General features: G+C 51.8%; 68 protein-coding genes (1 of these 68 cut by a window edge). 47 read left to right on the top strand and 21 right to left on the bottom strand.

Annotation, left to right across the window (positions count from 1 at the left end; all coding sequences use genetic code 11):
* Positions 1-734 precede the first annotated feature (734 nt).
* From ACSZO4_RS04845 to ACSZO4_RS04860, 4 genes are read right to left on the bottom strand one after another with little or no spacing between them, the layout of a single operon-like run.
* Entirely contained in the window at positions 735-1,631 is an 897-nt protein-coding gene (locus ACSZO4_RS04845) for an FRG domain-containing protein (RefSeq protein ID WP_437887718.1), read from the bottom strand.
* Between the two features lies 1 nt (position 1,632).
* The gene (locus ACSZO4_RS04850; protein ID WP_437887799.1) at positions 1,633-2,667 is read right to left on the bottom strand and encodes a site-specific integrase; all 1,035 of its coding nucleotides are present in this window, start codon (positions 2,665-2,667) and stop codon (positions 1,633-1,635) included.
* A gap of 11 nt (positions 2,668-2,678) precedes the next feature.
* Positions 2,679-3,353, bottom strand: a complete 675-nt coding sequence (locus ACSZO4_RS04855; RefSeq protein WP_437887719.1) for a DUF7424 family protein — start codon at positions 3,351-3,353, stop codon at positions 2,679-2,681.
* A gap of 9 nt (positions 3,354-3,362) precedes the next feature.
* Positions 3,363-4,220, bottom strand: coding sequence for a phage repressor protein CI (locus ACSZO4_RS04860; protein ID WP_437887720.1), 858 nt, complete (start codon positions 4,218-4,220; stop codon positions 3,363-3,365).
* Between the two features lie 118 nt (positions 4,221-4,338).
* Between ACSZO4_RS04860 and ACSZO4_RS04865 the strand changes: the two genes are divergently transcribed.
* The 11 genes from ACSZO4_RS04865 to ACSZO4_RS04915 all read left to right on the top strand — a co-directional run bounded on the left by ACSZO4_RS04865 (position 4,339) and on the right by ACSZO4_RS04915 (position 11,875).
* Positions 4,339-4,563 (top strand): hypothetical protein, encoded by a 225-nt coding sequence (locus tag ACSZO4_RS04865; protein ID WP_437887721.1) that lies wholly within the window; start codon positions 4,339-4,341, stop codon positions 4,561-4,563.
* 35 nt (positions 4,564-4,598) lie between these two features.
* Positions 4,599-5,111, top strand: a complete 513-nt coding sequence (locus ACSZO4_RS04870; protein WP_437887722.1) for a phage regulatory CII family protein — start codon at positions 4,599-4,601, stop codon at positions 5,109-5,111.
* A gap of 518 nt (positions 5,112-5,629) precedes the next feature.
* A complete protein-coding gene (locus tag ACSZO4_RS04875) occupies positions 5,630-5,899 on the top strand; it encodes a phage filamentation protein Fil family protein (protein WP_437887800.1) in 270 nt (89 codons plus the stop codon).
* Positions 5,868-6,233 (top strand): hypothetical protein, encoded by a 366-nt coding sequence (locus ACSZO4_RS04880; protein ID WP_437887723.1) that lies wholly within the window; start codon positions 5,868-5,870, stop codon positions 6,231-6,233. The genes ACSZO4_RS04875 and ACSZO4_RS04880 overlap by 32 nt, the downstream gene beginning before the upstream one ends.
* Before the next feature lie 69 nt (positions 6,234-6,302).
* A complete protein-coding gene (locus ACSZO4_RS04885; RefSeq protein ID WP_437887724.1) occupies positions 6,303-6,536 on the top strand; it encodes a DUF2732 family protein in 234 nt (77 codons plus the stop codon).
* Positions 6,536-6,760, top strand: a complete 225-nt coding sequence (locus tag ACSZO4_RS04890; RefSeq protein ID WP_437887725.1) for a TraR/DksA C4-type zinc finger protein — start codon at positions 6,536-6,538, stop codon at positions 6,758-6,760. Before ACSZO4_RS04885 ends, ACSZO4_RS04890 begins: the two co-directional genes overlap by 1 nt.
* Positions 6,757-7,392: a DUF7415 domain-containing protein gene (locus ACSZO4_RS04895; protein WP_437887726.1), complete on the top strand. Its 636-nt coding sequence runs from the start codon at positions 6,757-6,759 to the stop codon at positions 7,390-7,392. The genes ACSZO4_RS04890 and ACSZO4_RS04895 overlap by 4 nt, the downstream gene beginning before the upstream one ends.
* Positions 7,389-8,240: a DNA adenine methylase gene (locus ACSZO4_RS04900; RefSeq protein ID WP_437887727.1), complete on the top strand. Its 852-nt coding sequence runs from the start codon at positions 7,389-7,391 to the stop codon at positions 8,238-8,240. Before ACSZO4_RS04895 ends, ACSZO4_RS04900 begins: the two co-directional genes overlap by 4 nt.
* The gene (locus ACSZO4_RS04905) at positions 8,237-9,139 is read left to right on the top strand and encodes a DNA cytosine methyltransferase (protein WP_437887728.1); all 903 of its coding nucleotides are present in this window, start codon (positions 8,237-8,239) and stop codon (positions 9,137-9,139) included. The genes ACSZO4_RS04900 and ACSZO4_RS04905 overlap by 4 nt, the downstream gene beginning before the upstream one ends.
* Positions 9,132-11,420: a replication endonuclease gene (locus tag ACSZO4_RS04910; protein ID WP_437887729.1), complete on the top strand. Its 2,289-nt coding sequence runs from the start codon at positions 9,132-9,134 to the stop codon at positions 11,418-11,420. The genes ACSZO4_RS04905 and ACSZO4_RS04910 overlap by 8 nt, the downstream gene beginning before the upstream one ends.
* 8 nt (positions 11,421-11,428) lie before the next feature.
* Positions 11,429-11,875: a hypothetical protein gene (locus tag ACSZO4_RS04915; protein ID WP_437887730.1), complete on the top strand. Its 447-nt coding sequence runs from the start codon at positions 11,429-11,431 to the stop codon at positions 11,873-11,875.
* 107 nt (positions 11,876-11,982) lie between these two features.
* On the opposite strand, the gene ACSZO4_RS04920 is transcribed toward ACSZO4_RS04915, so the two are convergent.
* Both ACSZO4_RS04920 and ACSZO4_RS04925 read right to left on the bottom strand, forming a co-directional pair.
* Positions 11,983-12,201: a helix-turn-helix domain-containing protein gene (locus ACSZO4_RS04920; protein ID WP_437887731.1), complete on the bottom strand. Its 219-nt coding sequence runs from the start codon at positions 12,199-12,201 to the stop codon at positions 11,983-11,985.
* Positions 12,192-12,437, bottom strand: a complete 246-nt coding sequence (locus tag ACSZO4_RS04925) for a hypothetical protein (RefSeq protein WP_437887732.1) — start codon at positions 12,435-12,437, stop codon at positions 12,192-12,194. Before ACSZO4_RS04925 ends, ACSZO4_RS04920 begins: the two co-directional genes overlap by 10 nt.
* 320 nt (positions 12,438-12,757) lie before the next feature.
* Between ACSZO4_RS04925 and ACSZO4_RS04930 the strand changes: the two genes are divergently transcribed.
* From ACSZO4_RS04930 to ACSZO4_RS04940, 3 genes are all read left to right on the top strand, one after another.
* Positions 12,758-12,940: a hypothetical protein gene (locus tag ACSZO4_RS04930; RefSeq protein WP_437887733.1), complete on the top strand. Its 183-nt coding sequence runs from the start codon at positions 12,758-12,760 to the stop codon at positions 12,938-12,940.
* A gap of 2 nt (positions 12,941-12,942) precedes the next feature.
* Complete coding sequence (locus ACSZO4_RS04935; protein ID WP_437887734.1) at positions 12,943-13,176, top strand: DinI-like family protein; 234 nt, start codon at positions 12,943-12,945, stop codon at positions 13,174-13,176.
* Positions 13,177-13,255: 79 nt separating this feature from the next.
* Positions 13,256-13,537, top strand: a complete 282-nt coding sequence (locus ACSZO4_RS04940; protein WP_437887735.1) for a hypothetical protein — start codon at positions 13,256-13,258, stop codon at positions 13,535-13,537.
* A 392-nt stretch (positions 13,538-13,929) separates the two neighbouring features.
* Here the strand turns inward: ACSZO4_RS04940 and ACSZO4_RS04945 are convergent, their stop codons facing one another.
* Genes ACSZO4_RS04945 through ACSZO4_RS04955 form a run of 3 tightly spaced genes read right to left on the bottom strand, consistent with a single transcriptional unit; the run spans position 13,930 to position 17,445 of the window.
* A complete protein-coding gene (locus ACSZO4_RS04945; RefSeq protein ID WP_437887737.1) occupies positions 13,930-14,982 on the bottom strand; it encodes a phage portal protein in 1,053 nt (350 codons plus the stop codon).
* Positions 14,975-15,679 (bottom strand): terminase large subunit domain-containing protein, encoded by a 705-nt coding sequence (locus ACSZO4_RS04950; RefSeq protein WP_437887739.1) that lies wholly within the window; start codon positions 15,677-15,679, stop codon positions 14,975-14,977. Before ACSZO4_RS04950 ends, ACSZO4_RS04945 begins: the two co-directional genes overlap by 8 nt.
* Positions 15,679-17,445: a terminase ATPase subunit family protein gene (locus tag ACSZO4_RS04955; protein WP_437887741.1), complete on the bottom strand. Its 1,767-nt coding sequence runs from the start codon at positions 17,443-17,445 to the stop codon at positions 15,679-15,681. The genes ACSZO4_RS04950 and ACSZO4_RS04955 overlap by 1 nt, the downstream gene beginning before the upstream one ends.
* 145 nt (positions 17,446-17,590) lie before the next feature.
* Between ACSZO4_RS04955 and ACSZO4_RS04960 the strand changes: the two genes are divergently transcribed.
* From ACSZO4_RS04960 to ACSZO4_RS05080, 25 genes are all read left to right on the top strand, one after another.
* Positions 17,591-18,409, top strand: a complete 819-nt coding sequence (locus ACSZO4_RS04960) for a GPO family capsid scaffolding protein (protein ID WP_437887742.1) — start codon at positions 17,591-17,593, stop codon at positions 18,407-18,409.
* 15 nt (positions 18,410-18,424) lie between these two features.
* Entirely contained in the window at positions 18,425-19,579 is a 1,155-nt protein-coding gene (locus tag ACSZO4_RS04965) for a phage major capsid protein, P2 family (RefSeq protein WP_437887743.1), read from the top strand.
* Between the two features lie 2 nt (positions 19,580-19,581).
* A complete protein-coding gene (gene gpM / locus ACSZO4_RS04970) occupies positions 19,582-20,238 on the top strand; it encodes a phage terminase small subunit (RefSeq protein ID WP_437887745.1) in 657 nt (218 codons plus the stop codon).
* A gap of 99 nt (positions 20,239-20,337) precedes the next feature.
* The gene (locus tag ACSZO4_RS04975; RefSeq protein WP_437887801.1) at positions 20,338-20,805 is read left to right on the top strand and encodes a head completion/stabilization protein; all 468 of its coding nucleotides are present in this window, start codon (positions 20,338-20,340) and stop codon (positions 20,803-20,805) included.
* Complete coding sequence (locus ACSZO4_RS04980; protein ID WP_437887747.1) at positions 20,805-21,008, top strand: tail protein X; 204 nt, start codon at positions 20,805-20,807, stop codon at positions 21,006-21,008. The genes ACSZO4_RS04975 and ACSZO4_RS04980 overlap by 1 nt, the downstream gene beginning before the upstream one ends.
* A gap of 5 nt (positions 21,009-21,013) precedes the next feature.
* On the top strand, positions 21,014-21,229 hold the full coding sequence (locus ACSZO4_RS04985; protein ID WP_437887749.1) for an HP1 family phage holin: 216 nt from the start codon (positions 21,014-21,016) through the stop codon (positions 21,227-21,229).
* On the top strand, positions 21,216-21,725 hold the full coding sequence (locus ACSZO4_RS04990; protein ID WP_437887750.1) for a lysozyme: 510 nt from the start codon (positions 21,216-21,218) through the stop codon (positions 21,723-21,725). The genes ACSZO4_RS04985 and ACSZO4_RS04990 overlap by 14 nt, the downstream gene beginning before the upstream one ends.
* Positions 21,722-22,153 (top strand): Rz-like lysis system protein LysB, encoded by a 432-nt coding sequence (lysB, locus tag ACSZO4_RS04995; protein WP_437887752.1) that lies wholly within the window; start codon positions 21,722-21,724, stop codon positions 22,151-22,153. The genes ACSZO4_RS04990 and lysB overlap by 4 nt, the downstream gene beginning before the upstream one ends.
* Positions 22,035-22,289, top strand: coding sequence for an Rz1-like lysis system protein LysC (lysC, locus tag ACSZO4_RS05000; RefSeq protein WP_437887802.1), 255 nt, complete (start codon positions 22,035-22,037; stop codon positions 22,287-22,289). Before lysB ends, lysC begins: the two co-directional genes overlap by 119 nt.
* The gene (locus ACSZO4_RS05005; protein ID WP_437887754.1) at positions 22,243-22,674 is read left to right on the top strand and encodes a phage tail protein; all 432 of its coding nucleotides are present in this window, start codon (positions 22,243-22,245) and stop codon (positions 22,672-22,674) included. Before lysC ends, ACSZO4_RS05005 begins: the two co-directional genes overlap by 47 nt.
* On the top strand, positions 22,667-23,113 hold the full coding sequence (locus tag ACSZO4_RS05010) for a phage virion morphogenesis protein (RefSeq protein ID WP_437887755.1): 447 nt from the start codon (positions 22,667-22,669) through the stop codon (positions 23,111-23,113). The genes ACSZO4_RS05005 and ACSZO4_RS05010 overlap by 8 nt, the downstream gene beginning before the upstream one ends.
* 65 nt (positions 23,114-23,178) lie before the next feature.
* Entirely contained in the window at positions 23,179-23,745 is a 567-nt protein-coding gene (locus ACSZO4_RS05015; RefSeq protein ID WP_437887757.1) for a phage baseplate assembly protein V, read from the top strand.
* Entirely contained in the window at positions 23,742-24,089 is a 348-nt protein-coding gene (locus tag ACSZO4_RS05020; RefSeq protein ID WP_437887759.1) for a GPW/gp25 family protein, read from the top strand. The genes ACSZO4_RS05015 and ACSZO4_RS05020 overlap by 4 nt, the downstream gene beginning before the upstream one ends.
* Entirely contained in the window at positions 24,086-24,994 is a 909-nt protein-coding gene (locus ACSZO4_RS05025; RefSeq protein ID WP_437887760.1) for a baseplate assembly protein, read from the top strand. The genes ACSZO4_RS05020 and ACSZO4_RS05025 overlap by 4 nt, the downstream gene beginning before the upstream one ends.
* On the top strand, positions 24,987-25,589 hold the full coding sequence (locus ACSZO4_RS05030) for a phage tail protein I (protein ID WP_437887762.1): 603 nt from the start codon (positions 24,987-24,989) through the stop codon (positions 25,587-25,589). The genes ACSZO4_RS05025 and ACSZO4_RS05030 overlap by 8 nt, the downstream gene beginning before the upstream one ends.
* 2 nt (positions 25,590-25,591) lie before the next feature.
* Positions 25,592-28,183 carry a phage tail-collar fiber domain-containing protein gene (locus ACSZO4_RS05035; RefSeq protein ID WP_437887764.1) on the top strand — a complete coding sequence of 864 codons (2,592 nt, stop codon included), beginning with the start codon at positions 25,592-25,594 and terminating at the stop codon, positions 28,181-28,183.
* Positions 28,183-28,800, top strand: a complete 618-nt coding sequence (locus ACSZO4_RS05040; protein WP_437887765.1) for a tail fiber assembly protein — start codon at positions 28,183-28,185, stop codon at positions 28,798-28,800. The genes ACSZO4_RS05035 and ACSZO4_RS05040 overlap by 1 nt, the downstream gene beginning before the upstream one ends.
* A gap of 173 nt (positions 28,801-28,973) precedes the next feature.
* Complete coding sequence (locus tag ACSZO4_RS05045; protein ID WP_437887766.1) at positions 28,974-30,146, top strand: phage tail sheath protein; 1,173 nt, start codon at positions 28,974-28,976, stop codon at positions 30,144-30,146.
* 11 nt (positions 30,147-30,157) lie between these two features.
* Positions 30,158-30,673, top strand: a complete 516-nt coding sequence (locus ACSZO4_RS05050) for a phage major tail tube protein (RefSeq protein ID WP_437887768.1) — start codon at positions 30,158-30,160, stop codon at positions 30,671-30,673.
* Positions 30,674-30,731: 58 nt separating this feature from the next.
* Entirely contained in the window at positions 30,732-31,049 is a 318-nt protein-coding gene (locus ACSZO4_RS05055; protein ID WP_437887769.1) for a phage tail assembly protein, read from the top strand.
* Between the two features lie 14 nt (positions 31,050-31,063).
* A complete protein-coding gene (locus ACSZO4_RS05060) occupies positions 31,064-31,183 on the top strand; it encodes a GpE family phage tail protein (RefSeq protein WP_193794174.1) in 120 nt (39 codons plus the stop codon).
* Positions 31,176-34,460 carry a phage tail tape measure protein gene (locus tag ACSZO4_RS05065; RefSeq protein WP_437887771.1) on the top strand — a complete coding sequence of 1,095 codons (3,285 nt, stop codon included), beginning with the start codon at positions 31,176-31,178 and terminating at the stop codon, positions 34,458-34,460. The genes ACSZO4_RS05060 and ACSZO4_RS05065 overlap by 8 nt, the downstream gene beginning before the upstream one ends.
* On the top strand, positions 34,460-34,945 hold the full coding sequence (locus tag ACSZO4_RS05070) for a phage tail protein (RefSeq protein ID WP_437887773.1): 486 nt from the start codon (positions 34,460-34,462) through the stop codon (positions 34,943-34,945). Before ACSZO4_RS05065 ends, ACSZO4_RS05070 begins: the two co-directional genes overlap by 1 nt.
* Entirely contained in the window at positions 34,942-36,054 is a 1,113-nt protein-coding gene (locus tag ACSZO4_RS05075) for a phage late control D family protein (protein WP_437887775.1), read from the top strand. Before ACSZO4_RS05070 ends, ACSZO4_RS05075 begins: the two co-directional genes overlap by 4 nt.
* A gap of 69 nt (positions 36,055-36,123) precedes the next feature.
* On the top strand, positions 36,124-36,342 hold the full coding sequence (locus ACSZO4_RS05080) for an ogr/Delta-like zinc finger family protein (protein ID WP_437887776.1): 219 nt from the start codon (positions 36,124-36,126) through the stop codon (positions 36,340-36,342).
* Positions 36,343-36,498: 156 nt separating this feature from the next.
* Here the strand turns inward: ACSZO4_RS05080 and rplS are convergent, their stop codons facing one another.
* The 5 genes from rplS to ffh all read right to left on the bottom strand — a co-directional run bounded on the left by rplS (position 36,499) and on the right by ffh (position 40,130).
* Entirely contained in the window at positions 36,499-36,846 is a 348-nt protein-coding gene (gene rplS / locus ACSZO4_RS05085) for a 50S ribosomal protein L19 (protein WP_006178051.1), read from the bottom strand.
* A 40-nt stretch (positions 36,847-36,886) separates the two neighbouring features.
* Positions 36,887-37,654, bottom strand: a complete 768-nt coding sequence (gene trmD, locus ACSZO4_RS05090; protein WP_437887777.1) for a tRNA (guanosine(37)-N1)-methyltransferase TrmD — start codon at positions 37,652-37,654, stop codon at positions 36,887-36,889.
* Between the two features lie 45 nt (positions 37,655-37,699).
* On the bottom strand, positions 37,700-38,248 hold the full coding sequence (gene rimM, locus ACSZO4_RS05095; protein ID WP_437887803.1) for a ribosome maturation factor RimM: 549 nt from the start codon (positions 38,246-38,248) through the stop codon (positions 37,700-37,702).
* An 18-nt stretch (positions 38,249-38,266) separates the two neighbouring features.
* Positions 38,267-38,515 (bottom strand): 30S ribosomal protein S16, encoded by a 249-nt coding sequence (rpsP, locus tag ACSZO4_RS05100; RefSeq protein ID WP_437433199.1) that lies wholly within the window; start codon positions 38,513-38,515, stop codon positions 38,267-38,269.
* A 253-nt stretch (positions 38,516-38,768) separates the two neighbouring features.
* A complete protein-coding gene (gene ffh, locus ACSZO4_RS05105) occupies positions 38,769-40,130 on the bottom strand; it encodes a signal recognition particle protein (protein ID WP_437887779.1) in 1,362 nt (453 codons plus the stop codon).
* 168 nt (positions 40,131-40,298) lie between these two features.
* Between ffh and ACSZO4_RS05110 the strand changes: the two genes are divergently transcribed.
* The 3 genes from ACSZO4_RS05110 to ACSZO4_RS05120 all read left to right on the top strand — a co-directional run bounded on the left by ACSZO4_RS05110 (position 40,299) and on the right by ACSZO4_RS05120 (position 43,543).
* Positions 40,299-41,087 carry a cytochrome C assembly family protein gene (locus tag ACSZO4_RS05110; RefSeq protein WP_437887781.1) on the top strand — a complete coding sequence of 263 codons (789 nt, stop codon included), beginning with the start codon at positions 40,299-40,301 and terminating at the stop codon, positions 41,085-41,087.
* Between the two features lie 17 nt (positions 41,088-41,104).
* On the top strand, positions 41,105-42,391 hold the full coding sequence (locus ACSZO4_RS05115; RefSeq protein ID WP_437887804.1) for an HlyC/CorC family transporter: 1,287 nt from the start codon (positions 41,105-41,107) through the stop codon (positions 42,389-42,391).
* Between the two features lie 150 nt (positions 42,392-42,541).
* Positions 42,542-43,543 carry a LacI family DNA-binding transcriptional regulator gene (locus tag ACSZO4_RS05120; protein WP_437887783.1) on the top strand — a complete coding sequence of 334 codons (1,002 nt, stop codon included), beginning with the start codon at positions 42,542-42,544 and terminating at the stop codon, positions 43,541-43,543.
* A gap of 116 nt (positions 43,544-43,659) precedes the next feature.
* Here ACSZO4_RS05120 and ACSZO4_RS05125 read toward each other — a convergent pair whose 3' ends face one another.
* The 4 genes from ACSZO4_RS05125 to grpE all read right to left on the bottom strand — a co-directional run bounded on the left by ACSZO4_RS05125 (position 43,660) and on the right by grpE (position 48,068).
* On the bottom strand, positions 43,660-44,802 hold the full coding sequence (locus ACSZO4_RS05125; protein WP_437887785.1) for an N-acetylglucosamine-6-phosphate deacetylase: 1,143 nt from the start codon (positions 44,800-44,802) through the stop codon (positions 43,660-43,662).
* A complete protein-coding gene (locus ACSZO4_RS05130) occupies positions 44,793-45,605 on the bottom strand; it encodes a 6-phosphogluconolactonase (protein WP_437887805.1) in 813 nt (270 codons plus the stop codon). Before ACSZO4_RS05130 ends, ACSZO4_RS05125 begins: the two co-directional genes overlap by 10 nt.
* 5 nt (positions 45,606-45,610) lie before the next feature.
* On the bottom strand, positions 45,611-46,954 hold the full coding sequence (locus tag ACSZO4_RS05135; RefSeq protein ID WP_437887787.1) for an MFS transporter: 1,344 nt from the start codon (positions 46,952-46,954) through the stop codon (positions 45,611-45,613).
* Between the two features lie 520 nt (positions 46,955-47,474).
* Positions 47,475-48,068 carry a nucleotide exchange factor GrpE gene (gene grpE, locus ACSZO4_RS05140; protein ID WP_437887788.1) on the bottom strand — a complete coding sequence of 198 codons (594 nt, stop codon included), beginning with the start codon at positions 48,066-48,068 and terminating at the stop codon, positions 47,475-47,477.
* A gap of 122 nt (positions 48,069-48,190) precedes the next feature.
* On the opposite strand from grpE, the gene nadK reads away from it, so the two are divergent.
* The 4 genes from nadK (at position 48,191) to ACSZO4_RS05160 (ending at position 51,880) form a co-directional block, all read left to right on the top strand.
* On the top strand, positions 48,191-49,069 hold the full coding sequence (gene nadK / locus ACSZO4_RS05145) for an NAD(+) kinase (protein ID WP_437887790.1): 879 nt from the start codon (positions 48,191-48,193) through the stop codon (positions 49,067-49,069).
* 86 nt (positions 49,070-49,155) lie between these two features.
* Positions 49,156-50,817: a DNA repair protein RecN gene (gene recN, locus ACSZO4_RS05150; protein WP_437887792.1), complete on the top strand. Its 1,662-nt coding sequence runs from the start codon at positions 49,156-49,158 to the stop codon at positions 50,815-50,817.
* A 148-nt stretch (positions 50,818-50,965) separates the two neighbouring features.
* The gene (gene bamE / locus ACSZO4_RS05155) at positions 50,966-51,307 is read left to right on the top strand and encodes an outer membrane protein assembly factor BamE (RefSeq protein WP_437887793.1); all 342 of its coding nucleotides are present in this window, start codon (positions 50,966-50,968) and stop codon (positions 51,305-51,307) included.
* Positions 51,308-51,361: 54 nt separating this feature from the next.
* On the top strand, positions 51,362-51,880 hold the full coding sequence (locus ACSZO4_RS05160; protein ID WP_437887794.1) for a ClbS/DfsB family four-helix bundle protein: 519 nt from the start codon (positions 51,362-51,364) through the stop codon (positions 51,878-51,880).
* Between the two features lie 2 nt (positions 51,881-51,882).
* On the opposite strand, the gene ACSZO4_RS05165 is transcribed toward ACSZO4_RS05160, so the two are convergent.
* Both ACSZO4_RS05165 and ACSZO4_RS05170 read right to left on the bottom strand, forming a co-directional pair.
* On the bottom strand, positions 51,883-52,173 hold the full coding sequence (locus tag ACSZO4_RS05165) for an RnfH family protein (protein ID WP_437887795.1): 291 nt from the start codon (positions 52,171-52,173) through the stop codon (positions 51,883-51,885).
* A complete protein-coding gene (locus tag ACSZO4_RS05170) occupies positions 52,163-52,600 on the bottom strand; it encodes a type II toxin-antitoxin system RatA family toxin (protein ID WP_437887796.1) in 438 nt (145 codons plus the stop codon). The genes ACSZO4_RS05165 and ACSZO4_RS05170 overlap by 11 nt, the downstream gene beginning before the upstream one ends.
* A 159-nt stretch (positions 52,601-52,759) precedes the next feature.
* Between ACSZO4_RS05170 and smpB the strand changes: the two genes are divergently transcribed.
* Positions 52,760-53,242: an SsrA-binding protein SmpB gene (smpB, locus tag ACSZO4_RS05175; RefSeq protein ID WP_437887797.1), complete on the top strand. Its 483-nt coding sequence runs from the start codon at positions 52,760-52,762 to the stop codon at positions 53,240-53,242.
* Positions 53,243-53,296: 54 nt separating this feature from the next.
* Here the strand turns inward: smpB and ACSZO4_RS05180 are convergent, their stop codons facing one another.
* On the bottom strand, positions 53,297-54,259 hold the 3' portion of the coding sequence (locus ACSZO4_RS05180; protein ID WP_437887798.1) for an HlyD family efflux transporter periplasmic adaptor subunit. Its footprint extends 207 nt past the window's final position; 963 of the gene's 1,170 nt are visible here — the last part of the coding sequence; its start codon lies beyond the right edge, outside the window; it ends in the stop codon at positions 53,297-53,299.

The raw sequence follows: 54,259 nt of genomic DNA on the forward strand, positions 1-54,259 counted from the left end.
GTGCGGGCATCGTGAAAAATCTATGGCAAAGAAAGCCTTATGTTCTCATAACTGACGATTAAATCGCACCTTCCTTAAAAGCGGCGCATCCACCCACCCGCCCTCTATAAAAGGGTCAGGCGATTGTGCAGCTGAAGTACAGCCCACCGAGAACATAAAAAGCACACCTGCATATTTGGTTATTTTCCTCATAGCATCCCCTGCATTGATTTTTTAGTTTCCATGAAACAAAAAAAACCTGAACCCCATCTAACTGGGGTTCAGGTTTTGCCTGCGTAAATCGCAGTCACAATCCGTTTTGAGGAAAATAAAGCATCATTAGGTCGAGGTAAAAACCTTTATTATAAAAAGAGTTGTTTATGTGATAGCTAACACACTTCATCACTACAAACTAAATAGAATTGCATTTATTCTCTCATGCAAGAGAAAATATTACTGAGGGTTATATAAAACGTTATTTAATAGCATCCAGTTAAATGAATTATTAATACGTCTTGTATATTTAGATTAAATAGCAGGCGGTTTTCGATAGACAATAAAAAAGGGGCTGGCACATAGCCAACCCCTTGTTTTTACACAATAACTCTGGATGTCGCGAAAGCGAATCTTAGTTAAGACGCTTTCTGTCGACCCTATTGATAAACCTAGTATTTTTATATAAAACAACTAGTTATGTGTATCCTTAGTGCATCTGAGTGCTGTCAAATACATGCTGCGTGGTCAGAGTGTGGACACTAAATCAAGCTATCAACGTTTCGATCCCTTCGTTCATTTCCATACCGGATAGAGATAAATTTTGCAGTTTTATCTATTTCAGGAAAAAGAGCGCTCTCATGTATACCTAGTAATTGTAAGTGGTCTCTGATTTCAGCTTTATCATCTTCATGAATCCAGACACGCTCACTCTTAACATTAGGCTCACGTCCTTTTCCTAATCGTCCACGAGAACCAAAAAGCATGAACGCACCTGATTGTGCGATTATTCGCTTATTGGACATTTTAGGTTTGACATAAACAGGTAAAACTAGATCACTAGCCTTGATAATATTTAGAAAATTTGGCTTTTCGAAACCTACATAAAATGCGAGAAGCTTAACTGCCTGTTGCTCATTAAATTCCTCTATTGTCTTGGTTAAGGCAACAGCTTTAAATAGTTCATTTTTTTGCGTAACCTTAAGATTTGCTAGATTTGCCATACAACTGACCCGGTCACTATCATAATAGCGTTGTCTATCACGAGGAATGAATAACGATTGTAAACCTCCATGTTGATTTTCAGACTCTGGACTTGGCTCTGTGGCAAACCATAAGGCAACGAGAGGGTTCGTTGTTACGTCTACTAAGCGAGTGGGTAAGCCAAAATGTTGCATCCTTACGAGCTTATCAAACATCGACTTATCGAATTCGAATTCTTGTGGATGAATAGAGATAATGTCTCTTACAGCAAGATCCTCACTATTGAATATACCTTCATCCTCTCTAAATAGCTTCGGCTGCATTGGCCACCCATAATAACGCTGACCTCTAAATGCAGTGGGCTTAGAGCCATCTTTTCTAAGTTCAACAATATATTTTATAAAATCTGAAACTGATTCAATTCTTATGGAAGGTAGCTTGAGTTTAGTGTACATACTATTTTCCTTGTACTTGAAAATTCGCAATAGGGTTTAGCACTGCGGCTTCCTCTAAGTGATCAGGAGCGAAATGCGCATAACGCATAGTTTCTCTAATATTTGAATGTCCCAAAATTTTTTGCAGAACAAGAATGTTACCGCCATTCATCATAAAGTGAGCGGCAAACGTGTGCCGTAATACGTGGGTTTTCTGCCCTTCGCTCAGCACGATATCTGTCAGCCGGAACATCTTTTTGAACTCCTGATAGCAGGGTCGGAACATTCTCCCCTGCAAAGGTGAAAGTTCGTCGTAAAGCCATTGGGGTATAGGCACTGTCCTGTTTTTTTTGCCTTTCGTTTTGGTAAACGTCAGCTTATGGGGTGAAAGCTGCGAACGGGTTAACCGCTCTGCCTCACTCCATCGTGCACCGGTCGCCAGGCAAACTTTCACTATGGTGGTGAGGTGTTCTTTCCCGTACTGCTCGCAGGCTTTGAACAGCTGCACTATTTGCTGCGGCGTCAGCCAGGACATTTCTTTTTCTGCTTCTTTGAAGACGCGAACACCGTCTAAGGGGTTCGGGAGATTCCACTCTCCCAGGCGCTTCAGCTCATTGAAAACTGCCGCCAGATACTGCTGTTCACGGTTAACCGTTATCGGCTTCGCTATCCAGTCAGCCGGGTCTTTGTGATACCCGTTATCGATCTCACCACGCAGGCGTTTATCACGATAATGTGCCCAGTCTTTTGCGGTCAGATGCGAAGCGATAGGATCGCCCAGGCCATTACAGATAATGTGAAGTTTCGCGAGACGAGATTTATATGCAACAAGCGCCTGCCCGTGGAGGTTATGCCAAAGCTCTATTATCTCACTCAGTTTACGGCGATCTTCCTTCTCCGCTTTCCAAGGCTTGTCCTGAGCTTCTTCTTTGCAATAAGCTTCGTAGGCGACGGCCTCGCCTTTAGTGTCAAAACTTTTACGAACCCGACGGCTATCCCTTCCATTAAGACGGAAATCGCATTGCCATTCCCCTGTATACAGCTTCTTGATGCTCATCATTCCCTCAATTAATGGATGTTGCGCATAAATATGGCTTGTTGATTTAGACTCTCTGGTAACAAAACGGCTTGAGTCGCGACATCAGATAACCTTATTTCAATGTATTGGTTAGCTGCCAGTGTTGTATTTGAAATTAACATCGCGGGTTTTTCTTGAACAAATGACGATACGATATCCATTTTCTTATCTATTTTTGTATCATTATCGATGGTTACATAAATTAATAGATTTGAAGGGTCAAAATCTGAATAGCCCTTACTATTGTGTTCATTCACTCTTTTTTTCAATGATTCTGCGGCTTCAATAGCTATATACTGTCCCTCTTTATCTGGATAAGACAGGATATGTAATCGACCATCATCCTTCAGGCGTTCCCCTGGGTAACGACCATAAACTATTGGTAGAGTGAAACTAGCCCAGCTAACCATCTTCTGGGTAAAGCATTCTTTGAACTTAGCCTCAGGTAATGTTGATGCAACAGTCTTTTGAGCATCGGTAAGAGTTTGTGAAGGTTTTCTTGAATCTTCAAAGTCAGTGCAACTCGCAACTTCCACAAATAAATCAGAATTAATTTCCTTTATCCCCTCAGATAAAAGGCCAGACAAGGGAATCGTGGTTCTAACTCCAAATTTACACCCAACTAAAATAGTTATCATAGCTATGAGTAAGATTTTCCTTTTCACTTATTCCACCTATTGATTTTTAGTTAAAGTTATAAATACCTTCCCGACACACACAACATCGCTAACAGAGCATTGAAAGTTAGTTATAGAATTAGAGATATTAACTTTATTACCCGGCAGGCGAGATACTTCATACACATCTGCGACGCCATCTATATTGATAATCCATGTTCCGTTACCTAGTGCTTCAATACCTAAATCAGCAATCCATTTAGATTCACCTTTGCAAATAAGAGCTGGCTGCAACATTTCATCTGGAATTAATGATGTATCACAAACCCACTTCCCTTGCTTAACCATAAGACCATTCTGAAGCTCATATTTATCAAAAGAAATTGATTTTATAAGACCATGTTCATTTTGAGTTGTATGCTCCGTTGTCGCCCCTAAACCGGTTGCCAGCCAGCGGAGGGAAACCCCCGTATCAAGCGCACAAGCCACGACCACATCACCAGGAAAATAATCTCTTCTGACCCAAGTGCTGATGGTCCCTGATGACAACCCAAGCAAATCCCCAAGCTGTTTTTGCATGGTGAACCCATAAGCCAACAGGAGACGGTGAAGGATAGCTTTACCGCCTTGTTTTAAAATAACCCCGTAATGAAGGCTTTCTTTGTGCTCCCATGCAACACTGCCCCCAAAACTTGCATTTGCAAGTTTCCCAGTTAAAAGCCAATCAATATCTTTGCCAGTAATTCTGGCACAGGCCAACACATATCTAAATGGAATGCTATCTCTGGAAACCCAGTTGCTTACAGTAGATTTGGGGATGCTCATTCTTTCAGCCAGCTCTACGCCTGAATCCACCCCAAAGGCTTCCTTCATCCGAGAAAGAATATTTTGAGCGCTATCTTTCGAATCTCTCACTAACTCAATTCCTTTAGTTATGAAGTTGACATCCCGCAAAATGCGGGATAACCTCCCTCATACGTTAATCAATGCACGCCAATGCACCAGAACAACAGTTAACCGGAGATATTCCCTTATGACTCCACAAATTGCAATCCCGTCCGGCCCTGATCTGATGACTTATGAAGAGTTTGCCGTGGCTTATGGATACAGCATCCGCACCGTGAAACAGATGGTTGCCGATGGTGATCTCCTTCTCATGCCTCGCAGAAAAGACGGCGGTGCCGCCCGTATCAACATGGTCGCTTTTCGTGGTCGCTTGTTGCAGCAAGGTATTAATTGCCGTTACGTCGCAGCCTGACCATCTCGATTATGCAAGTTGAAAGGGATACCAACATGTTTGATTTTCAAGTTTCCAAACAGCCGCACTATGCAGAAGCCTGTCGCGCATTCGCACTGCGTCATAACATCGCGCAACTGGCCCGTAGTGCAGGCATGAACGAACAGACTTTGCGTAACAAGCTGAACCCGGAACAACGTCAGCACCGTCTCTACCCTGAAGAAATCATGCTGCTGACTGACCTGACTGAAGACCCGACGCTGGTTGACGGCTTCCTGGCTCAGATCCATTGCCTGCCATGTGTGCCGGTCAATGAGGTAGCGAAAGAGAAGCTCCCGCTCTATGTCATGCAAGCAACATCACAAATTGGACAAATTGCAGCTAATGCTGCCACGACTACCCGCCTGACCGGGCTTTCACGCCAGGCGATTATTGAGAATGCAAACGCTGGAATGAGGTTCCTCGCGTTAACAGCTCTGGCGGTGGATGCACGGTTGAAATCAAACCCAGCAATGGCAAGCGCAATAGACACCGTGACTGGCCTCGGCGCGTCATTCGGTCTGATTTGATTACGGGGAATCGGAGATGAATGGCGAAACAAATAGTGAAAAAGCTGGAATGTACTACTTGTTCACAATGAAAGGTGAGCGGTACTCAATGCACGAAGATTATGTTGCTTTTTGTTTTCCGTCGATAACACGGGATGGGAGTTACTTTTTCACCTTACACGATGGTGATTCATTTCGCGGTGAGCAAGTGAAAGAAGTGATGGTGAATTCAGCATCACTTCTTAGACAGGCTTTTATTTATAGCTAGCGATGAGCGTCAATCCACTCCTGAACACGAGATTCCGATTCTTGCTGTGCGATTGAGCCAACAGGCAGTTTATCTAACTCAGTACGGAGGGAGGAAAAGAATGTTGAATGGCGCTCTGGATCATGTTGAAACAAGTTGTTCAACAGGCCCGAAATTATCATCCGATGCAGTGTTAAATCATCGCGAAGCGATGCTATATCCTGTTCAAGTTTTTCAATCTGCTCTTTCTCTACCTGGTTCAACACTTTTGCTGTCTCCCGCTCAAAAAGGTATGAAGCGAGGATTTTACCAGAACAACACTGGAGCAAGCGTTAAAGATGATGGCCCGTCTTTCGCCTCATTGCTCATTCGCCAGTCTCCAGCGCCTCATTACGGCAACGGCTGGATAATGGGAGAGGATGGTAAACCCTGGCACCCGTGCCGCGATCAGTCAGCATTGTTAAATGAATTGCAGTCAAAACCCAAAGCATCGTTATCAACCCGGCTTTTAAAGTTTTTCTGGAGGCGTTATGAACAACAGCTCAACTTCCGCGCCAAATAATACAGATGCGAGTTCATTTAATAATGCCGCCACGCAGATACAGAAAATGTCTGGTTCTGAGTGCATCAGCCGCTTTCATCAACAGCTGTCTGCAACCAATAACCGGGCGTTGCGCACGTTTAACAAGATGAGCAGTGATTTTAAATTCACTGTTTTGACCCTGGCAAACCGCAGTAACCCTGGCACGTTTCAGGAAAGGGATATCGGCGAACCGTTTGAATCGTTCGACGAAGAAAAGAGCTTATTGATTATTAGGTCGATGAATGAAATATCACGCTGGGGAAGTCTTATCCCTCGTTATATCTCTGAATTTGACAAAAAAGTAACTGGTTAATTAACCCGCAAAGAAATTATGGCGTAAACCCGCCGGGTATTTTTTTGCCCAAAATCTGGAGATATCACAATGCGAAATATTGAAACCCGTACCACCAAAACAGGCCCGGATGATGCCGGGCTTATTGCAATTCTGGCTGAGGCCCGCATGGACGAACGTCGCGGGCGTGCAGACGTAATGGCTGCACGTCTGGAGGTCATCGCTGCTCATATCGTTTCCCGAGAAATGCCGCCCCGCCTTGCCGCTGAGTTGCTCCGTCAGGAAGCCGAAAAAATCCTCAACGAAGCGATGGAGACGCACTGATGGCTGACGCAATGGATCAGGTTCAGGAGCGCGAGCAGGAAGAACGTGAGCGCCATATCAAAAACGCCCGCAGAAATAAAGCTGCGGTTTCTCTTTTCTTCTGCGACGGCTGCAGTGCGCCGATTCCTGAAGCGCGCCGCATTGCCGTGCATGGTGTTGACACCTGCGTGACCTGTCAGACCGTGGCCGAACTCAAAAGCAAACATTACCGAGGTGGATTATGACTACTCCAATATCAAAACAGCGTCTCCAGGATTTATACGAGTGGCTGCGCAATTTTCGCGACCGGCATAAATCAACGGTTGGGGTATATCAATTATCAAAACAGAACTGGCACTTATTCGACGATGCCATGGCTGTCGTGTTGGAAAAAATTGAACATATGAAGGGGCAACCGGAATATTTCATTAGCGGTGTAATTGATGATGGCGAAGAGTGCATCCGTGTAGGTGATGAAGAGGCTAAATTCTGGACCGTTTACCGTCAAAATATTGACGGAACAAGCGCCGCGTTAATGGATTTTCATTCCCGTGAGCGAGCTGAAACCATGTTGACTATTCTCAACCTCGACTCATCTGTAGAGGCTACCTCTACTGCCACACATTGGAGTGATTTTAAAACAGAGGGATTTCCTTCTGTTCCTGCGGGAAGGACACCTATTGGCGGATGTGACTGGCTGGACTGGAACCAGTTAAGCGCCCTTGGGCTAATAGTGCGAATTAATAAAGAGATTCTTCATCCGATGGGGTTAGCATTATGCCGAAACCCAGAAAGCGGAATTTCTGAAGGTGCATTAATTGCCCCTGATGGCAAATGGGAATATGCATCCGGTCACGATAAAGGCGGTGCACAATGAGCACCATTCTGAAGTGGGCGGGCAATAAAACCGCCATCACGCCAGAGCTGTTAAAACACCTTCCAGCAGGCTCGCGACTGGTTGAGCCTTTCGCGGGTTCATGTGCTGTGATGATGGCAACGGATTATCCCTCTTATCTCGTCGCAGATATTAATCCAGACCTGATTAATCTTTATCAGGTGATTAAGAATGAGGTTGAATACTTCATCAAAGAGGGCCGATATCTTTTTGAAGCCCGTAATGATTCAGATGCATATTATAAGACGAGACAGGAGTTTAACTTGCGCCATGGTGGCGCAATTGAACGCGCATTGTATTTCTTATATTTAAATCGCCATGGTTATCGCGGTCTTTGTCGTTATAACCATAGCGGCGGTTTTAATGTTCCGTTCGGAAATTATAAAAAAACTTATTTCCCTGAAAAGGAAATACGTGCCTTTGCCGAAAAAGCGCAGCGCACCACGTTTATCTGCACCAGTTTTGAAGAAACCTTAAACATGTTGCTGCCTGGCGATGTGATTTACTGCGACCCGCCGTATGACGGAACCTTTAACGGATATCACTCCAGCGGGTTCGGTGATGATGAGCAATATCATCTGGCCTCTATTCTTGAGCGCCGGTCATCACAAGGTTACCCGGTCGTGGCCTCCAATGCCGACACCTGTCTGGTCGCGTCGCTTTACCGATCATTCACCCTTCACCGTATCAAAGCCCCGCGCAGCATTACTGTCGATGCAGGGGGCGGCAAGGTTGCTGATGAGACTATCGCCGTTTCCCGTCCTCTCCCGGTCTGGTCTGGAATTGATCTGGCTAAAGACCGCGACTGGTCTGCCGGAGTTGAGGCATGAAACCAGCTGCGTATTACAACGAAATAGACCCGTTCGCTGCCGCCAGGTTACGGGCACACATTGCAGCCGGTCGCATCATGGCTGGAGAAGTTGACGAAAGGAGCATTGAAGATGTCAGACCCGATGATTTACGAGGATTCACTCAAGTTAATTTCTTCGCCGGTATCGGTGTTTGGTCTTACGCCTTTCGCCTTGCCGGATGGCCTGAAGACCAACCAATCTGGTCTGGTTCAGCCCCATGCCAACCTTTCAGCCAGGCAGGCAAAGGGCTTGGGTTTACTGACGAGCGGCACCTATGGCCCTCCATGCATTGGCTGGTCGGGCAGCGCAGACCTTTCGTCGTCTTTGGCGAGCAATCTGGCAGCTCTGACGCAAATGATTGGGTCGACCTTGTACAAGCTGACATGGAAGCCTTGGGTTATGCCTTCGGGGCGGTCGCGTTTCCGTCAGCGAGCGTCGGCGCTCCGCATAGGCGAGACCGGGCTTACTGGGTGGCCCACGCCGACAGCGAACGCATGGAAGCATCCGGGCAATCAGGGGCGCGAGGGAGGATTGAATTTGCAAACAGCGGCGACACTGGCTGGCTGGCCCACGCCAACCGCGTCGGATCACAAGGGGGGGTATCAGGGCGGCAGGTTGCGTCACGGGAAGATATCGACGGATCGGCTGGATTTAGTGGCGCAAATTGCAGGCCCGGCCCGGTTAACGGTTTCTGGAGTGATGCTGACTGGCTCTATTGCAGGGATGGAAAATGGAGGCCAGTTAAACCCGGGCTTGAGCCTCTGGTTAATGGGGCTGCCGACAGAGTGGGAAGAATCAGAACCACTGGCAACGCTATAAATGTCCATGCCGCCGCTGCCTTTGTGAAAGCGTACATGAAAGGGCATCGATATGACTGATGCCGTTTTTGCTTACCCATGGAACACTCCGCGTCCCGCTATTGGCGGGCCGGAGTTCACCAAAAGCGCAGGCGGTTTTAACTATCTGACACCGGAAGGTAACCGCAAATGGCTTTCTACTCAGGATCTGATTGATTCTGACGAACCACCTGACCGCGCTAAAACAGTACGCCGCCGCCTGGCGGCGCTGCCACATTATATTCGCCGCTACTACACCCAGAAGCTGGAGCAACTCGATAGCAAGGGCAAGGCCGCCGCAGACAACTGGCTGGTAAAAACTTTCGAGCGTCATGTGCTCAGCCGCTATGACAGCGTGAATGACCGATATTTACCGCAGGGTGCTTTCCCTGCGGTACTGATGCCGCTGCGCGATCAATTCTGGCGGTTGCTGTGGGCTGGCAAAAAAGAGCTGAAACGACTGGCGCATAACCTGGCTGACGTAATGGGAAGCGAGTTTATGCGCGAGTTTGATTTCCAGATGGCCCGAACTGAAGACCCGCATTTTTCTACCCTTTCCGGTTATGGCCGTATGGGTTTTCTGGCCTCTCACCTGAATACCAGCGTCCCGGCCTGGCGCGCGTACTGTGACGAAACGTTGGAAGCCGAAACCGCACTTAGTGCAGTGGCCCGCCTCCAGACCCCGGCATGGTGGCTTAATCGCCTGCGCCGTATGCACGCCCGCTGGCGTGAACATTTGATGATCGCGACCGGCTATGTGCAAAAGAAATCTGCACCTTACGCCAGCGATCCATGCGTTAGCGAATGGCAGGCCCAGAAAAAAGCCAACCGTGAATTTATCAACGCAATGGAGCTGGAAGACCAGGACACCGGCGAGCGTATTTCCCTGGCCGATAAAGTGCACGGCAGCATTGCAAACCCGGCAATTCGACGCAGTGAGCTGATGGTGAGAATGCGCGGATTTGAAGACCTCGCCAAAGAGGCCGGGCTGGTTGGGGATTTCTACACACTGACAGCCCCCTCCCGTTATCACTCCACGCAAAGCAACGGGCGCCGGAATGATAAATACACTGGCGCATCCCCCCGTGACACCCAGCATTATCTTTGCAAGGTTTGGTCAAAAACCCGCGCCGCCTGGAAGAGAAGCGGCATCCGTGTTTTCGGCTTCCGCGTCGTAGAACCTCACCATGATGCTACGCCACACTGGCATCTGCTGCTGTTTATGCGTCCGGAACATACTGATCTCGTCCGGGCTATCTTCCGCAAATACGCTCTCAAAGAGGACGGGCATGAACCCGGCGCACAGGAAAATCGTTTCCTGTGTAAACCGATTGAAGAAGAGCAAGGCAGCGCCACCGGGTATATCGCGAAATACATCAGTAAAAATATTGATGGCTACGCGCTGGATGACGAAACAGACGACGAAACCGGCGAGCCGTTGAAAGACATGGCCCGCCGTGTCAGTGCCTGGTCATCACGCTGGGCTATACGCCAATTTCAGCAAATTGGCGGTGCGCCCGTCACGGTGTATCGCGAGTTGCGCCGTCTTCGTGATCGTGAGTTAGTCCTGCACCCCGAAATAACCGACGCCCATACCGCCGCCGACGAGGGGAACTGGGCCGCCTACATTACCGCGCAGGGTGGGCCGCTTGTTGCCCGCGATTGTCTCCGTGTTCGCCTGAGCTATGACGTCACCGAAAACGGCAACGTGTATGGCGACGATGTAACAACAATATCCGGCATCTATTGCCCGTTTATGGGTGAATCGTCCCTCATCTATACCCGTACCACTCAATACAAAATCGTGCCAAAGCGCGCCGCAGATGACGCACCCGGTTTTGATTTTGACGTTTCAGGCGGCAGCGCCGCCCCTCGGAGTTCTGTCAATAACTGTACGCGGGAGCCGCGAACGGTTGAAAAACAACCCGTTCCCCTGTCCATGGTCGGAAATGACGCTGCCAGCTCGAACGTGGACTACTCCGCACTATCCAGAAAAGAAAAAAAGGCAGTCGCAGCGCGGCTTTCCGCTGAATTCCACGAAGAGGAACGGCAGAAGCGCGAGCGCCGGAAGCTGGTGCCGGCACGGCATCAACCAGGTGAGCAGGCCGAACGTATCCGGGATTTTGCCAGGTCAATTGGATGGGATATCGGAGAAACAGAAATCGGCCTGCTGATGGCGGGCCAGCGCATTGCTTTGGACGGCGTTTTCTACTGCGCCCGAAGCGACGGCGCGCTTTATCGGACGCGGGAAAAAATGCCGCAATCAACAGCAGAAACGGTCAACGCCTGGGTATCACGGCTGAGATCTGCGCATAACCAATGAGAGGATTTATGACAGGCCAACTAACACAAAAAAAGCGCCTTTGTTTGATGCTGCTGATGTGCTCCCCGGCGTGGGGTAATACGGTTTTTATCGGTGACTCGATAGCTCATGGCTACAGAATGGCATCCGCAGGCCGTGGAACAACAAAAATAGGAGCATCGCCAGGTGAAGTCAGGCAGATGGTAGAGCAATTCAAACAAGGGGGTGATGTAGTGCTATCCAGCGGAGCCAGCAATTTGTGTTCCGATATGGGGAATATCAGTGCAGCTATCGACACGGCAAAGAGCAAATTCTCCAACGTTCTGCTGTTGTCTGCTCCTCACTGTAGCAGTGGTGTCAATCTCAGGATGGCGCGCCTGTGCACTGGTAATTGTGAGTTTGTCATCATCAAAGCGGGACCTGATGGCGTGCACCCGGCACGATACAACAGCAGAAAATTGATTGTGAATAAATAACAAAAGTCTGTTGGGTATCTGAACGGTTGGCAATAATTATTGCCCTTAATGAGATTGATTCAATATCTTAGGACGTAACAACACGCCCGTGTGGCTTGGGCGTGTTTTCAATTCTTCTTAATCAGAGTCAAATCGGGGTGCTGATGAGCCAGCAGTAAAAGAAGCTCATACTCTCCAACTGAAAGTGACCTGCCGGTTTCTCCTGCTTCTTCTTTTCTTTGCCAGGCTCGAAGCGAGTAGCCAAAACGTTCTGCGGCTTCCTTTTGAGTTAGCCCAGCGTTCTGCCGAGCTAGCTTAACTAATTCAGGGGTGGGAATTAACACCATTTTTCCCAAACCTCGTTGATGATTTCCCCAACACGCGTCTGATCTTCAGTTGAATCAACATCGCCACCAGTCACAAAAATTGAACTTGATTCACTCTCTGAAATTTTCACGGATACATCAGCCGTACTAAATTCCTTATCAATTGCGGCTGCAACATGTTTTGCGTAGTTATTTGCATCTTCAATTGATGTTTCACCGAGATTGCAGATGTCGATAGTCACTTCAATTCGTTTCATTTCTCTACCCTAGTTTCAGGTGACCCAATGCCGTCCTGTTGATAAACACACTACGTCCATTTGGACGTAGTGTAAAGTGATTTAGCTCACAATACACACAAAAGGCATATTTATTAAATGGAGACTACTTGCGTCTCTTAAATCATCGACAGAAAAGGAAAGTATGAGAAACAGAAACATAAAGAAAATTTGTAGGTGGCTAATAAGACAAGGAAAAGGCGATTCCTAAAAAGTTTTATTTCGAGTGTAAAAGCCCCTTTCCTCTTTTTCTGATTACGTGTTACTGTATGTTTATACAGTATACCTTCTGGGGGGGATTCATGGTTGTTGAGGATTTCAGTCAGTTGCAGCACAAGTGGGCCTGCGTTCAGTTCATTGCGGAGGTGTCACTCATCGCGAACTGTAAACCGTCAGATCTTAAATTGGCACTGAGCCTTATTGCAGACCTCACGCAAGACGCGAACAACGATGCCGAGAGTAATATTTATTACGAGGCCGAATAGATATGCGAATTAACATTACGTTGGATAAAGAACAAAAAATTGCACCTGCGTTGATTGACTCATTCAGAAATGAGTTATCACAGCGAGTACTACCTCTTTACCCAAAAACTCAAATAACGATTAAGAAAGGCAGTTCAACCGGCACTGAATTACTTGGTTTTGAAACAACCGCCGATTGGGAAACGGTAGGGATGCTGTTGCAGGAAGTATGGGAAGACGAAAGCTGGCGTAGTTAACGGCAAACCCCACTGCGGTCTGAACGTTACGTTCAGGCTGTGGTGGGGTTGAACAACGAGCAACGCGAGGCGTTAGGTCATGGGTGGTAAAGACAAAAATTACCAGGTTGTCTTCCAGGGTAAAACACTGCATCGCTATGTTCCTGGTGGGTGGGTACTGTTTCAACGTATTGGCGATCTCGTTGACAGGGACGGGGAAAGGACATACTGGCTGGGGCGAACGTTAGACGGTGTTTTCGTTTTCGGCCCAAACTACCCGATTGGTTACGGCGATGCTATTACGTACATAATCCATGCAGAAGCTGAGCTTTTCAGTCAATCATTACCCCCTGAAGATACCCCCCAACTCCCCCTTTTTTGACTTTCGCATGTTGTGCATGACTATGGTGCATGAAAATGAAGGATCGTTTCAGGATCGTTTTACCTCTGCGCCGCCGTGTCTGGCGGGCTTTTGCCCTTTCCATGCAGTTGCATGAAAACCCATGCATAAAGCGGGCAGGCGTGGCGGGGCTACGAGCGCGCGTTTTGGGGTTTTGGGGCGGTTTGCCCCCCTTTTTGTGGGGTCTGGGCTTCGCCTGCGCCCCGACCTGGCGTGTTCTGCCATGTAGCGTTGTGGTCGTTCGGGTTTCGATTCGTGCGCTCTGAGGGCTTCTGGTGTGTCCTAGGTTGCGGTGTGCAGATAGGTTGGTTGATTCGTACTATTTCAGCAATAAAAAAACCGCCCGGATGGGCGGTTATAGTGAGGGAGTTGACTTACTTTGCGTCGTCGTCCAGGTCATAGGTGTCAAAGGTTATGACGTCCTCACCTACCCAGGTATTAACCTCGGCCATCCGCTTTTGCAGCGGGATTAGCTCATTACGAACAAACACCTTTGCCGCTTTCTCCACGTCCCCAAAGCCGCCAGTGTTGGTCGGGATGATGCCCATCAACTGCGGTGGTACACGGTGAGCCGCCAGCATATCGTCACGCGAGACGTTTTTGATATTCAGAAACTCATCCTTCGCCGCAACTTCGCTGAGCGGGATAATCTGAATCCCATCTTTTTTCCCGTTCGGTGAGTACATGAACAAGTTGCGGAAGTTGCCCGGCCCTTTTGACTTCTTCAGAGCCTCACGGATATTGTCCACATCACGCTGGTCAGCAGCAGGGTCAGACATGTACATGATGAATCCCGCATGGCTGCCATTCAGGTAGTATTTGCGTCGAAACAGCGTGGCTGATTCATTCAGCAATGCTGACGGAATGGCTGGCAGGTATTGCGGTAGGCCGTACAACTCCTGATTTAAATCTGGCTCCATCAAGTGAAAGACTTTGCCGTGTTCAAAGGCGTAAGGCTGCCTGTTGTAGCCATATTGCGCGAACCAGTATTGATCCGTGTCCACGCCCCGGCGGGTGTATTTTGCCAGTGACGGTTGCAGCAACAAGGTTTGCCCAAGGCGGTTAACGCGCCGCTCAAGATAGGCGTTGCCGAAAGTAAGAAAGTCCTGGGCAAAACGCAAAAATGCCTGCTGCGACAGCAAACGATGAGGTTTAAACGTGCTGGTCAGAATGTTGCATTTCACCTGAATGGCGCTGCTGTGGTGTACGGCTGCGCGATAAGTTCGCGCCAGTCCGTCCATACTGATTGGTGGCTCATACCAGCGGTCAACCTGCACACATTCCAGGTAGTCGAACAACTCGCGCCGGTCGAGCACGGGGATCGGGTCACCAAAAGAAAACGCTTCAGCATGAGCGGAACTGGCAGTGCTGGCCATGCTCACTGTGGTGTTTTTGAACGGTGCTTTTTTTCGAGTGCGATTACCCATTTATAGTAGCCTCCTGAACCCATTCGCACATGAACAGCATTTTCCAGTCCTCTGCTGACATATCTTTTTTCATATCATTCAGCCATTCATCATCAAAGAGCGTTGCGCCGGATGCTGCGGCATCATCAGCTGTAAAAATCAGGTTGATCGTGTTGTTGCTGGCAATCAGTTTTTTGTATTCCAACCATGCTTCCAGGCTGCGACTTGGTGAGGTGTAGTAGGTTTGGTGATAGCGGGAGTGCATCGACAGTCCTTTGGATTGCGCGATCAAATTTTTCGGGGAGTCAGCCCAGGCAAACTCTGATACGTAGACGTTGCCATGAAGCGCCGCACAGTGGCTTTTGGGGTCGAGAAAGTAGATATGCGCGCCATTCGTCAGTTCAAGACAATAATCTGTCATACGTGATACACGGTTTTGCAACAGAGATCCGGCCTGGTTCACAAGCGCATCGATATAGGCCTTGTTGGTCTGAGAATGGTCATCACCGCACCCCAGGAAAATCTGATTTCGCCCGGTAACCAACGCATCAGACAGTGCCTCAAGCGAGAAAAACCAGTCAGCACCACACTGTCGCATTTTGGTTAACACGCGCCGCCGCCCCCGTGCAGAAAAATTCCATCCCATCTGATAATTAAATGGAATTGATGAAGCGCTAAAACAACAGTCTGAAAATAGGTTGATAGGTGTTGGTGACATCAGAAAATCTCCACAATAGAGCTGTTGCTGGCGGTGGTCCCTTCCAGCGGTTCATTGAATAGTGCATGCATGGTTGCCCATGCCAGATCGGCATGGCTGGCTTCTTCGCTGCGGCCTGCTTCGTAGGTCGGGCGGTTACCGCTGGCGGTGGTGGTACGTCGGATAGCCATAAATGACTGCGCGATATCTGTCAGGCCTGCGTCAAACTCCAGGCGGCGGGCGTTGATAATGTCCCAGGCTTTGAGTACCAGGGCATTTTTAACGTTGGGGTTGTAGATGAATTCACGGGCAGCCGGGAAAAATTGCTTCACGGTTTTGTAGACACCATCACCGACGCCGGTCGAGTCGATGCCGATGTAAACCACATTGTAGCGCCGGGTGAGTTCCTCAATCTTTGCCGCCTGGGCCCGAAAATCCATGCCGCGCCACTGATGGCGCTCAAGAATACGGAATTTCCCGCCGGGAACGTCCGGAGGGGCAATAACCACGCACCCGGCGCTGTCACCGTTCTGCGTTCCTTTTGCCGGGTCATAACCTATCCAGACCGGTTTCCAGCCAAATGGCCGAATGAGAAGAGGTTCGAAATCCTCCCAGACATCCCAACTGTCAACCATACAGCCCTGCATCATTGTCAGCGGGAAAACAGACGCCAGGTCATCGACAAACTGGCACATCAGCAGGTTTTCATACTCATCCGGGCTGTATTCCAGCCGCAGTTGATCGAGGTCGAACAGGTTACAGCCGCCGTTAACGGCGTCCTCAATCGTGACAATCTGGCGATACTGACCGTCCGGACAGCGGACACCGCGGGAAAGGTGAGTATGGGACAGGTCGAATTCAACGCGGTCAGCTTTCGGGCGGCCTTTGTTAAACAACTCCCCTGACCAGAACGGATAGGCACTGTGCGTCAGGCTTGACGGCGTGGAAAAATACGTTTGCCGCCACTTTTTATGCAGCGCCATCCCGGAGGCGACTTTTCGCAGCTCCTGGAATTTAGGGATCCAGAAATATTCGTCCAGGTATAAATTGCCGTGATAGCTCTGCGCGGTGCGGGCATTGGTTCCCAGAAAATACAGCGTTGCCCCATTTGGCAGCGTCATCGGGTCGCCTTTCAGGTCAACATCAACCTCTCTGGCAAATTCAATGATGTACTGTTTAAAAACGTGGGCCTGTGCCTTGCTGGCTGAAAGGAAAATCTGATTTCGCCCGGTGGTCAGGGCATCAATCAGCGCCTCACGGGCAAAATAATAGGTTGCCCCAATCTGGCGGGATTTAAGGAGGTTGCGGATACGGTTGTCCACGCCAGCCCGCCACCAGTGTTTCTGGTACTCGAACATGCCGGCACGGAAAATATCTTCCAGCTTCTCGATCTGCTCTTCAGTAAACTGATTCTTTTCAGGTGGCTTGCGTGGGCCTTTGTTGCGGTTGGCTACTTTTGGATTGAGGTCAGCTTCGTTGCCGCCGTCATTGAATTTGCCGATCCTCGCTTGCTGGACGGCCTGGCGGGATAACAGGTCGATCTCTTTGTAGTCCTTCCCCTCCTTCTGCTGCTTCATGACCAACTGGCAATAGCGTGCTGCCGTCGTGAGCTGCATCTGCTCCAGCGGGCCGACTTCTGCCCACTTGTCGCGCTTTTTCCAGCTGTGTACCGTTGCGGGTTTTTCGCCCAGCATTTCAGCAATGCGGGCTATGCGAATACCGCCGAAATACAGGAACATGGCCTGTTTACGCGGGTCCAGATCGGGGTTGAGCAGTGTCGTGTTCATGCCGCAAGACTACGGCCCGCCGCGCCCCTGCACCTCCCCGCCCTGTTGTGCCATTTTCGGCACAATTGCCCCTCGTTGTTTCTCCCCTGCCCTCACCGCAACCATAAGGCTCTGAACATGTTACGAACCAACCGGAGCCGGACAGATGCCAAAAAAATCAAAGCGTTTTCGTGTCGGAGTTGAAGGGGCCACGACTGATGGCCGCATCATCGAACGCGACTGGTTAACGCAGATGGGCGCGACATATGACCCGACGGTCTACACCGCGTTAATCAATATGGAACACATCAAGGGCTATACCGCTGATAGCCCCTTCCGTCGTTACGGCAAAGTGGACAAGCTCGAAGCGGCAGAAATTACCGAAGGCGCGCTGGCAGGGAAAATGGCGCTTTATGCGTGGATTTCTCCCACCGATGACCTGGTAGAGCTGAACGGTAAGTGGCAAAAACTGTTCACCTCAATGGAAGTAAACCCGGCATTTGCAGACAGCGGAAAAGCCTATCTTGTTGGCCTCGCTGTCACCGATGACCCGGCGAGCCTGGGAACAGAAATGCTGCAATTCAGCGCCACTGCACCGGTTAATCCACTGGCCCGTCGCAAACTTGATGCAGGAAATCTGTTTACCGCTGCTGAAGAAACTGTCATCGAATTTGAAGATGTATCCGAAAAGCCCGCTCTGATGACCCGCATCAAAGAAATGTTCACCAAGAAAAGCGCCAGTGATGACGCCCGTTTTTCTGACGTACATCAGGCCGTTGAAATCGTCGCGCAGGAATGCCAGGCGCTCTCGGCAGATGTCACCTCATTAGGTAGTGACCAGAAAGCTTGTACCCAGAAAGTGGATTCACTCAGCCAGCAGCTGAGCGATCTGAAAACGTTACTGTCGACCCAGGATAGCAGGCAGTCCCATCGACCAGCTGCCACGGGTAACGGTGCACGCGCAGAAAACCTTACCGACTGCTAACGGAGCAATTAAGCAATGAAAAATGAAACACGCATTATTTTCACCGGGTACATAGAACAACTGGCGAAGCTGAACAACATCGGTGTGGCTGCCGTAGCAGCGAAGTACACCGCCGCACCTTCAGTGGCTCAAACGCTGGAAACTAAAATCCAGGAGTCCTCGGGTTTCCTGCAAAAAATCAACATTATCCCGGTTGATGAGCAGTCAGGTGAGCGCCTGGGGCTTGGCATTGGCGGTACAGTTGCAGGCACAACGGATACCACGGTTAAAGACCGTGAGCCAACCGATCCGACCTACATTGATGGCGAAGGTTTTAAGTGTACCCAGACCAACTTTGATACCGCTTTGCCGTATCAAAAGCTGGATATGTGGGCAAAATTTGACGATTTTCAGAACCGCGTGCGCGATTCAATCGTCAATCGTCAGGCACTTGACCGCATCATGATCGGTTTCAATGGCACCCACCGCGAAAAAACATCTGACCGGGCCGCAAATCCATTGCTTCAGGATGTGAATATCGGTTGGCTGGAAAAAGTACGTCAGGAAAAAGCATCTCAGGTACTGGATAAAATCATCGACGATGATGGTCAGGTTGTATCTCAGGTTATCCGGATCGGTAAAGAAGGTGATTTCAAAAATCTTGATGCACTGGTACTCGGCGCAGTGAATGAAAAAATCGCAGCATGGTATCAGGAAGACACCGAACTGGTTGTTATCTGCGGGCGTGCACTACTGGCTGATAAATACTTCCCTATCGTCAACCGCGATCAGGCCAACAGCGAAACACTGGCAGCTGATTTGATTATCAGCCAGAAGCGCATCGGCAACCTGCCCGCCGTTCGCGCGCCTTACTTCCCGGCTAACGCCATGATGGTTACCCGCCTCGATAACCTGTCTATTTACTGGCAGGAAGGTACGCGCCGCCGCGCAGTCATCGACAATCCGAAGCGTGACCGTGTGGAAAACTTCGAATCGGTCAATGAAGCCTACGTTGTAGAAGACTACGACTGCGTTTGCCTGATTGAAAACATCCAGATGCTGGCAGATCAGGCAGATGGCAACCCAGGCAATACACTGTCAGCTGACAATATTCAGACACTGGTAGCGGCAGCGGTGCAGGGTGTTATCGAAGGTCAGCAGGCATCAGGCGGCGCAAGCGGCGGGGCATAATCATGAATCCGTTTCGTCGTCACACTCAGTACGTTCAGGCTCAGGAGGCCGCCCGCAAGGGCGGCAATGAAACGATGGTAACGACGGGCTACAACCGCATGTTGTTGCAGCTTTCTGAACATCAACGCCGCCTGAAGGGCATCCAGTCAAATGAGCGTAAGGCTGAGTTAAAACGTGAGTTTTTGCCGCTTTATGCCCCTTGGATTTCGGGCCTGCTGGCGTCGGATTCCCCCGGTCAGGACGATGTGGCGATGTTCATGATGATCTGGCGAATCGATGCAGGTGACTACACTGGTGCGCTGGATATTGCCCGCCATGCACTCCGTCACCGCTGGGTGTTACCGCAGCGTTTCAACCGCACAACCGGCACGGCAATTGCGGAAGAGTTCGCCGATGTGGCAATGAAGTCCTTCACCGCCGGTGAACCCTTTAGCGCAGCCATTCTGACTCAGGTACTCAATCTGGTTGAAGACCAGGACATGCCCGATCAGTCCCGTGCACGTCTGAGCAAAGCCATGGGCTATGCCCTGCGCGCTAACGATCAGGCTGTTGCGGCTCTCGCCCAACTCAAGCACGCACTGCAACTCGACTCAGGCTGTGGCGTAAAAACCGATATCCGACAACTTGAAACCCAACTGCGAAAAGCATTTACGGGTTAATGAATCGTGCACCCGCGCGGGGCGGCACGGGGTGGCGACAGGATTTTTAATCTGCGTCAAAACCCCGTCCACCGCCCAACTATTGGGGGAATTATGACCATGAAATTTGTGTCACCTGAACCTGTGACACCCGGCGCTAACGACACGATCCCAAATACATTTTTTTGGCCTGGCATCAGTCTTTCTCAGTATCGCAAGGAAATGCGCACGGACGGCACGGTAACAGAAGAGCGTCTGCGTCAGGCACTGCTCACGGCTATTTCTGAGGTTAATGCCGAGCTGTTTGTTTTCCGTGAAAAGCAGATGTCTCGCGGGCTGGACAACCTCGAAGATGTCCCTGGAGAAACAATTGACGGTGAGCGCGAGCGGGTCCGTCTGTATCGAAATGCGGTGTTTTGTTTGGCAAAGGCCAGCCTGGTCGAACGTTACCGCGATTACGACGCTACGGGGGATGGCGCTAAAGCGGCTGAAGAAATGGAGGTTTCCCTGGGGGATTTATGGCGTGACGTGCGCTGGTCAATCTCACGGTTTCTTGATTTGCCACACATGACGGTAGAGCTGATCTGATGAAAGTCCGGGCGCAGCAATATGACACGGTGGACGCGATTTGCTGGCGGTATTTCGGCAGGACGCAGGGGCTGACAGAGCAGGTGCTGAACCTGAATCCCGGCCTGGCCGATCGGGGTCCCATTCTGCCGCACGGGCTGGAAATTGAGCTGCCGGAAAAGGCCTCGTCAGCGGTTGTACAGACCATAAAACTCTGGGAGTAGGACGAATGAATGTTGAACGAATCAATGCCGCAATCACCTATGCCATCGCGCTGTTTCTGGCCTGGCTGGGTGATTTCTCCGTGAAAGACCTCAGCTCCGTTTTTGCGATGCTCATTGGTGCCTGTACGTTCGCGGTTTACTGGTATTACCGCCGCAAGACGTTTCAGCTGCTGGCTGCCGGAAAAATCACCCCGGAGGAGTTCGAGCGTGCAAATCGTTAAACGCTGTATCGCCGCCGTCATTCTGACTCTGGCGGCAACACTGCCGCAGTATCAGCTTTTGCAGACATCGCCGCAGGGGCTGCGGCTCATCGCCGATTATGAGGGTTGCCAGCTCACTCCATACCAGTGCAGCGCCGGAGTCTGGACCAGTGGGATCGGGCATACCGAAGGGGTGAAGCCTGGGCAGGCCATCAGCGAACGGCAGGCAGCGGATAACTTCATCACCGATGTGCTGAAGGTGGAAAAGCGACTCGCGGTCTGTGTTCCGGTGAAAATGCCTCAGTCCGTCTATGACTCGCTGGTCAGCCTGTCGTTTAACGTCGGGACCGGTGCTATCTGCCGGTCAACGATGGTCGAGTTTTTAAAACGTCAGCAGTGGTGGCAGGCCTGTAATCAGTTACCACGCTGGATTTATGTCAATGGTGTAAAGAGTACCGGGCTGGAGAATCGCCGTGCGCGTGAGCTGGCCTGGTGCGTTCAAGGAATCGGGCAATGAAGGGGCTAATAACGGCCCTCGCCGTCCTCGTCGCGCTGTCAGCCTTTTTAGGCTGGCGGCTCGTCAGCGCCCACGAAACTATCGGGGAAAATGACAGGGCCATAGCGGCAAAAGAGGCTGAAATTTCCCGCGTCACAAGCCAACTGGTCACCGTCAATCTGATAGCCAGGCTGAATGACAGTTTTCAGGCCGGGTTACAGCTAAAACAGGCTGCACTCACCACGGCTAAAAACGACCGCGCCACCCTCGTTAAACAGGTGATCGATGAAACCCCAGAAAATACGCTATGGGCTGGCACTCCTTTGCCTGCTGACATTATCCGGCTGCACGCGCGACCAGCAATCACAGGTGCCGACGCTTACCTTAAATACCTGTCCGAAAGTAACGCGCTGCGTGCTTCAGGCCAGCAACCCGAAAACACAAGGTGATCTGTCTGCCGCCAAAGACCAGGCCGAAAGTGACTGGGCGGTTTGCGCCGCAAAGGTTGACATGATTGTGGATTGCCAGGAGAAAAGCGATGAACAAGCCGGACTCTCTGCGGCTGGCGCTCAGCCAGTCCATTGATTATCTCGGGAAAAACCCCGATGCACTGAATCTCTACGTTGACAAGGGCCAGGTCGTGAGCACCGGTGTTCCTGCGAATGGCTGGGAGTATCGCTATACCCTGAATGTTGTTATCACCGATTATGCCGGCGATCAGAATCTCATCATGGCGGTTATCTGCAACTGGCTGTCCACGCAACAGCCCGATGCACTGAACAACCCAGAACAACGGGACGACGTTTTCCGTTTTGAAGTGGATATTTTGCGTAATGACATTGTGGACATTGCCATTTATCTGCGCCTGACTGAGCGTGTGATCGTGACCGAAAACGGCGATGTGGCAACCGTCAGTGCGGTAGCTGAACCCACTGAACCGGAATACTGGCTGGATAGGCATCATGGCTAATTTCATTCAGGTTATAGACTGGCTTGACGCCCTGGTCAGCAAATTGACCCCGCAGCAACGCCGCAAACTGTTGCGCGATGTGGCAACCCGGCTGCGTCAGCAGCAACAGCAGAATATCCGGCAGCAACAGAACCCTGACGGCAGCGCATTTGAACCCCGTAAAACCCCACTTCGCGCGAAATCCGGCCGCATCAAAAAACAGATGTTTTCCCGGCTTCGGACTACGCGATATCTGAAAACAAAGGTGACCTCCGATACCGCGGCTGTTGAGTTTGATCCCAAGGCCCGCCGTATCGCGCGCGTTCACCATTACGGGTTGCGTGATCGGGTCAGTAAAAAGGGGCCGGAAATCACCTACCCGGCGCGCCAGTTGCTGGGAATTTCAGACGCTTCAGATGAGCTGGTTATGAACCTCATCATTGAACACCTCGCCCGATGATTGTCTGGGTGACGGTACAACGTCACCCACTCAACGCCGCTCTTCCAGCATGGAAAACTCAGCGTATGAAAAGTGAAAACAACCTGGCTGAACTGTATCGGCTTCTACTTAACATTATCCGCACCGGCGTTGTGACTGAGGTCAATGCTGACGAGTGGCTGTGTCGTGTGCAAACCGGTGAGCTGGAAACCACCTGGCTGAACTGGCTGACATTACGCGCCGGTCGCTCACGTACCTGGTGGAAACCTTCAGTGGGGGAACAGGTGCTGTTGCTGTCCATCGGCGGCGATCTCACTACGGCGTTTGTGTTGCCGGGTATCTATTCCGACGATATCCCGCCGCCGTCCACGTCTGAAGACGCCATGGTGATGACCTTCCCCGATGGTGGCTGGCTGGAGTACGAGCCGGAAAAGGGACGCTGGCTGGTTAAGGCGATGTCCAGCCTGCGTATTGAAGCACCCGACAATATTGATCTGGCGACTAACCTGCTAACTATCTCGGCGGCAAAAACCCGGATTCAGGGCGCCGTCGAGCAAACCGGCGGGCCAATGTCTTCTAACGGTATTGTCGTTGATGCGCACGCGCATTCCGGCGTTATCGGTGGACCTGACACGACAGGTGGCCCGGTATGATGTATCTCGGCATGAATCAACAAACTGGCCTTGCCATCACCGATGTCGATCATATCCGGCAGTCTGTACGCGACATCCTCGTAACCCCCGTCGGCTCCCGTATCAACCGCCGCGAGTATGGCTCGCTGTTGTTTTCCCTCGTCGATTCCACCCAGAACGCCGCAGGCCGTCTGCGTGTTTATTCGGCAGTGTACAGCGCCCTCAACCGCTGGGAGCCTCGTCTACGGCTGACGGCTATCACCATGACAACCACTGCGGACGGAAAAATGGTTGTGGAGATTACCGGCTTGCGCGCAGATGACTCGCCGCTGGCTTTTGATGTTGATCTGGGAGGTGTTGCATGAGCACGGTGGATTTATCGCAGTTGCCCGCACCGCAGGTGGTGGATGTGCCGGATTTTGAAATCCTGCTGGCCCGCCGCAAAGCCGACCTGATCGCGCTCTATCCAGCGGATGAGCGGGAGGCTGTAGCAAGAGTGCTGGTGCTGGAGTCTGACCCGATAGTTAAGATTCTGGAGGAAAATACCTATCGTGAAATTTTGTTGCGCCAGCGCATTAACGAGGCAGCGCAGGCCGTCATGGTGGCCTATGCACTGAGCAGCGATCTTGACCAGCTCGCTGCAAACAACAACGTTCAACGCCTGACCATCACGCCAGCAGATTCAGATGCCGTGCCGCCGGTCGATGCCGTGATGGAGTCGGACGATGATTTGAGGTTGCGTGTGCCAGAAGCCTTTGAGGGATTATCCGTTGCTGGCCCCACAGCAGCCTATGAGTTTCACGCCCGCAGTGCTGACGGTAGAGTGGCTGATGTTTCAGCGATCAGTCCGTCCCCTGCGGTTGTGGTCGTGACGGTTCTCAGCCGTGACGGCGACGGCAGCGCACCTGACGACCTGCTGGCAGCGGTGGATACTGCACTCAATGACGAGTCAGTCAGACCAGTGGCTGACCGTCTGACAGTGCAGGCGGCGCAAATTGTCCCCTATCAGATTAACGCCACGCTGTATTTTTACCCCGGCCCCGAAGCTGAGCCTATCCTGACTGCCGCTAAAACCCGGTTACAGAGTTACATCGCCAGTGTGAAACGCCTGGGGCGGGATATCCGGCGGTCAGCAATTTATGCCGCGCTTCACGTAGAGGGGGTTCAACGAGTAGAGCTGGCCTCACCTGTTACCGACGTGGTGCTGACAAAAACGCAGGCGTCCTGGTGCACTGACTGGACGGTAACGCCAGGGGGAACGGATGAATAACAGTCTTCTCCCGTCAGGGTCCAGTGCCTTTGAGCGCAGACTTGCCCAGACATGTAGCGATATCACCGGGCTGGATGTACCGCTGCGCGATCTATGGAACCCGGCTAAATGTCCGGTGTCGTTTCTACCCTATCTGGCCTGGGCGTTTTCCGTTGACCGATGGGATGAGAACTGGACGGAAGCCGTTAAGCGGCAGGTTATCCAGGATGCGTTTTACATCCATCAGCATAAAGGAACCATCAGCGCCATCCGGCGTGTGGTGCAACCTTTTGGCTTCCTGATCCGGGTGATTGAGTGGTGGAAAAACGGCGATCCCCCCGGCACGTTCCGGCTGGATATCGGCGTGCTGGATAAGGGAATCACTGAAGAAACGTACACCGAACTGGAAAGGCTCATCAGTGATGCCAAACCCTGTTCGCGTCACCTGCTCGGGCTGAATATCAACCTCCAGACCCAGGGCGAAATTTACATGAGTACGGGGTGCTATGTCGGCGAAACATTAACGATTTACCCGTACACACCTGATGTTATTGAGGTCGGCGGTAGCTCCTGGACGGGCGCGGCGATCCACACAATCGACACGATGAGGGTCTAATAATGGCGTCAAAATACTATGCCCTACTGACAGAACGCGGCGCAGTGAAACTGGCGGCGGCTACGGCGCTGGGGAACCAGGTCAAAATTACGCATATGGCTGTTGGCGATGGCAATGGTGCATTACCCACCCCAACGGCGTCACAGACCGCGCTGGTAAACGAAAAACGCCGTGCGGCGCTTAACTCATTGACAATCGACCCGGCAAACCCCAGCCAGATTATCGCTGAACAGGTTATACCGGAAGGAGACGGCGGTTTTTGGATCCGTGAAATCGGTGTGTATGACGATGACGGCGAGCTGATTGCTGTATCGAACAGCCCGGAAACCTATAAACCAATATTAGCGGAGGGTTCGGGCCGCACCCAGGTCATCCGTATGGTACTGATTGTCAGCAGCACCGACGCGGTGACACTCAAAATTGACCCGTCCGTGGTGCTGGCAACCCGCAAATATGTTGATGACAGGGTTATTGAGGTGAAAGCCTATGCTGATGACCTGATGGCTAAACACCTCGCGGCGCTGGATCCACACCCGCAGTATGCACCGAAAGCCTCACCGACACTTACTGGTCAGCCAAAAGCGCCGACGCCACCAACAAACAACAACAGCACTCAGCTTGCCACGACAGCATTTGTCCAGGCGGTTATCGCGCAACTGGTTGCCAGCTCGCCAGCGGCGCTGGATACGCTCAATGAACTGGCAGCCGCGCTGGGGAATGACCCGAATTTTGCAACAACCATAACTAACGCGCTCGCGCTTAAAGCCCCGCTGGCAAGTCCGGCACTGACGGGCGTCCCGACGGCGCCCACTGCCGGGGCAACAATTAATACGACGCAGGTTGCCACCACGGCATTTGTTCAGGCCGTCATTACTGCGTTAAAAGCTGGCGCGCCAACCACGCTTGATACTCTCGATGAGCTGGCAGCAGCCATTAATGATGATCCAAACTTTGCCACGACGGTAAACGGTTATCTGGCTCTGAAAGCGCCGTTGGCCAGCCCGACATTGACGGGCATCCCAACTGCGCCGACTGCTGGGGCAACAGTTAACACAACACAGATCGCCACGACGGCATTTGTTCAGGCGGCTATTGCTCAGTTGGTTGCCAGCTCCCCTGCGGCACTTGATACCCTGAATGAGTTAGCTGCGGCCATTAACGATGATCCCAATTTTGCTACAACCATCACTAACGCGCTGGCGTTAAAAGCTCCACTGGCAAGCCCTGCGCTGACAGGAACGCCGACCGCGCCAACGGCGGCGGCGGCAACAAATAATACTCAGGTCGCCACAACGGCATTTGTTCAGGCTGTCATTACTGCGTTGAAAGGTGGAGCACCAACCACTCTCGATACGCTAAACGAATTGGCGGCAGCGCTGGGAAACGACCCGAATTTTGCAACGACAATCACTAACCTACTGGCGCTGAAAGCGCCTCTTGCCAACCCTAGATTTGCGGGAAGTGTAACAGTTGAAGGTGCTCTCACTGTTTTAGGTGGCGGGTCTTTCAATGCGACACTCGCTTTACGCTATCGCCAGCTCTTCCAAAGGGATGGCGCTATCGGTTACCAGTCATTTTCACGCGCCGACGTTCTTTCTGCACCCTCAGTAGATACTGAAATCGGGCGTCAGTTGTTTGGCTACGGCATTACCAGTACCGATAGCTGGGGAACGGGCGGCATCCTGGCATATATGAACGCCATCGCTCTGGCAAATGGCGGGGGTAAGCTCCAGCTTGTAGCACATGATGCACAGGCCAGGGGTAAAGCGGTTATTGTTCTTGATGGAAACGCTGGGGCGATAAACTTCACGGGAGATGCGAATTTTTCCGGCACGGTAACATTTGGCGGGATGATCGTCGCAAACCGTCATGACAGCTGCATTGCTTTTAGCTCCAGCGACGCCACCAAACCGATCATCAATGCTAACTACTCCGCAGCAGGAAACTTTGGTTTCTGGGACGACACAAACTCAACGTGGGTATTGCGTAAAGACGTAGCCAACAACTGGTATATGTATGCCGGGTTAACTGTTGCGCAAAAGCTGACAGTGCAGGGTGGCGCAGCATTCACCGGTGACGTGACTGCCCCTACACCGCCAAAAACAGATAGCTCAACCAAAGTGGCAACGACTGAGTTTGTACAAAACCTCAGCGTACCTGTCGGCGTCCCGGTGCCGTGGCCTTCAGCCACTCCCCCATCAGGTTGGCTCAAATGCAACGGAGCAGCCTTCAGCGCAACGTCATACCCTGAACTGGCAAAAATCTACACGACCCTGAAGGTGCCGGACCTGCGCGGCGAATTTATTCGTGGCTGGGATGACGGCAAGGGAGTTGATTCCAGTCGGGCGCTATTGTCTTCACAGACTGACGGAATCGGCATTTATCAGGCGACAAACTTAACAGCAGTAAAAATGATATTCGTATCTGGTGGTAGAACTGAAGCTTATCCTAGTACTGACGCGCTAAATGGAGTAGCGGACGGTGGTGCGTTCAGTGACGGCTTGAGCAGTTCCATAAGCCGGGCAACGTTTAAAAGCGCCACTGAAACCAGACCGCGCAACATTGCGTTTAACTATATTGTGAGAGCCGCATAATGAAATACAGCACCGATTTAACTATTGCAGCGTTAGCAGATAATGGGTTGGCCATAACAGCCGGTTGGTTACAGATTTACAGCATTGAACCCGTCACACGGGAATATCTGCAAACATCCATGGAGTTTCTGCCAGAGGGCGTTGGCCTACCCGCACTCTGTTACGCTGACAAGCCAGAATTACCCGGCAATGGGTTTGCCATCATTCGCAGCTCTGATGGCCTGCGCTGGGATACTATCAGCGATTATCGCGGATTAACGGCATGGTCAACGGTTAATGGTGAGCCGCTAACCATTACGGCTATCGGTGCGCTACCGGAAGGTGCCACACTGTTGGCACCAGGTACGGAATACGATGTGTGGGACGGTGATAAATGGGTGACAGATAGCGATGCTCAACACCAGGCCCTGGTAGAATCTGCCCGCCAGGAACTTAACCGCCGGGTGACAGAGGCTGTCAGTGCGATCACAACGTTAAATGATGCGGTTGAACTTGAAATAGCAACAGAAGACGAAAAAACACGGCTGGCTGAATGGAAAAAATACCGTGTCTTGCTCAGTCGCCTTGATGTATCAACTGCACCCGATATCATCTGGCCCGACACGCCTGCCGCGTAATCACCTGAAGCATGGTCACCTCTAACCGTGGTGGCCATCCGTATCGAGTAACGTCATTTCTGACCATTGTGTGGTTTCCCGTTGTGCCATTCCCGGCACAACGCCACACGGGTGCGCAATCTTTCTTCCCCTTACACCATAGCGGAGCACACCCACATGTGGAGATTCGCTTTATGGCGCAGGATTATCATCACGGCGTCCGCGTTGAGGAAATCAACGACGGTACGCGCTCAATCACAACAGTCAGCACCGCAATTGTCGGTATGGTCTGCACCGCAGACGACGCCGATGTATCTACTTTTCCGTTAAACACCCCCGTTCTGCTGACCGATGTGCTGACCGCCAGCGGCAAAGCAGGCGAGTCCGGCACACTGGCCCGCTCGCTGGATGCTATTGCCGACCAGGCAAAACCCGTCACCGTCGTGGTCCGTGTGGCCCAGGGCGAAACCGAAGCCGAAACGACGACTAACATCATCGGCGGGGTCACCGCAGAAGGTAAGCGCACCGGCATGAAAGCTTTGTTGGCTGCCAAAGCGATCTGCGGTGTGAAACCCCGCATTCTTGGCGTACCCGGTCACGATAATCAGGCTGTTGCCAGCGAGTTACTGAGCGTGGCGCAGAGCCTGCGCGGCTTTGCGTATCTGTCAGCATACGGCTGTAAAACCGTGCAGGAGGCCATCGCCTACCGCGCCAACTTTGGGCAGCGCGAAGGGATGCTCATCTGGCCTGACTTTATCAATTTCGACACGGTGTTACAGGCTGATGCCACGGCGTATGCCACCGCCCGTGCACTCGGCCTGCGCGCCAAAATCGACAACGACACGGGCTGGCACAAAACCCTGTCTAACGTCGCGGTCAATGGTGTTACCGGAATTTCTGCCGACGTGTTCTGGGATTTGCAGGACCCGGCAACTGACGCTGGTTTGTTGAACCAGAACGATATCACCACGCTGATCCGGCAGGATGGCTTCCGCTTCTGGGGTTCACGCAGCCTGAGTGACGATGCGCTCTTTCAGTTTGAGAACTACACCCGCACCGCCCAGGTACTGGCTGACACCATCGCAGAGGCCCATATGTGGGCCGTGGATAAGCCGCTGAATCCGTCTCTGGCCCGCGACATTATCGAGGGTATTCGTGCGAAGTTCCGCAGCCTCAAAGGCCAGGGTTACATCCTGGGTGCTGATGCCTGGCTGGATGAGTCCGTGAATGACAAAGACACCCTCAAGGCGGGCAAGCTCACCATTGACTACGACTATACCCCCGTCCCGCCGCTGGAAAACCTGATGTTGCGCCAGCGTATCACTGACCAGTATCTGGTTGACTTCGCAAGCCAGGTCAGCGCGTAAGGAGATAAAAAATGGCGTTACCACGCAAACTGAAACACCTGAATCTGTTCAACGACGGCAACAATTTTGTTGGGGTTGTCGAGTCTGTGACGTTGCCAAAATTCACCCGCAAGTTTGAGAAATGGCGCGGTGGCGGGATGCCGGGGGCGGTGGATATCGATCTGGGTCTGGATGACGGCGCACTGGATACGGAATTTACCATCGGTGGTGCTGAAGCACTGCTGTTCAGGCAGATGGGCATCGCAACCGTTGACGGGATCCAACTGCGATTCACCGGCTCCATTCAGCGTGACGATACCGGCGAAGTGCAGGCCGTCGAACTGGTGGTTCGCGGGCGTTACAAAGAGCTTGACTCCGGCGAATGGAAAACCGGCGAGAGCAACACCACGAAAGTGAGTATCACCGGCAGTTACGCAAAACTGACCATCAACGGTGAGGTTTGCTACGAGGTTGACCTGGTGAACATGGTCGAAATTATCAACGGCGTGGACATGCTGGAAGCGCACCGTGACGCCATCGGTCTCTGATTATTCCGGTGCGGTTCGCCGCACCGCCTGAAGCCCATTTAACTGAACGGAAATAAAAATGAAAGACGAAACAGCTGCACCAGTATCAACCGAAAAAACCGTGGAACTGGATACCCCGATCCTGCGTGGTAAAACCACTATTACCAGCATTGTTGTACGCAAGCCGCAATCCGGTGCATTGCGTGGAACCCGCCTCCAGGCACTGATGGATATGGACGTTAACGCCATGATGGTGGTTCTGCCCCGTGTCACAACCCCTGCCCTGACCCAGCAGGAAATCAATGAAATGGATCCGGCTGACCTCCTGAGTCTGTCCGTTGAGGTGGTCTATTTTTTGTTGAAGAAATCGGTGATTGCCGATTCCCCGACAGCCTGACAATAGAGGACCTGGTGGCAGACATCGCCACCATCTTTCACTGGACGCCACCCGTTACCGATGTGATGTCGCTCACTGAGTTGCTGGAGTGGCGGCATAAGGCGATTTTACGTAGCGGGGCATCAGATGAGTGATCGTAATCTCCGGTTACAGGTAGTTTTAAACGCGGTCGACAAACTGACCCGTCCATTCAAAGAGGCGCGCGCCAGCACTCAGGAGCTGGCGGCCGCCGTCAAAAATTCCCGTGAACAACTGAAAGCCCTGGATGCTGCTGGTGCAAAAGTGAAAAGCATCGGCCCCGTCGCGGAGTCAATACGCCGCCTCGATAGTGAACTGGAATCGGCACGTCTGCGCGCCCAACTGATGACACGTGAACTTTCCGGCATGGAAAACCCCACGAAGAAGCAAACCAAAGCCGTTGAAGACCAGTGGCGGGCTGTTTCACGTCTGGAAGCGCAGCAACAGCGGGAGACTCAGCAACTCAGTACCCTGCGCACTGAGCTTGACCGTGTGGGTATTTCGTCGAAAGACGCGGCTGGCGCAACTGAACAAATCAGGACGCAAACGGCAAAGCTGAATACGGAACTGGCAGAGCAGGAGGGCCGACTCAAACGCGCGGGTGAACAACAGCGCCGGTTATCCAACGCCCGCGCGCAGTACAGTAAAACCATGGAGACCAGGGACAAAATCGCCGGGGCATCAGCGGCGACCACTGCAACAGGGGTGGCCGTGGGCGCGCCCGTCGTGGCGGCCGTGAGTGACTATGCTAATTTCGAAGATGCCATGAAAGGCGTAGCAAAACAGGTTAACGGTCTTCGTGATGGTGATGGAAAACGAACCGAAAAATTCTATGAAATGCAGAAGGAAATCAAAGCAGCGGCTGAAAAATTGCCGATGCAAAATGGCGCTGTTGATTTTGCTGCGCTGGTTGAAGGTGGCGCACGTATGGGTATCGGGAGCGATGCTAAATCGTGGGACGAACTCAAATCAAACTTACTTAACTTTGCGTCAGTATCCGCAAAAGCTGCAACAGCATTTGAGTTACCCGCCGATCAACTGGCTGAAGACCTCGGCAAAATTGCCAGCCTCTACAAAGTCCCGACCAAAAACATCGAGCAGCTCGGGGATGTGATCAACTACCTTGATGATAATGCGATGTCAAAGGGGTCTGACATCATTAACGTCATGCAGCGCATGGGCGGTGTGGCTGACAAGCTCGACTTTAGAAAAGCCGCTGCGCTGGGTTCGACTTTCCTGACCCTGGGTGCAGCACCGGAAGTGGCTGCCAGCGCCGCAAATGCCATGGTGCGCGAACTGTCCATTGCCAGTATGCAGTCCAATCGGTTTATGGATGGTATGGACGCGCTGAAACTGAAGCCGGAGAAGCTCGAAAAAGCCATGGCGAAAGACTCCATGGGAACCATCATCAAGGTGCTGGAGATGGTTAAAAAACTGCCTGATAGCAAGCAAATGAACGTCCTGACGCAGCTGTTTGGCAAGGAGTTCGGTGATGATGCTGGCAAACTGGCAAACAATATGGGCGAGCTGTACAAACAGCTTGCTTTAGTCAAAGGAAAGGCCGCTGAAGGATCGATGCAAAAAGAGTCCGATATCAACGCGGATTCGCTCTCAGCACAATGGATGCTGGTAAAGGCTGGTACTCAAAACACCATGAGCAGCCTGGGTGAAACACTCAGGGAACCGCTGATGGATATCATGAACATGATAAAAAAGGTCACCGGCTCAATCCGTCGCTGGGTCGAGGCTAACCCGGAACTGGCTGGCACACTCATGAAATGCGTTGCCGCCGCAGCAGCGTTACTGGTTGTGGTCGGTACGCTCGGCATGGCGGTTGCCGCTGTGTTGGGGCCGCTGGCACTGGCCCGCCTGAGCATGAGTATTCTGGGCATCAGAACGTTACCGATGTTGGGCGCTGCGGCAAGCCGGACGGGGAGTATCTTGTCATGGCTGGGGTCGGCCCCTCTCAATCTCTTACGCAGTGGGATGCGCGGTGCAGGCGCCAGCACCGGACTGCTAACCGCGCCACTGACGGCACTCCGGGCAACTGCCGGGGTAGCCGGTAACGCCCTGAGTACGATTGCCAGTGCGCCCGCCGCGCTGTTCCGTGGTGCAATGTCCGGAATATCCTCTGCGATTAGCATGATCATGAATCCGTTAGCTGCCGGTCGTAGCCTCCTGGGCATGGTTGGCCGTGTGCTGGCCTTTCTGGCGTCCGGCCCCGTCGCGGTGCTGCGCATTGCGTTAATGGGGATATCAACGGTGCTGGGGTTTCTCCTGAGTCCGATTGGTCTGGTTGTCGCGGCCCTGGCCGCAGTGGCCCTGGTCGTTTGGAAATACTGGGAGCCAATCAGCGCATTTCTGGCGGGTGTGGTTGAAGGGTTCAAGGCCGCAGCCGCTCCAATACAGGAAGCTTTTGCCCCGCTCCAGCCTGTTTTCCAGTGGATAGGTGACAAGGTTCAGGCACTGATCGGCTGGTTTCGTGATCTGCTTACACCTGTTCATTCAACGGCAGACGAACTCGATAAAGCTGGAGCGATGGGCCGCAGCTTCGGCAAGTTATTGGCTGATGGCTTGAACATCGTGCTCAACCCGCTGGAGTCACTGAAATCAGGTGTGGATTGGTTATTAAAAAAAATGGGGTTAGTGCAAGATGAGTCAAAAAAACTACCCACGGCAAATGAAATCACTGGGAGCCGGAAGGTAACAGCTACGGAGTCAGGCGCATACAGCAATTACGGAGTAATCACACCAGGCAAGAGAACGTATAACAACTACACGGATCCAATTACACCACTGTCGGTTCATGACAACGGCGGTTACATCCCGTCAGGTTCTATGGGCATTGTGGGCGAATATGGACCCGAACTGGTCAACGGGCCAGCCAATATCACCAGCCGCAAAAAAACTGCTGCGCTGGCTGCGGCAACCGCGATGGCCTACGGAAATCTGGGAGAGTCACCCCGCGACGTGCTGGCGCGCACGTCTATGGCCCGGTTAACTATCCAGGCGGCGCCACGTAATGAGGTCGCGCCCGTCATCATACCCCGTCAGCAAAATGATGAGACAGGTCCGCGAAACCGCAGCGCCGCCATTGCAGCAGCAACAATGCTGGCGATGGGGAGCCTGGCCCAGCCAGTGGCGGCAAAACCGTTGCACCCATACAGCCTGCCTGTCAGTGAGTACCGGCAGGATTCAGTTTCAGCCAGGAACAGCCGCGACCCCGTGGTTAATGCTCCGTCACCGCTACAACCAATATTCCACATCACCCAGCAACCCGGGCAGAGCACCGATGACCTGGTTAAAAAAGTGATGAGGGAGCTGGAGGTGCTCCATCGCCGCGAAGGTGTCCGCAACCGCAGTCGATATGCAGATACGGGAGATATCGAGTAATGATGATGATTCTGGGCTTTTTCGTGTTTACGCTGAAAACCATCCCATATCAGCAATTGCAGCAGCAACAGCAATGGCGACACGCCAGTAACAGCCGCGTTGGCCTGCGCCCAACGTTGCAGTATCTGGGGCCGGATTCAGACGGCATAACCCTTTCTGGTGTACTGATGCCATCACTGACGGGTGGAAAAATATCTCTCCTGGCGTTAGAGGTGATGGCGGCAACCGGCAAAGGGTGGCCTCTGATCCGTGGGGATGGTGTGATTTACGGCATGTATGTCATTACTGAAATCAACAAAACAGACCAGGAATTTTTCAGTGATGGCTCGCCAAGAAAAATTGAGTTTTCCGTCAAGCTCACGCGTATGGATGAGTCAATCATCCAGATGCTGGGTGATCTATCGGGCCAGCTCGCGCAGGTGAAAGATAACGCCATCGCAGCGGCGAAATCAGTGATTCAGCAAGCCGGGAGTATTCTGCCATGACAGAAATGACCATGTTTGCCGGTACTGAAGTCGTCCCGGATTTTCGCATCCGGGTCAACAGTAAGGACATCACGCAGGACTTAGCCGCCAGGCTGATATCGCTGACGCACACTGACAACCGCGGATTTGAGGCTGACCTGCTTGATCTTGAACTGGATGATGCAGACGGGATGATGGAGTTACCAAACAGAGGGGCTGTTCTCTGGCTGGCGCTGGGCTGGAAAGGCTCTCCGCTTGTCATTAAAGGCGAGTTTACCGTGGATGAAATCGAACACTCCGGCGCGCCCGACCGCATTAACGTGCGTGCCCGAAGCGCAGATTTCAGGGAAACCCTGAATATCAAACGTGAAAAATCCTGGCATAAAACAACCATCGGTGAGGTCATCAAAGAAATCGCGGGGCGCCATAAACTCAAGGCCGCCTCCAGTAATGAAATGAGCGCGCTGGACGTGGACCATATCGACCAGACAAACGAATCAGACGGCTCATTTCTGGCGCGCCTGGCGAAATTGTATGGTGCTATCGCCACGGTGAAATTTGGTGAGCTGATGTTCCTGCGCCAGGGAAACGGTTTAGGGCTGGGGAGAAATGCCAGCAAGCCGCCAGCCGTTGCAATCATCGAGCGCAGCTCCGGTGACCAGCACCGGTTCAGTATCGTTGACCGTAGTGCCTACACCGGCGTTGTTGCATCCTGGCTGCATACACGCGAGGCCAAAGTTAAGAAAACAGTGAAGGTCAAACGGAGGCGGCGTAAAAAAGCCACAACCCCGACCAAAACCCCTGAGGCAAAACAGGGGGAGTACCTTGTGGGTAGCGATGAAAACGTGCTGGTTCTCAGTCGTACCTACGCTAACAAAGCCAACGCCGAACGGGCAGCTAAAACGAACTGGTCACGTATACAGCGCGGCGTGGCGTCATTCTCTATCACTCTGGCAATGGGGCGGGAAGATTTGTACCCGGAATTACCTATCCGGGTGACCGGATTTAAACCCCCTATTGACGGGGCTGAATGGATTATCACGACAGTGACCAATACGCTGAATAAAGACAATGGCTTCACGACAGCGCTGGAACTGGAAGTAAAAATTTCAGATCTGGATATGGAATGAAACGAATTAGTTTAATTTTGCAAGATTAAAAGTTAAACTTCTCAAAAATGCAAACCGGAGAGACCTGTCATGATTGATTGCCCGCTATGTGGAAACGCCGCGCACACCAGGTCTTCGTTTAAGGTGACCAATCAGACCACCGAGCGCTATTGCCAGTGCCAGAACGTCGAGTGTGGACATACGTTTGTCACACATGAATCGTTTGTCAGGTCGATCACCACGCCAACGCTCGTCAATGCTGCCCCGCCTCATCCGGGAGGCGATGGACAAACACATATGGCATTCTGAACAAAGACCCGCGAAAGCGGGTTTTTTAATGTCCACACTGTCCACTGTCCACATTTTCGGTGGTCAATTGGTGGACGTAAGGCAATAAAAAAGGGGCTGGCACATAGCCAACCCCTTGTTTTTACACAATAACTCTGGATGTCGCGAAAGCGAATCTTAGTTAAGACGCTCTTTGATACGAGCAGACTTACCAGTGCGCTCACGCAGGTAGTACAGTTTAGCTTTACGTACAGCACCACGACGTTTAACAGCAATGCTGTCAACTACCGGAGAGTGAGTCTGGAAGACACGCTCAACGCCTTCGCCGTTGGAAATTTTACGAACAGTGAATGCAGAGTGCAGACCGCGGTTACGAATAGCGATAACCACGCCCTCGAATGCCTGCAGACGTTTTTTGGAACCTTCAACAACCCATACTTTCACTTCCACGGTATCACCCGGACGGAAGGAAGGTACGTCCTGCTTCATCTGCTCTTGTTCAATTTGCTTAATAATGTTGCTCATAATTTAATCTCTTATCCTGGGTAAACTGATATTCGGGGGCTTACGCCATCCCATCATGTTTATGTTGCTGTTTTGCGTGTTCAGTCTTGAACTCCGCCAGCAACCTTGCTTGCTCTTCAGTCAGAGCCAGGTTTTCCAGAAGTTCAGGTCTTCTAAGCCAGGTGCGGCCCAGCGACTGTTTCAGGCGCCAGCGACGTATCTCAGCATGGTTCCCCGACAGCAATACCGCCGGTACTTCCATCCCTTCTAACACTTCAGGTCGGGTATAGTGCGGGCAATCCAGCAACCCATCAGCAAAGGAATCTTCCGTTGCCGAAGCTTCGTGGCCCAGTACTCCTGGAATAAACCGGGAAACCGAGTCAATCAGCGTCATTGCCGGTAACTCACCACCACTGAGTACGTAATCTCCGATAGACCATTCTTCATCTATTTCGGTTTGAATTACGCGCTCATCTACCCCTTCATAGCGACCACACACCAGAATCAATTTTTGATTCGTTGCCAGTTCGCTGACGCCCGCTTGATCAAGCTTGCGTCCCTGAGGTGACAGATAAATCACTTTCGCGCCTTCACCCGCCGCGTCTTTTGCTGCGTGAATGGCATCCCGCAAAGGTTGCACCATCATTAACATCCCCGGTCCGCCGCCGTAAGGACGTTCGTCCACGGTACGGTGCCGGTCATGAGCGAAATCGCGTGGACTCCAGCTCTGGATGTTCAGCAGGCCTTTTTTTACTGCCCGGCCAGTTACCCCGTAGTCGGTAATCGCACGAAACATTTCTGGAAACAGGCTAACGATACCTATAAACACAAGCCAATCCCCATAGTGCCGTCTTTTTACCGTATATCCGGAGGTTTAAAAACCAGGATCCCAATCTACAACAATGGTTTGCGTAGCGAGATCGACTTTCTTGATAACCTGCCCATCGAGGAACGGAACCAACCGCTCCTTGATACCAAATGCATCTTTCAGGTTTGCCTTGATGACGAGTACGTCATTTGATCCGGTTTCCATCATATCGATGACTTTACCCAGACCATAACCTTCAGTGGTCACTACCTGGCAGCCCATCAGGTCTTTCCAGTAGTAGTCACCCTCTGCAAGTACAGGCAACTGCGTGGTATCTACGACAATTTCACAATTGGTCAGTAGATTCGCAGCATCGCGGTCATCAACACCTTTCAGTTTGATGACGATATCCTGATTGTGGTAGCGCCAGCTTTCCAGCTCAATGCTCTGCCACTGACCCGCCTTCTGGATAAACCAGGGCTGATAGTCAAAAATGCTTTCGGCGTCTTCGGTGGAGGAAAACACTCTGAGCCAACCACGGATACCGTATGTAGATCCAAGCTTACCCAATACAATCGGATTAACCGGGTTCTGCGCGGCGTGTTGCTTGCTCATCATGACCACCGTGACAGATTAAGCTGCTTTGTTTGCTGCTTTGATCAGCGTAGCTACGCGATCAGAAACGGTAGCGCCCTGGCCAACCCAGTGAGCGATACGATCCAGATCCAGGCGGGTGCCTTCTTCTTTCTCAGACGCGATCGGGTTAAAGAAGCCAACGCGCTCGATGAAGCGACCGTTGCGTGCATTACGGCTGTCAGTAACAACAACCTGGTAGAACGGACGCTTTTTAGCGCCGTGACGAGCTAAACGAATAGTTACCATAACATCCTCTTGTGTGAATAAAACACCAGGCCCCGTCGAGGAACGGAGCCCGGTGTCATATTAAAAGCCCGAAAATTTTACTGATTTTTGGGAAAAAAGCAATCAGCAGTTAATAACTCTGCTGTGGAAGGCCGTCGGCGGTGCTGACAGTTTGGTGCCGGCATGCGCGCAGTTACCGGAGCGTACACATAGTACGTGAGGATAACGAGCACACCCCGGTGCCAAAATGGCAAATAAGCCAGGCCGTTTTAGATCAGCGGCCGGGGAAACCAGGGGGCATCATGCCTTTCATGCCCCGCATCATTTTAGCCATACCGCCCTTCTTCATCTTCTTCATCATGCGCTGCATGTCGTCGAACTGTTTCAGCAGACGGTTTACATCCTGTACCTGCAAGCCGCAGCCCTGGGCGATACGGCGTTTGCGGGAGCCTTTGATAATTTCCGGCTTCGCGCGCTCTTTCAGCGTCATCGAGTTGATGATGGCTTCCATCCGCACCAGCACTTTATCATCCATCTGCGATTTAACGTTATCCGGGATCTGCCCCATACCCGGCAGTTTGCCCATCAGACTTGCCATGCCGCCCATATTTTTCATCTGGCGCAGCTGCTCGAGGAAATCGGTCAGGTCGAAGCCGTCGCCTTTTTTCAGTTTGGAAGCCAGCTTCTCAGCCTGAGCACGGTCGACTTTGCTTTCGATATCTTCAATCAGCGACAGTACATCGCCCATCCCGAGGATACGAGAAGCAATACGATCCGGGTGGAAAGGCTCCAGCGCTTCGGTCTTTTCGCCTACGCCGAGGAACTTGATCGGCTTACCGGTAATATGACGAATAGAGAGTGCTGCACCGCCACGGGCATCGCCGTCGACTTTGGTCAGCACCACCCCCGTCAGCGGCAGCGCTTCGTTAAACGCTTTTGCCGTATTGGCGGCATCCTGACCGGTCATGGCATCGACCACAAACAGGGTTTCTACCGGATTGATCGCGGCGTGAACCTGTTTGATTTCGTCCATCATCGCTTCATCGACGTGCAAACGACCGGCGGTATCCACCAGCAGCACATCGTAGAACTTAAGTTTGGCTTCTTTCAGCGCGGCATTGACGATATCTACCGGCTTTTGGGCAACATCAGACGGGAAGAAATCGACCTCAACCTGCTGCGCCAGGGTTTCCAGCTGTTTGATCGCCGCCGGGCGATACACGTCAGCGGAAACGACCATGACTTTTTTCTTGTGCTTCTCGCGCAGGAACTTCCCGAGTTTACCCACGCTGGTGGTTTTACCCGCACCCTGCAAGCCCGCCATCAGCACCACCGCTGGCGGCTGCGCGGCCAGATTCAGCACCTGGTTCTCTTCGCCCATCGCCGCAACCAGTTCGCCGCGCACGATTTTGATAAACTCCTGGCCCGGCGTCAGGCTCTTGTTGACATCGTGACCCACCGCTTTCTCTTTTACGCGGTTGATAAAATCACGGACAACAGGCAGCGCAACATCCGCCTCCAGCAGGGCCATGCGCACTTCGCGCAGCGTGTCTTTAATATTGTCTTCAGTGAGACGTCCGCGGCCGCTGATATTGCGCAGCGTCTGCGATAAACGATCGGTTAAATTATCAAACATTGTCTCTCGCCTGAGGTAAAACGATGGGCCGCCAGAGCGACGCATTACAGAAATTTGCCGCAGTATAACATGAAGACATTCTTGATGTATGTGACGCAACGGTTGGAGCCAACGTCACGTAAGGCTATACTGCTTTTCTTTCTCTTTCGGTCAACTGTCGACGCTACTATGCCCGTTTTCGCCCTGCTCGCTCTTGCTGGTTACTCTGTCAGTCTTGCGCTGATCATTCCCGGTTTGCTCCAGAAAAATAGCGGCTGGCGGCGTATGGCCATGTTGTCAGCAGTCATTGCGCTGATGTGCCACGGTTTTGCGCTGAAAGAACGCCTGTTCCCGGATGACGGTGGGCAAAACTTAAGCCTGCTAAACGTAGGTTCTCTGGTCAGCCTGATGATTTGTACCGTCATGACCGTTGTGGCGTCAAAAAATCGCGGCTGGTTGCTGCTGCCGATTGTCTACACCTTTGCCTTAATTAATCTCGCCTTTGCGATTTTTGTTCCCAATGAATACATCACCCATCTGGAAGCCAGCCCAGGGATGATGGTGCATATCGGGCTATCGCTCTTTTCCTATGCCACACTGATTATTGCCGCCATGTACGCGTTACAGCTGGCGTGGATTGATTATCAGTTGAAAAATAAACGCCTGGCGTTCAGCAGCGAAATGCCGCCATTAATGAGCATTGAGCGTAAAATGTTTCATATCACCCAGGTTGGCGTCGTACTGTTAACGCTCACCCTGTGTACCGGTCTCTTCTACCTGAAAAATCTCTTCAGCCTGGAAAATATCGACAAAGCCGTGCTGTCCATCATTGCCTGGTTTGTCTATATCGTCCTGCTGTGGGGCCACTATCATGAAGGATGGCGCGGTCGTCGGGTCGTCTGGTTTAACGTCGCAGGTGCGGGGCTTTTGACTCTGGCCTATTTTGGCAGCCGCGTCCTGCAACATCTTGTGAGTTAATCAAGAAGGAATTTCCCCTGGAACACATATCCACCACGACGCTGATCGTCACCCTGATCATCATGGTGGTGATTTCGGCGTACTTCTCCGGGTCTGAAACCGGCATGATGACCATCAACCGCTATCGCCTGCGTCACCTGGCAAAACAGGGGCACCGCGGAGCGAGGCGCGTTGAAAAGTTACTGCGTAAGCCGGACCGCCTTATTAGCCTGGTGCTGATTGGTAATAACCTGGTCAATATTCTCGCCTCGGCGCTTGGCACCATTGTCGGCATGCGGCTGTATGGCAATGCCGGGGTGGCGATTGCGACAGGGGTACTGACCTTTGTGGTACTGGTTTTTGCCGAAGTCCTGCCCAAAACCATTGCCGCTCTCTATCCGGAAAAAGTCGCCTTTCCCAGCAGCGTGTTACTCGCGCCTCTGCAAATCATCATGTTGCCGCTGGTCTGGCTGTTAAATAGCGTGACGCGCATATTGATGCGGATGGTGGGAATTAAAGCCGATGTGGTCATCAGCAGCGCACTGAGCAAAGATGAGCTGCGTACCATCGTGAACGAATCCCGCTCGCAAATTTCACGTCGCAATCAGGATATGTTGCTGTCGATTCTCGATCTCGAAAAAGTCAGCGTGAATGACATTATGGTGCCGCGTAATGAGATTGTCGGCATCGATATCAACGACGACTGGAAATCCATTGTTCGCCAGCTCACCCACTCGCCGCATGGCCGCATTGTCCTCTATCGAGGGTCTCTTGATGACGCTATCAGCATGCTGCGGGTACGTGAAGCCTGGCGTCTGATGCAGGAAAAGAAAGAGTTCACCAAAGAGGTCATGCTGCGCGCGGCCGACGAGATTTATTACGTCCCCGAGGGCACGCCGCTCAGCGTGCAGTTAGTGAAATTTCAGCGCAATAAAAAGAAAGTGGGCCTGGTGGTCGACGAATACGGCGATATTCAGGGGCTGATTACCGTCGAAGATATCCTGGAAGAGATTGTCGGAGACTTCACGACATCAATGTCCCCCTCGCTTGCCGAAGAGGTGACGCCGCAAAATGACGGTTCAGTCATCATTGAAGGCAGCGCCAACGTTCGCGAGCTTAACAAAGCCTTTAACTGGCACTTGCCGGAAGAGGAAGCCCGGACCATTAACGGTATCTTACTGGAAGTACTGGAAGAAATTCCGGCCGCAGGAACCCGGGTGCGTATCGAACAGTACGATATCGATATTCTCGACGTGCAGGACAATATGATTAAGCAGGTACGGGTTACCCCGGTAAAACCACTGCGAGAAAGCGTGAAAGAATAACGCAGGCTGAGACTCTGCCGTGGAACGCGTTTCTCATCAAAATAAATGACTGTCAATACTGCGCTCACATAACGCTTGCTACATATTTACATGGCTTTCCAGACTCTTTACTGTACCTATCCAAAGAAGACTTACAGGATTGTTCACTACATGAATAAGGACAAGATAAAACGGCCGAACATTACTCAGGTTGCTGCAGCAGCTAACGTCTCCCGTTCTACGGTTTCCCGTGCATTTAATAATCCTGAGTTGCTGACAAAGGAGACCGTACAGCGCGTTTTTGATGCAGCGAAAAAATTAGGCTACAGCTCAAATCAAGCCGCCAAGGCTTTACGAACTGGCCGCTACGGCAATATTGCCATCATTGTACCGGATATTGAAAACCCCTTTTTCCCTCCCATAATACGTGCAGCGCAGCTCTGTGCCGACGACGCTGGCTTAAGCGTTTTTCTTGGCGATGCCGATGAAAATCCTGGCAAAGAGAATATTCTGTTCAGTAAGTTCGCCAGTCAAGTGGAAGGAATTATTCTGGTTTCATCCCGTATGACTGATAAACAAATTATGCACAATGCGAAACTCTGTCCTGTGGTTCTGATTAACCGGGATGTTAAAGGACTACCGCGCATCCTGATCGATCCCACTGAGGGAATTTCTGCAGCAGTACGCTATCTCGTTGAAAATGGCCATCAACATATTGTCTATGTTAACGGCCCCATCAATTCATGGTCGAACCAGCAGCGTAACAAAGCGGCTTGTGCTGAAGCCCTACGTTGCGGAATTAAAATAGATACCGTCTCAGTGCCACGTTCGACATACGATGCGGGTAGACAGGTAGCAACGCTTTTTCCGCCGAAGACGACTGCCGCAATTGCATTTGACGATCTTGTCGCTCAAGGATTAATGGCAATGCTTCTGGAACAGGGGATAAAGGTTCCACAGGAATTCAGCATTATTGGCTGCGACGATGTCATCGGCGAATATCTGTTTCCTTCATTGACGACGATCTCCGCACGCAATGGTGATGCTGGGAAAACCGCAGTTAAACTGTTGCTCAACTTGCTACGAGAAAAAGAGATGTGTGACGTGCGCTATCTGCTGAATACCAGGTTGATCCTGCGAAATAGCACCGCCCCCTGCATTGACAACCGGTAGTACAGGAGGCGAACGGGACAACTCCCCAAACCTCATAGAGTGAGAGCCACTCGCAAACGCGTTGATCATACTGGCTGTTCATTCTTAAACGAACCAGCATTGCCAATGCGCGCGGTTTACTTAAGCCTTCGCCCCAGCCCCCATGTTTCCCGGATGACGAAATTGTCTTTATTTTCGTCATCCCATGAGAAACGGATAAGATCAGCACACTCCCCTACCTGCATTTTTCCCCTACCACCAACAAAATGCCCGGCATTGACCGTTGCCATGGACAGGGCGTCAGACAACGAGATCCCCGGTAGCGCCGCGCAGTAAGCCACACCGCATGAGAGCGGCTTTGCGGCCCCAGCTAAAAATGACGTTCCACTCATCGATAGACGACCTGTTTCGCTAAGCGTCACTTTTCCGCCAATTGGGCTAGTGTAATCACCAGGCGGCATGCCTCCTAATGCAGCAGTATCCGAGACCAGTACGCTGCGCCCAATGCCTTTCGCGCGCAGCATGCTGAGGAGCGTTTCGCTCGGCAGATGGTGACCATCGGCAATAAACATCGCAGCCAGACGATCTTCAGCGAGTTGCGACCAGAGGTAATTGGGATGTCGGGCAAGGTGGGCGTGCATGCCATTACCCAAATGTGTTGACAGCCGCGCTCCGGCATCAACCGCGAGTTTGATCTCCTCGTGGTGACTATGGGTATGACCAATCGAAATCTGAACGCCAGTGCGGGTAACATTTTCTATATAGTCTACAGATTCCGGGAAATGTGGCGACAACGTAATTAGCCCCACCAAATTTCCACTACAGGCCTGCCATCGCGCAAATTCCTGAAGATCCGGCGGGCGCACGTACCGTTCTGGATGCGCGCCGCGCGGTCCGTCTTCCGGGGAAATGGCAGGCCCTTCAATATGAACATAAGGGATCATATGCCTGGCCATTGCATCCTCTTGTCTGGCCTGAGCAATAGTCCGTAGGGTATTTATTATCCTCTCTTGCGAACCCGTGATGATCGTCGGGATAAAGGTCGTCACTCCCACATTCAGTAACGCCTGCGCAAGGGAGATAACCGTACTGGTTGAGATATCATCAGCATTGATATCCCATCCGGCGTAGCCGTTAACCTGAAGATCGATGAGCCCTGGCGAGATCCACCACGTCTCGTCCCGTGGGCCAGGACGGATAGCCGTAATTTTTCCATCAGCAATGTCAACTGCAACGCTTTCGCCAGACGCCGGTAGCCGACCTGTTAATGTCAAAAACATTGTGCTTCACTCCCGCTATACAAGCCCTCAGGCAGCGATTGCTCATCAAGATAGAGAGAGCAGCGTGGATGACGTCTTAACGCTGTAGCAGGACAGGCGCTTGAAGCTTCTTCCGTTAGCGTGCGACGCACCGCCTCACGCTTTGCCGCACCCGGCACCAGACAAAACAGTTCCGCCGCGTCAAGCAAACGTGGGATCGTCAATGTTACGGCGAATTGCGGTACATCGTGCAAACGAGTGAAACATTTATCGTCCACCTGCTGCTGGCGACATAGCGCATCAAGTTTCACTTCTTTGACTGAACATGGATCGGCAAGATCGGCGACTGGCGGGTCATTGAATGCAAGATGTCCGTTAACGCCAATCCCCATAATGACAAAATCGATCGGCGCTGCGCTCAGCTTCTTACTGTAGGCATCAATACATGCAGCAACGCCCTTCTCCGGCTCGATCAGGTTAACTTCTTTTAGTGACAGATGCCGGAAGAATACGTGAGTCAACCAGTTGCCAAAACGCTGCGGAGCCTCTGCCGACAGGCCGATGTACTCGTCCATATGAAATGCCGATACGCGCTTCCAGTCGATACCCTCTATCCGCCGTAACTCATCCAGTGTTTCCTGCTGACTGGGCGCTGCCGCAAAAATGATACGCACCTCAGACTGTTGCGCCAGACGTTGCCTTAACGCCTTCGCAATATCCTGCGCGGCATTTCTCCCCAACAGAATGCGATCGGAGTAGCTTTTTATCGTTAAATCATATTCATAGATATCTTTGCGGATGTTCATCTTTTTCTCGTTTTTCATGAAAGTCACTGTGCTTTCCTTAATTTTCTGGCCAGTTGCACAGAAACAAGCGTTAAGGTACAGCAGGCAATCAGATAGAAAGACACCAGCGTCGATTCCCCGTCGTCCAGGGAGACAAGCGCAGTCGCGATCAGTGGTGTTGCTCCGGCAAAAATAACGCTGTTTAACTCCCTCGACAGCGCCATACCGGAAAAGCGATAGCGTGCAGGGAAAAGATGGGTGAGGAACGCACCCTGTGCGCCAGATGTTGCGCCGTGGCCGATACCATAGGCGATACTCATCGCCAGAATAATCATCAGTAAGCTCCCCGATTCGAGCATGGCAAAAAACGGGAATGCGAAAAGACCGAGGAAAATCGCGCCGAAAGAAAAAATAGTGGTGAAACCGTATTTATCCGCCAGTCGTCCCATTATCGGGGTCATAATGGTATTTACAGTGACAGCAATCATTAACGCCAGTAAGCCGTCAGACTTCGCCATCCCAAGCGTGTTAGCCATGTAACTCAAGCTAAAGACGCTCAGCACATAACCATACGCCAGATGCCCGGCCAGACTACAAAAGCCAAGCAGTACTTCCCGCCAGCTATTTTTCAGCAGAATAACCAGAGGGACCTGATTTTTTTCCCTTTTTTCTGCATTTTTCTCCTGAGCCTCAGCGTATTCCGGCGTCTCATCAAGATTTTTACGAATATAAATTGCTACCACAAACAGCAGTGCGGAAATCAAAAACGGAACTCGCCATCCCCAGCTCAGGAATACATCATCGGGTAATTGCGTGACGATAAAAAATGCGCTGCTTGAGCACAGGATCCCGATCCCCGTCGAGGCCATGATCAAGGATGTATAGAAAGCTCTGGAATTTTGCGGAACATACTCTGCAACGAAAGTTTGCGCGCCAGCGAGTTCTGCTCCGGCACCAAACCCTTGCAGCAGACGTAGTATCACCAGCAGAACCGATGCCATAATGCCAATATCATACCAGGTCGGTAACAACCCCAGCGCTACCGTGGCGCTGCCCATTAAAATAATAGAAAACAGCAGCGCGGGTTTTCTGCCATACCGATCGCCAATATGCGCAATAATCATCCCCCCCAGTGGCCTGGAAAGAAACCCGACCGCAAAAGTGGCAAAAGCCGCCAGCGTCGCTGCCGTTGGCGAAAGTGCTGGAAAGAAAAGTTTATTAATGACCAGTCCGGCTACAGCGCCATACAACGAATAATCGAACCACTCAATAATCGTACCGACCGCACTTGCCACCACCACTTTGCGGATAGTTCGCCGATCGGCATCGGATTCGCTCGCGGGTAATTGGGTATCTGCCGGTTCTATTATGCTTTGATTATTAACCATTATCTCATCCTTTATGAAAACGATTTAAATGATATCCATATTTAACTTAATGAATTAAAACAAAATAATAGAAACATCAAACTTAATTAATGCAAACTTATGAGATCGATTTCATTCTCATGGGTGACGAAATTGAAGTCAACCCTGCAACGATCATTAAGGCGTGTTACCTCACAAAATCAGATCAAGGAGGACGATCTTTTTGTTCAAAACGTATTTTTTGAGGATCGACCGGTGAACTGACTGGCTCTGCACCAGACAGTAAAAGAGAGACTTTTTCTGGGATCCTTTTCACGGAGGGACTTCAGTATCCAACGCAAGATATAAATCAAGTTCAGCGGTCAGAGTCTGGCCTGCGGGGAGGGCGTCTAAAACGCATTAGCATGCATCAAAAGGGAAGGAAAATATCACTGGAACAGCACACAATTTCAGGTATTTCTGCGATAACGGCCCGGAAATTCCTACCGGGCCGTTGGCCGGATGAGCATCGACGCCTTCCGACTATATCAATACTTACGAATTAGCCCTTCGCTTTCGCGACCGTGACCATTGCCGCACGAATCGTGCGACCGTTCAGCGTGAAGCCTTTTTGCATCACACCCAGTACGTTACCCGCAGCAACATCCTCAGACTCAACCATCGCAATGGCCTGATGCACATTAGGATCCAGCGGTACGTTGGTATCAGCAATAACTTCCACGCCGAATTTCTTCACCACATCCAGCATGGATTTCAGCGTCAGCTCAATACCTTCGACCATTGAGGCCATATCAGCATTGTCTTTGTCTGCCACTTCCAGCGCGCGCTCCAGGCTATCGATAACCGGCAGCAGTTCGTTGACAAATTTCTCCAGCGCGAATTTATGCGCCTTTTCAACGTCAAGCTCGGTACGACGACGCAGGTTTTCCATTTCGGCTTTAATACGCAGAACGCCATCACGTTCACGAGTCTGCGCTTCAGCCAGTTGCGCTTCGAGGTTGGCAATCTTCTCATCACGCGAGTCCACCTGCTCAGCACCAGCGTCTGGTTCAACTGCCTCAACGTTCTCGTGCTGATCCATGATAATTTCTTCCGGGGCTTGCCCGTCAGGCGTTTTCTGTTCTTTACTACTCATGAATTTCTCCGCGTTTTTTCGCAATCATCTCGCTAACTTCGCTTATTATGGGGATCTGTTTCCGGGTTTCAAGGGAACGCGGCACATTGTCATCATTCATTTGGCACAAGGACCACCAGAAAATGGCTCATCATTTCAAGTGTATTGGGATTGTCGGTCATCCGCGCCATCCAACTGCGCTTACGACACATGAAATGCTTTATCGCTGGCTGTGTACAAAAGGGTATGACGTCATCGTCGAACAGCAGATTGCACAAGAGCTGCAATTAAACACCGTGCGTACCGGCACGCTGGCGGAAATTGGCCAGCAGGCTGACCTCGCCGTCGTCGTTGGCGGCGATGGCAACATGCTGGGGGCGGCCCGTACGCTTGCGCGTTACGACATTAAAGTCATTGGTATTAACCGTGGCAACCTCGGCTTTTTGACCGATCTCGACCCGGATAATGCCCAGCAGCAGCTTGCCGATGTGCTGGAAGGCCATTACATCGCCGAAAAGCGCTTTTTACTGGAAGTGCAGGTCTGCCAGCAGGATTGCCAGAAACGCATCAGTACCGCCATCAATGAAATCGTGCTTCATCCGGGTAAAGTTGCCCATATGATAGAATTTGAAGTCTATATTGATGAAGTTTTCGCTTTCTCCCAGCGTTCGGATGGCCTGATTATCTCGACTCCCACAGGCTCAACCGCCTATTCGCTGTCCGCCGGTGGCCCCATCCTCACACCTTCTCTGGACGCCATTACGCTGGTGCCGATGTTCCCGCATACGCTCACGGCACGGCCGCTGGTTATCAACAGCAGCAGCACGATTCGCTTACGCTTCTCACACCGCCGCAACGACCTGGAAGTGAGTTGCGACAGCCAGATAGCGCTGCCGATTCAGGAAGGCGAAGATGTATTGATTCGCCGTTGCGATTACCACCTCAATCTTATCCACCCAAAAGACTATAGCTATTTCAATACATTAAGCTCAAAACTTGGTTGGTCAAAAAAATTATTCTGAAACCGGATACAGGGCTTTACTGTATATAAAACCAGTCATATACTGTAATTAAATACAGTTATGGTTTTTCATACAGGAAAGCAACCATGTTGGCACAACTGACCATTAGCAACTTTGCGATTGTTCGTGAGCTTGAGATCGACTTCCTCAGTGGAATGACAGCAATCACGGGTGAAACAGGCGCGGGTAAATCCATTGCGATTGACGCGCTTGGGCTCTGTCTCGGTGGTCGTGCTGAAGCCGATATGGTGCGCGCTGGCTCCGCCCGGGCCGACCTCTGCGCACGCTTCGCTCTGAAAGACACCCCAGCGGCCCAGCGCTGGCTGGAAGCCAATCAACTTGAAGATGGACGTGAGTGTTTACTTCGCCGGGTGATCAGCAGCGACGGGCGTTCACGCGGCTTTATTAACGGCACTGCGGTTCCTCTTTCCCAGTTGCGCGAACTGGGCCAGCTTTTGATTCAGATCCACGGGCAACATGCGCACCAGTTGCTGGTTAAATCCGAACACCAGAAAGCGTTGCTGGATGGTTATGCAGGTGAGTACGCACTTACTTTGCAGATGGCTGAACGCTACCGCCTCTGGCACCAGAGCTGCCGTGAACTGGCACAACATCAGCAGCAGAGTCAGGAACGCGCGGCCCGTGCCGAACTGCTGCAATATCAGTTGAAAGAGCTGAATGAATTTAATCCGCAGCCGGGCGAGTTTGAGCAGATTGATGAAGAGTACAAACGCCTTGCCAACAGCGGGCAGTTACTCAGCACCAGCCAGCAGGCCCTCAATCTGCTGGCCGATGGCGAAGACGCGAACCTGCAAAGCCAGCTATATACGGCTCGCCAGATGGTGACCGAGCTTGCAGGGATGGATACCAGCCTGTCCGGCATCCTGAATATGCTCGAAGAAGCTTCCATTCAAATCTCTGAAGCCAGTGATGAATTGCGCCATTATTGCGACCGTCTGGACCTCGACCCTAACCGCCTTTACGAACTTGAGCAGCGCATTTCTAAGCAGATTTCGCTGGCGCGTAAGCACCATGTCAGCCCGGAATTGCTGCCTCAATACCATCAGTCATTGCTGGATGAGCAACAGCAGCTTGACGATCAGGCCGATTCACAGGAAACCCTGAAACTGGCTGTCGATAAACATCATAAGCAGGCGCTGGAGAGCGCCACTCACCTCCATACCCAGCGCAAAATTTACGCTCAGGAACTGGCTCAACTGATCACTGAAAGCATGCATATGCTCTCCATGCCTCATGGCGTCTTTGATATTGATGTGAGCTTTGATGAACACACGCTGACCGCAGAAGGCGCAGATCGTATCGAGTTCCGGGTCACCACCAACCCCGGTCAACCGCTCCAGGCCATTTCGAAAGTGGCGTCCGGTGGTGAATTGTCACGTATTGCTCTGGCAATCCAGGTGATCACCGCGCGGAAAATGGAAACCCCGGCATTGATTTTCGATGAAGTGGATGTGGGTATCAGTGGCCCAACGGCTGCGGTGGTCGGCAAGCTGCTGCGTCAGCTGGGCGAATCCACCCAGGTGATGTGTGTGACCCATCTGCCGCAGGTGGCAGGCTGCGGTCATCATCACTTCTATGTCAGCAAAGAAACGGACGGCGAGATGACTGAAACCCATATGCAGCCGCTGGACAAACGCGCGCGGCTACAGGAGCTGGCTCGCCTGTTGGGCGGCAGCGAAGTGACCCGAAATACTCTGGCAAATGCGAAAGAGCTGCTTGCTGCCTAAACTTTTTGGCAAAACCCAGGTCTCAGTACACGATAAATTCGCCGCAGGACCAGGTCGCAAAGGTTTAAAACTGGCGAAAGTTCTATTATTATCGGCATATTACAAATGAGCTACGTACTGTTCGGGCCCGAAAAGGAATCAAATCATTATGCGTTGTAAAATGCTGACTGCTGCCGCAGCGGTTCTGTTGATGTTGACCGCAGGCTGTTCCACTGTGGAGCGAGTGGTATACCGCCCAGATATCAATCAAGGGAACTACCTGACTCCGAATGACGTTTCTAAAATCCGTGTGGGGATGACACAACAGCAGGTTGCGTACGCACTGGGAACTCCGATGATGACCGACCCGTTCGGCAGCAACACCTGGTTCTACGTGTTCCGTCAGCAGCCGGGCCATGAAGAGGTCACCCAGCAGACACTGACTCTTACCTTTAACAGCAGCAGCGTGTTAACCAACATAGATAACAAGCCTGCACTGACCAAAGAGTAATTCCCACATAATGGCGCCTCCTGGCGCCATTATTCATTTCAGGGAGAGATAACGATGGCGGTACCGGAAAGTAAAACCGAATTACTGACGGCAATGGAAAAATCCGCGCTGGCGCTGCGTAAGAAACTTGAACGCATCCCGCAGGATATCGCCTTTGAGAAACGGCTTGCAGGGCATGTTGCCGGAACGCAAATAAGCGTCGCCAACCTGGTCAGTTATTTAATTGGCTGGGGTGAGCAAGTGCTTCACTGGCATCAGCAGGAAGCCGCAGGCAAGGAGATTGACTTCCCGGCGCCTGGCTTTAAATGGAATGAGCTGGGCAAACTGGCACAGAAATATTACGCCGACTATGAGCACATAGACGCCTGGCCGCAGCTGCTTATCATGCTGGAAAACAATCAGCGGCAGCTCAATGAACTGGTGAACGGATACAGCGACGATGCGCTTTATCATCAGCCCTGGTACGGCAAATGGACTCGTGGGCGGATGATCCAGTTCAATAGCGTCTCACCCTACAAAAATGCGAGTGGCCGCCTGAATCCACTGTTAAAAACGCTCACCGCAACGGCGTAAGATTATTTCTTTGCCGATTGCTCCGCACGCTGGCGACGCAACTCTTTAGGATCGGCAATTAACGGGCGATAGATTTCAATGCGATCGCCCTCGCCCACCAGGTCATGCAATTTGGCCGGGCGGCTGTAGATACCAATTTTATTTTTTGCCAAATCAATATCCGTTCGCAGCTCAAGCAGGCCGGAGGCCACAATCGCCTGCTCAATGGTCGAGCCCTCATCAACGGTGACCCGCTGCAGATACTGTTTTTCCGGCAATGCATAAGCGACTTCAACAACAATCTTACCCGGCACTGTAAACCTCTTTCGCCCGCAGGGTAAACGCCTGCACCATGTTAAGCGCCAGCTCTTTGAAGATCCGGCCAAACGCCAGTTCTATCAGCTTGTTGGTGAATTCAAAATCAAGGCTGAACTCAATGCGACAGGCGTCAGCGCTCAGGGGAACAAACTTCCAGCCACCCATTAACTTTTTGAAGGGCCCATCAACAAGATGCATCAAAATAGTCTGGTTTGCGGTCAGCGTATTGCGGGTGGTAAAGGTTTTACTGATCCCCGCTTTGGAGACATCCACCGCCGCTGTCATCTGCGTCGGGCCGGATTCCAGAACCCGGCTCCCGGTACAACCAGGCAGAAACTCCGGGTAAGAGGTCACATCATTGACCAGTAAATACATTTGTTCGGCACTGTAAGGAACCAGCGCGCTCCGGCTAATCTGAGGCATAACATTTCCTGCAATCACACAATCGGCAAATAATAACATTTCCCCAGGATGAAAGGAAAACGCTACGCCGGAACTCGTGCTAAGATAACGCGTTGAACCTCACAGGATGCAATGAGGTCTTTTTTTAGATATCAGATTATTAATGGCTTCACGACACCTATGACAAAGAAAAAAGTACACAAACCCGGTTCCGCTAGCATTGCGCAGAATAAACGCGCCCGCCACGAATTTTTCATTGAAGATGAATTTGAAGCAGGCCTGTCTTTACAGGGCTGGGAAGTAAAATCTCTGCGTGTGGGAAAAGCGAACATTGGCGACAGCTACGTTATCCTTAAAGATGGCGAGGCGTTCCTGTTCGGCGCTAACTTCACGCCGCTGGCGGTGGCCTCAAGCCATTACGTCTGCGACCCGACCCGCACCCGCAAGCTGCTGCTTAACCAGCGCGAACTGGATTCCCTTTACGGCCGCGTTAATCGCGAAGGCTACACCGTAGTTGCTCTCTCCCTCTACTGGAAGAATGCCTGGTGTAAAGTGAAGATCGGCGTGGCGAAAGGTAAGAAACAGCACGATAAACGTAACGACCTGAAAGATCGCGAATGGCAGCTGGATAAAGCCCGCATTATGAAAAACGCAGGCCGCTGATGATAACGTGGACGCCTACCAGCAAGCGTCCACTGCTTGCCTGACCCGCTTTACCTAGCGTTCACGCAGCGCTTCGTTGACCTTGTTCAGCGGTTTGATCAGGTAATCAAGCACCGATTTCTGTCCGGTTTTAATTTCCACGTTAGCCACCATACCGGGCAGGATCGGGAAACGTTTACCGCTCTTGTTTTCCAGCTCTGCGCTTTTGGTTCGCACATAGACGCGGTAATAGAACTGATCGCGGCGCACCTCATCCTGCAAGGTATCCGGCGAGACCACTTCCACTGTCCCTTCGAGATCGCCATAGATTGAAGAATCATAGGCTGTCACTTTGACGGTAGCAGGCAACCCTGGACGGATATAGGCGATATCACGAGGGTTAATGCGGGTCTCCACCAGCAACTGATCTTCCAGCGGCACAATCTCCATCAGCTTGCCGCCAGGCTGTAACACGCCGCCGACGGTCGTCACCTGGATATCTTTGACTATCCCACGTACCGGTGACGACAACGTGGCCCTGTCGACCTGGTCAGCTTTCCCCGCCAGTACCTGTAATTGCGCATCGAGATCGGCGTTATTTTTCACCTGCTCCTCACGCGCACGCAGGGCAAACTGATTCCGCGCCTCATCGATTTTGCCTTTCAGCTCCGCGGCCTGGCGCTGCAATCGGATCACCTCGACGTCGCTGGCAGCCCCTCTGGCCACCAGTGGCTGAGTCATTTTTAACTCGGCATTCACCAGTTGCATGGCTTTTTGCAGATTAGCCACCGTCTCATCGAGATTACGCCTGCGCGACTCGTAAAGCTGACGTTCACGTGCCACCAGATCGGATTCACGCATCGATTCGGCGCTAAAGCGCAGTGGTTCCCCGGTAAGCTCAGAGCGTAAACGCTCACTGGAGGCGCGCAGCGCACGCGCCCTTGCTGCGGCTTCACCGTAGTTAGACTGGAAACGCGTAGGATCAAGACGGGCCAGCATCTGCGCGCGTTCAACGATATCGCCCTCTTTCACCATCAG

Source organism: Phytobacter sp. V91 (genome assembly GCF_965644225.1).
GTDB lineage: Bacteria > Pseudomonadota > Gammaproteobacteria > Enterobacterales > Enterobacteriaceae > CBFFRJ01.

Bases quoted from the DNA above. Each gene is read 5' to 3' on its own strand.
- nadK (WP_437887790.1), top strand. From the start codon at position 48,191: ATGGCTCATCATTTCAAGTGTATTGGGATTGTCGGTCATCCGCGCCAT.
- ACSZO4_RS05065 (WP_437887771.1), top strand. From the start codon at position 31,176: ATGAGTGATCGTAATCTCCGGTTACAGGTAGTTTTAAACGCGGTCGAC.
- rimM (WP_437887803.1), bottom strand. From the start codon at position 38,248: ATGAGCAAGCAACACGCCGCGCAGAACCCGGTTAATCCGATTGTATTG.
- ACSZO4_RS04870 (WP_437887722.1), top strand. From the start codon at position 4,599: ATGTTTGATTTTCAAGTTTCCAAACAGCCGCACTATGCAGAAGCCTGT.
- ACSZO4_RS04895 (WP_437887726.1), top strand. From the start codon at position 6,757: ATGACTACTCCAATATCAAAACAGCGTCTCCAGGATTTATACGAGTGG.
- ACSZO4_RS05080 (WP_437887776.1), top strand. From the start codon at position 36,124: ATGATTGATTGCCCGCTATGTGGAAACGCCGCGCACACCAGGTCTTCG.
- ACSZO4_RS05020 (WP_437887759.1), top strand. From the start codon at position 23,742: ATGATGTATCTCGGCATGAATCAACAAACTGGCCTTGCCATCACCGAT.
- ACSZO4_RS05040 (WP_437887765.1), top strand. From the start codon at position 28,183: ATGAAATACAGCACCGATTTAACTATTGCAGCGTTAGCAGATAATGGG.
- ACSZO4_RS04950 (WP_437887739.1), bottom strand. From the start codon at position 15,679: ATGTCACCAACACCTATCAACCTATTTTCAGACTGTTGTTTTAGCGCT.
- ACSZO4_RS05070 (WP_437887773.1), top strand. From the start codon at position 34,460: ATGATGATGATTCTGGGCTTTTTCGTGTTTACGCTGAAAACCATCCCA.
- ACSZO4_RS04945 (WP_437887737.1), bottom strand. From the start codon at position 14,982: ATGGGTAATCGCACTCGAAAAAAAGCACCGTTCAAAAACACCACAGTG.
- lysB (WP_437887752.1), top strand. From the start codon at position 21,722: ATGAAGGGGCTAATAACGGCCCTCGCCGTCCTCGTCGCGCTGTCAGCC.
- ACSZO4_RS04880 (WP_437887723.1), top strand. From the start codon at position 5,868: ATGAACAACAGCTCAACTTCCGCGCCAAATAATACAGATGCGAGTTCA.
- ACSZO4_RS05025 (WP_437887760.1), top strand. From the start codon at position 24,086: ATGAGCACGGTGGATTTATCGCAGTTGCCCGCACCGCAGGTGGTGGAT.
- ACSZO4_RS04905 (WP_437887728.1), top strand. From the start codon at position 8,237: ATGAAACCAGCTGCGTATTACAACGAAATAGACCCGTTCGCTGCCGCC.
- ACSZO4_RS04965 (WP_437887743.1), top strand. From the start codon at position 18,425: ATGAAAAATGAAACACGCATTATTTTCACCGGGTACATAGAACAACTG.
- gpM (WP_437887745.1), top strand. From the start codon at position 19,582: ATGAATCCGTTTCGTCGTCACACTCAGTACGTTCAGGCTCAGGAGGCC.
- ACSZO4_RS04875 (WP_437887800.1), top strand. From the start codon at position 5,630: ATGAAGCGAGGATTTTACCAGAACAACACTGGAGCAAGCGTTAAAGAT.
- ACSZO4_RS05050 (WP_437887768.1), top strand. From the start codon at position 30,158: ATGGCGTTACCACGCAAACTGAAACACCTGAATCTGTTCAACGACGGC.
- ACSZO4_RS05010 (WP_437887755.1), top strand. From the start codon at position 22,667: ATGGCTAATTTCATTCAGGTTATAGACTGGCTTGACGCCCTGGTCAGC.
- ACSZO4_RS04935 (WP_437887734.1), top strand. From the start codon at position 12,943: ATGCGAATTAACATTACGTTGGATAAAGAACAAAAAATTGCACCTGCG.
- ACSZO4_RS04955 (WP_437887741.1), bottom strand. From the start codon at position 17,445: ATGAACACGACACTGCTCAACCCCGATCTGGACCCGCGTAAACAGGCC.
- ACSZO4_RS04910 (WP_437887729.1), top strand. From the start codon at position 9,132: ATGACTGATGCCGTTTTTGCTTACCCATGGAACACTCCGCGTCCCGCT.
- ACSZO4_RS05120 (WP_437887783.1), top strand. From the start codon at position 42,542: ATGAATAAGGACAAGATAAAACGGCCGAACATTACTCAGGTTGCTGCA.
- ACSZO4_RS05130 (WP_437887805.1), bottom strand. From the start codon at position 45,605: ATGAAAAACGAGAAAAAGATGAACATCCGCAAAGATATCTATGAATAT.
- ACSZO4_RS04925 (WP_437887732.1), bottom strand. From the start codon at position 12,437: ATGAAACGAATTGAAGTGACTATCGACATCTGCAATCTCGGTGAAACA.
- ACSZO4_RS04850 (WP_437887799.1), bottom strand. From the start codon at position 2,667: ATGAGCATCAAGAAGCTGTATACAGGGGAATGGCAATGCGATTTCCGT.
- rplS (WP_006178051.1), bottom strand. From the start codon at position 36,846: ATGAGCAACATTATTAAGCAAATTGAACAAGAGCAGATGAAGCAGGAC.
- ACSZO4_RS04975 (WP_437887801.1), top strand. From the start codon at position 20,338: ATGAAATTTGTGTCACCTGAACCTGTGACACCCGGCGCTAACGACACG.
- grpE (WP_437887788.1), bottom strand. From the start codon at position 48,068: ATGAGTAGTAAAGAACAGAAAACGCCTGACGGGCAAGCCCCGGAAGAA.
- ACSZO4_RS04915 (WP_437887730.1), top strand. From the start codon at position 11,429: ATGACAGGCCAACTAACACAAAAAAAGCGCCTTTGTTTGATGCTGCTG.
- ACSZO4_RS04885 (WP_437887724.1), top strand. From the start codon at position 6,303: ATGCGAAATATTGAAACCCGTACCACCAAAACAGGCCCGGATGATGCC.
- ACSZO4_RS05055 (WP_437887769.1), top strand. From the start codon at position 30,732: ATGAAAGACGAAACAGCTGCACCAGTATCAACCGAAAAAACCGTGGAA.
- ACSZO4_RS04920 (WP_437887731.1), bottom strand. From the start codon at position 12,201: ATGGTGTTAATTCCCACCCCTGAATTAGTTAAGCTAGCTCGGCAGAAC.
- ACSZO4_RS04865 (WP_437887721.1), top strand. From the start codon at position 4,339: ATGACTCCACAAATTGCAATCCCGTCCGGCCCTGATCTGATGACTTAT.
- ACSZO4_RS05005 (WP_437887754.1), top strand. From the start codon at position 22,243: ATGAACAAGCCGGACTCTCTGCGGCTGGCGCTCAGCCAGTCCATTGAT.
- ACSZO4_RS05035 (WP_437887764.1), top strand. From the start codon at position 25,592: ATGGCGTCAAAATACTATGCCCTACTGACAGAACGCGGCGCAGTGAAA.
- bamE (WP_437887793.1), top strand. From the start codon at position 50,966: ATGCGTTGTAAAATGCTGACTGCTGCCGCAGCGGTTCTGTTGATGTTG.
- recN (WP_437887792.1), top strand. From the start codon at position 49,156: ATGTTGGCACAACTGACCATTAGCAACTTTGCGATTGTTCGTGAGCTT.
- ACSZO4_RS05030 (WP_437887762.1), top strand. From the start codon at position 24,987: ATGAATAACAGTCTTCTCCCGTCAGGGTCCAGTGCCTTTGAGCGCAGA.
- ACSZO4_RS05135 (WP_437887787.1), bottom strand. From the start codon at position 46,954: ATGGTTAATAATCAAAGCATAATAGAACCGGCAGATACCCAATTACCC.
- ACSZO4_RS05045 (WP_437887766.1), top strand. From the start codon at position 28,974: ATGGCGCAGGATTATCATCACGGCGTCCGCGTTGAGGAAATCAACGAC.
- ACSZO4_RS04980 (WP_437887747.1), top strand. From the start codon at position 20,805: ATGAAAGTCCGGGCGCAGCAATATGACACGGTGGACGCGATTTGCTGG.
- rpsP (WP_437433199.1), bottom strand. From the start codon at position 38,515: ATGGTAACTATTCGTTTAGCTCGTCACGGCGCTAAAAAGCGTCCGTTC.
- ACSZO4_RS05075 (WP_437887775.1), top strand. From the start codon at position 34,942: ATGACAGAAATGACCATGTTTGCCGGTACTGAAGTCGTCCCGGATTTT.
- ACSZO4_RS05125 (WP_437887785.1), bottom strand. From the start codon at position 44,802: ATGTTTTTGACATTAACAGGTCGGCTACCGGCGTCTGGCGAAAGCGTT.
- ACSZO4_RS04845 (WP_437887718.1), bottom strand. From the start codon at position 1,631: ATGTACACTAAACTCAAGCTACCTTCCATAAGAATTGAATCAGTTTCA.
- ACSZO4_RS04960 (WP_437887742.1), top strand. From the start codon at position 17,591: ATGCCAAAAAAATCAAAGCGTTTTCGTGTCGGAGTTGAAGGGGCCACG.
- smpB (WP_437887797.1), top strand. From the start codon at position 52,760: ATGACAAAGAAAAAAGTACACAAACCCGGTTCCGCTAGCATTGCGCAG.
- ACSZO4_RS04940 (WP_437887735.1), top strand. From the start codon at position 13,256: ATGGGTGGTAAAGACAAAAATTACCAGGTTGTCTTCCAGGGTAAAACA.
- ACSZO4_RS04985 (WP_437887749.1), top strand. From the start codon at position 21,014: ATGAATGTTGAACGAATCAATGCCGCAATCACCTATGCCATCGCGCTG.
- ACSZO4_RS05170 (WP_437887796.1), bottom strand. From the start codon at position 52,600: ATGCCTCAGATTAGCCGGAGCGCGCTGGTTCCTTACAGTGCCGAACAA.
- ACSZO4_RS05110 (WP_437887781.1), top strand. From the start codon at position 40,299: ATGCCCGTTTTCGCCCTGCTCGCTCTTGCTGGTTACTCTGTCAGTCTT.
- ACSZO4_RS05160 (WP_437887794.1), top strand. From the start codon at position 51,362: ATGGCGGTACCGGAAAGTAAAACCGAATTACTGACGGCAATGGAAAAA.
- ACSZO4_RS05015 (WP_437887757.1), top strand. From the start codon at position 23,179: ATGAAAAGTGAAAACAACCTGGCTGAACTGTATCGGCTTCTACTTAAC.
- ACSZO4_RS04900 (WP_437887727.1), top strand. From the start codon at position 7,389: ATGAGCACCATTCTGAAGTGGGCGGGCAATAAAACCGCCATCACGCCA.
- ACSZO4_RS04890 (WP_437887725.1), top strand. From the start codon at position 6,536: ATGGCTGACGCAATGGATCAGGTTCAGGAGCGCGAGCAGGAAGAACGT.
- ACSZO4_RS04930 (WP_437887733.1), top strand. From the start codon at position 12,758: ATGGTTGTTGAGGATTTCAGTCAGTTGCAGCACAAGTGGGCCTGCGTT.
- ffh (WP_437887779.1), bottom strand. From the start codon at position 40,130: ATGTTTGATAATTTAACCGATCGTTTATCGCAGACGCTGCGCAATATC.